This window comes from Pseudomonas sp. NFACC13-1 (genome assembly GCF_900104425.1).
Lineage (GTDB): Bacteria > Pseudomonadota > Gammaproteobacteria > Pseudomonadales > Pseudomonadaceae > Aquipseudomonas > Aquipseudomonas fluorescens_AA.
In genome coordinates this window covers 224,175-280,557 of record NZ_FMXV01000006.1, presented here as the reverse complement: position 1 = coordinate 280,557, position 56,383 = coordinate 224,175, and the positions used below count along the sequence as shown (strand labels likewise).

The 56,383-nt window shown below is 62.9% G+C and carries 51 protein-coding genes (2 of these 51 only partly in view); 29 read left to right on the top strand and 22 right to left on the bottom strand.

Annotated elements, in window-relative coordinates:
- From BLQ55_RS11140 to BLQ55_RS11125, 4 genes are all read right to left on the bottom strand, one after another.
- On the bottom strand, positions 1-996 hold the 5' portion of the coding sequence (locus tag BLQ55_RS11140; RefSeq protein ID WP_092202285.1) for an ABC transporter ATP-binding protein. It extends 42 nt beyond the left edge of the window; 996 of the gene's 1,038 nt are visible here — the first part of the coding sequence; it begins with the start codon at positions 994-996; its stop codon lies off the left edge, out of view.
- Between the two features lie 225 nt (positions 997-1,221).
- Positions 1,222-2,373 (bottom strand): putative ABC transporter substrate-binding protein YdcS, encoded by a 1,152-nt coding sequence (gene ydcS, locus BLQ55_RS11135; protein WP_092253836.1) that lies wholly within the window; start codon positions 2,371-2,373, stop codon positions 1,222-1,224.
- 90 nt (positions 2,374-2,463) lie between these two features.
- The gene (locus BLQ55_RS11130) at positions 2,464-3,921 is read right to left on the bottom strand and encodes a gamma-aminobutyraldehyde dehydrogenase (RefSeq protein ID WP_092253834.1); all 1,458 of its coding nucleotides are present in this window, start codon (positions 3,919-3,921) and stop codon (positions 2,464-2,466) included.
- A gap of 203 nt (positions 3,922-4,124) precedes the next feature.
- Positions 4,125-5,039 (bottom strand): LysR family transcriptional regulator, encoded by a 915-nt coding sequence (locus tag BLQ55_RS11125; RefSeq protein WP_092253832.1) that lies wholly within the window; start codon positions 5,037-5,039, stop codon positions 4,125-4,127.
- A 182-nt stretch (positions 5,040-5,221) separates the two neighbouring features.
- Between BLQ55_RS11125 and BLQ55_RS11120 the strand changes: the two genes are divergently transcribed.
- The 15 genes from BLQ55_RS11120 (at position 5,222) to BLQ55_RS11050 (ending at position 21,938) form a co-directional block, all read left to right on the top strand.
- Positions 5,222-5,932, top strand: a complete 711-nt coding sequence (locus BLQ55_RS11120; RefSeq protein WP_060739037.1) for a tellurite resistance TerB family protein — start codon at positions 5,222-5,224, stop codon at positions 5,930-5,932.
- Positions 5,933-6,424: 492 nt separating this feature from the next.
- Positions 6,425-8,047 (top strand): methyl-accepting chemotaxis protein, encoded by a 1,623-nt coding sequence (locus BLQ55_RS11115; RefSeq protein ID WP_092253830.1) that lies wholly within the window; start codon positions 6,425-6,427, stop codon positions 8,045-8,047.
- Positions 8,047-8,583 (top strand): chemotaxis protein CheW, encoded by a 537-nt coding sequence (locus tag BLQ55_RS11110; RefSeq protein WP_092253828.1) that lies wholly within the window; start codon positions 8,047-8,049, stop codon positions 8,581-8,583. Before BLQ55_RS11115 ends, BLQ55_RS11110 begins: the two co-directional genes overlap by 1 nt.
- The gene (locus BLQ55_RS11105; protein ID WP_092253826.1) at positions 8,580-9,845 is read left to right on the top strand and encodes a CheR family methyltransferase; all 1,266 of its coding nucleotides are present in this window, start codon (positions 8,580-8,582) and stop codon (positions 9,843-9,845) included. The genes BLQ55_RS11110 and BLQ55_RS11105 overlap by 4 nt, the downstream gene beginning before the upstream one ends.
- The gene (locus BLQ55_RS11100; RefSeq protein WP_092253825.1) at positions 9,842-10,510 is read left to right on the top strand and encodes a chemotaxis protein CheW; all 669 of its coding nucleotides are present in this window, start codon (positions 9,842-9,844) and stop codon (positions 10,508-10,510) included. The genes BLQ55_RS11105 and BLQ55_RS11100 overlap by 4 nt, the downstream gene beginning before the upstream one ends.
- Positions 10,507-12,777: a hybrid sensor histidine kinase/response regulator gene (locus BLQ55_RS11095; RefSeq protein ID WP_092253823.1), complete on the top strand. Its 2,271-nt coding sequence runs from the start codon at positions 10,507-10,509 to the stop codon at positions 12,775-12,777. Before BLQ55_RS11100 ends, BLQ55_RS11095 begins: the two co-directional genes overlap by 4 nt.
- Positions 12,774-13,796, top strand: coding sequence for a chemotaxis response regulator protein-glutamate methylesterase (locus tag BLQ55_RS11090; RefSeq protein WP_092253821.1), 1,023 nt, complete (start codon positions 12,774-12,776; stop codon positions 13,794-13,796). The genes BLQ55_RS11095 and BLQ55_RS11090 overlap by 4 nt, the downstream gene beginning before the upstream one ends.
- Positions 13,797-13,841: 45 nt before the next feature.
- Positions 13,842-14,843, top strand: a complete 1,002-nt coding sequence (locus BLQ55_RS11085; protein ID WP_092253820.1) for a diguanylate cyclase domain-containing protein — start codon at positions 13,842-13,844, stop codon at positions 14,841-14,843.
- Between the two features lie 280 nt (positions 14,844-15,123).
- Positions 15,124-16,219 (top strand): peptide chain release factor 2 gene (gene prfB, locus BLQ55_RS11080; RefSeq protein ID WP_139207972.1). Its coding sequence is split into 2 segments (ribosomal slippage): positions 15,124-15,195 and positions 15,197-16,219, totalling 1,095 coding nucleotides; the frame shifts between segments, so codons are not numbered across the junction.
- 108 nt (positions 16,220-16,327) lie between these two features.
- Positions 16,328-17,830: a lysine--tRNA ligase gene (gene lysS / locus BLQ55_RS11075; RefSeq protein ID WP_092202263.1), complete on the top strand. Its 1,503-nt coding sequence runs from the start codon at positions 16,328-16,330 to the stop codon at positions 17,828-17,830.
- 101 nt (positions 17,831-17,931) lie between these two features.
- On the top strand, positions 17,932-18,648 hold the full coding sequence (locus BLQ55_RS11070; protein WP_092202261.1) for a TetR/AcrR family transcriptional regulator: 717 nt from the start codon (positions 17,932-17,934) through the stop codon (positions 18,646-18,648).
- A gap of 43 nt (positions 18,649-18,691) precedes the next feature.
- Positions 18,692-19,246, top strand: a complete 555-nt coding sequence (locus tag BLQ55_RS11065; protein WP_092202259.1) for a hypothetical protein — start codon at positions 18,692-18,694, stop codon at positions 19,244-19,246.
- Positions 19,247-19,282: 36 nt separating this feature from the next.
- Positions 19,283-20,560: a flavohemoglobin expression-modulating QEGLA motif protein gene (locus tag BLQ55_RS11060; protein WP_092202257.1), complete on the top strand. Its 1,278-nt coding sequence runs from the start codon at positions 19,283-19,285 to the stop codon at positions 20,558-20,560.
- 146 nt (positions 20,561-20,706) lie between these two features.
- Positions 20,707-21,612 carry an alpha/beta hydrolase gene (locus BLQ55_RS11055; protein WP_092253818.1) on the top strand — a complete coding sequence of 302 codons (906 nt, stop codon included), beginning with the start codon at positions 20,707-20,709 and terminating at the stop codon, positions 21,610-21,612.
- Entirely contained in the window at positions 21,609-21,938 is a 330-nt protein-coding gene (locus tag BLQ55_RS11050; RefSeq protein WP_092253816.1) for a PA3694 family proteiin, read from the top strand. The genes BLQ55_RS11055 and BLQ55_RS11050 overlap by 4 nt, the downstream gene beginning before the upstream one ends.
- A gap of 168 nt (positions 21,939-22,106) precedes the next feature.
- Here the strand turns inward: BLQ55_RS11050 and BLQ55_RS11045 are convergent, their stop codons facing one another.
- The 3 genes from BLQ55_RS11045 to BLQ55_RS11035 all read right to left on the bottom strand — a co-directional run bounded on the left by BLQ55_RS11045 (position 22,107) and on the right by BLQ55_RS11035 (position 24,093).
- Complete coding sequence (locus BLQ55_RS11045; protein WP_092202370.1) at positions 22,107-22,895, bottom strand: lipotoxin F family OmpA-related lipoprotein LptF; 789 nt, start codon at positions 22,893-22,895, stop codon at positions 22,107-22,109.
- Positions 22,896-22,946: 51 nt separating this feature from the next.
- Positions 22,947-23,360 (bottom strand): DUF4398 domain-containing protein, encoded by a 414-nt coding sequence (locus BLQ55_RS11040; RefSeq protein WP_092202253.1) that lies wholly within the window; start codon positions 23,358-23,360, stop codon positions 22,947-22,949.
- Between the two features lie 388 nt (positions 23,361-23,748).
- Positions 23,749-24,093 (bottom strand): hypothetical protein, encoded by a 345-nt coding sequence (locus tag BLQ55_RS11035; protein WP_003198166.1) that lies wholly within the window; start codon positions 24,091-24,093, stop codon positions 23,749-23,751.
- A 179-nt stretch (positions 24,094-24,272) separates the two neighbouring features.
- Here BLQ55_RS11035 and ppc point away from each other — a divergent pair, with 179 nt between their 5' ends.
- From ppc to BLQ55_RS11000, 7 genes are all read left to right on the top strand, one after another.
- Complete coding sequence (ppc, locus tag BLQ55_RS11030; RefSeq protein ID WP_092253876.1) at positions 24,273-26,903, top strand: phosphoenolpyruvate carboxylase; 2,631 nt, start codon at positions 24,273-24,275, stop codon at positions 26,901-26,903.
- Positions 26,904-27,194: 291 nt separating this feature from the next.
- Entirely contained in the window at positions 27,195-27,842 is a 648-nt protein-coding gene (adk, locus tag BLQ55_RS11025; protein ID WP_092165800.1) for an adenylate kinase, read from the top strand.
- A 94-nt stretch (positions 27,843-27,936) separates the two neighbouring features.
- Positions 27,937-28,614 carry a tRNA (adenosine(37)-N6)-threonylcarbamoyltransferase complex dimerization subunit type 1 TsaB gene (gene tsaB, locus BLQ55_RS11020; protein ID WP_092202249.1) on the top strand — a complete coding sequence of 226 codons (678 nt, stop codon included), beginning with the start codon at positions 27,937-27,939 and terminating at the stop codon, positions 28,612-28,614.
- Positions 28,615-28,980: 366 nt separating this feature from the next.
- Positions 28,981-29,289: a hypothetical protein gene (locus BLQ55_RS11015; protein WP_072343505.1), complete on the top strand. Its 309-nt coding sequence runs from the start codon at positions 28,981-28,983 to the stop codon at positions 29,287-29,289.
- Complete coding sequence (locus BLQ55_RS11010; protein WP_092202247.1) at positions 29,289-30,149, top strand: DUF72 domain-containing protein; 861 nt, start codon at positions 29,289-29,291, stop codon at positions 30,147-30,149. Before BLQ55_RS11015 ends, BLQ55_RS11010 begins: the two co-directional genes overlap by 1 nt.
- A 33-nt stretch (positions 30,150-30,182) precedes the next feature.
- Positions 30,183-31,004 carry an isocitrate lyase/PEP mutase family protein gene (locus BLQ55_RS11005; protein WP_092202245.1) on the top strand — a complete coding sequence of 274 codons (822 nt, stop codon included), beginning with the start codon at positions 30,183-30,185 and terminating at the stop codon, positions 31,002-31,004.
- Positions 31,005-31,038: 34 nt separating this feature from the next.
- A complete protein-coding gene (locus BLQ55_RS11000; protein ID WP_371128528.1) occupies positions 31,039-31,719 on the top strand; it encodes an extensin-like domain-containing protein in 681 nt (226 codons plus the stop codon).
- 1 nt (position 31,720) lies between these two features.
- On the opposite strand, the gene BLQ55_RS10995 is transcribed toward BLQ55_RS11000, so the two are convergent.
- Complete coding sequence (locus tag BLQ55_RS10995; protein WP_092202241.1) at positions 31,721-32,341, bottom strand: energy transducer TonB; 621 nt, start codon at positions 32,339-32,341, stop codon at positions 31,721-31,723.
- A gap of 91 nt (positions 32,342-32,432) precedes the next feature.
- Here BLQ55_RS10995 and BLQ55_RS10990 point away from each other — a divergent pair, with 91 nt between their 5' ends.
- Positions 32,433-33,215: a class I SAM-dependent methyltransferase gene (locus tag BLQ55_RS10990; RefSeq protein ID WP_092253813.1), complete on the top strand. Its 783-nt coding sequence runs from the start codon at positions 32,433-32,435 to the stop codon at positions 33,213-33,215.
- Between the two features lie 125 nt (positions 33,216-33,340).
- On the opposite strand, the gene BLQ55_RS10985 is transcribed toward BLQ55_RS10990, so the two are convergent.
- Positions 33,341-33,976 carry a TetR/AcrR family transcriptional regulator gene (locus tag BLQ55_RS10985; RefSeq protein WP_092202237.1) on the bottom strand — a complete coding sequence of 212 codons (636 nt, stop codon included), beginning with the start codon at positions 33,974-33,976 and terminating at the stop codon, positions 33,341-33,343.
- Positions 33,977-34,070: 94 nt separating this feature from the next.
- Between BLQ55_RS10985 and BLQ55_RS10980 the strand changes: the two genes are divergently transcribed.
- Both BLQ55_RS10980 and BLQ55_RS10975 read left to right on the top strand, forming a co-directional pair.
- Positions 34,071-35,171 carry an efflux RND transporter periplasmic adaptor subunit gene (locus BLQ55_RS10980; protein WP_092202235.1) on the top strand — a complete coding sequence of 367 codons (1,101 nt, stop codon included), beginning with the start codon at positions 34,071-34,073 and terminating at the stop codon, positions 35,169-35,171.
- Between the two features lie 6 nt (positions 35,172-35,177).
- Positions 35,178-38,243: an efflux RND transporter permease subunit gene (locus tag BLQ55_RS10975; RefSeq protein ID WP_092202233.1), complete on the top strand. Its 3,066-nt coding sequence runs from the start codon at positions 35,178-35,180 to the stop codon at positions 38,241-38,243.
- Positions 38,244-38,379: 136 nt separating this feature from the next.
- Here the strand turns inward: BLQ55_RS10975 and BLQ55_RS10970 are convergent, their stop codons facing one another.
- From BLQ55_RS10970 to plsB, 4 genes are all read right to left on the bottom strand, one after another.
- Positions 38,380-39,069 carry a DUF4197 domain-containing protein gene (locus BLQ55_RS10970; protein WP_092165820.1) on the bottom strand — a complete coding sequence of 230 codons (690 nt, stop codon included), beginning with the start codon at positions 39,067-39,069 and terminating at the stop codon, positions 38,380-38,382.
- Between the two features lie 33 nt (positions 39,070-39,102).
- Positions 39,103-39,498: a YbaY family lipoprotein gene (locus BLQ55_RS10965; RefSeq protein ID WP_092202229.1), complete on the bottom strand. Its 396-nt coding sequence runs from the start codon at positions 39,496-39,498 to the stop codon at positions 39,103-39,105.
- A 95-nt stretch (positions 39,499-39,593) separates the two neighbouring features.
- Positions 39,594-39,965: a hypothetical protein gene (locus tag BLQ55_RS10960; RefSeq protein WP_092253810.1), complete on the bottom strand. Its 372-nt coding sequence runs from the start codon at positions 39,963-39,965 to the stop codon at positions 39,594-39,596.
- Positions 39,966-40,152: 187 nt separating this feature from the next.
- On the bottom strand, positions 40,153-42,651 hold the full coding sequence (gene plsB, locus BLQ55_RS10955) for a glycerol-3-phosphate 1-O-acyltransferase PlsB (protein ID WP_092253807.1): 2,499 nt from the start codon (positions 42,649-42,651) through the stop codon (positions 40,153-40,155).
- A 233-nt stretch (positions 42,652-42,884) separates the two neighbouring features.
- Here plsB and BLQ55_RS10950 point away from each other — a divergent pair, with 233 nt between their 5' ends.
- Positions 42,885-43,094 (top strand): cold shock domain-containing protein, encoded by a 210-nt coding sequence (locus BLQ55_RS10950; RefSeq protein WP_003198198.1) that lies wholly within the window; start codon positions 42,885-42,887, stop codon positions 43,092-43,094.
- Between the two features lie 256 nt (positions 43,095-43,350).
- On the opposite strand, the gene BLQ55_RS10945 is transcribed toward BLQ55_RS10950, so the two are convergent.
- The 3 genes from BLQ55_RS10945 to dapE all read right to left on the bottom strand — a co-directional run bounded on the left by BLQ55_RS10945 (position 43,351) and on the right by dapE (position 45,771).
- Positions 43,351-43,728: a hypothetical protein gene (locus tag BLQ55_RS10945; protein ID WP_053182357.1), complete on the bottom strand. Its 378-nt coding sequence runs from the start codon at positions 43,726-43,728 to the stop codon at positions 43,351-43,353.
- 82 nt (positions 43,729-43,810) lie between these two features.
- The gene (locus BLQ55_RS10940; protein WP_092202225.1) at positions 43,811-44,620 is read right to left on the bottom strand and encodes a putative RNA methyltransferase; all 810 of its coding nucleotides are present in this window, start codon (positions 44,618-44,620) and stop codon (positions 43,811-43,813) included.
- Positions 44,620-45,771, bottom strand: coding sequence for a succinyl-diaminopimelate desuccinylase (gene dapE, locus BLQ55_RS10935; protein WP_092253805.1), 1,152 nt, complete (start codon positions 45,769-45,771; stop codon positions 44,620-44,622). The genes BLQ55_RS10940 and dapE overlap by 1 nt, the downstream gene beginning before the upstream one ends.
- Before the next feature lie 300 nt (positions 45,772-46,071).
- On the opposite strand from dapE, the gene tcdA reads away from it, so the two are divergent.
- Entirely contained in the window at positions 46,072-46,890 is an 819-nt protein-coding gene (tcdA, locus tag BLQ55_RS10930; RefSeq protein ID WP_092253802.1) for a tRNA cyclic N6-threonylcarbamoyladenosine(37) synthase TcdA, read from the top strand.
- A gap of 113 nt (positions 46,891-47,003) precedes the next feature.
- Here the strand turns inward: tcdA and BLQ55_RS10925 are convergent, their stop codons facing one another.
- The 4 genes from BLQ55_RS10925 to BLQ55_RS10910 all read right to left on the bottom strand — a co-directional run bounded on the left by BLQ55_RS10925 (position 47,004) and on the right by BLQ55_RS10910 (position 50,214).
- Complete coding sequence (locus BLQ55_RS10925; RefSeq protein WP_092202218.1) at positions 47,004-47,408, bottom strand: SufE family protein; 405 nt, start codon at positions 47,406-47,408, stop codon at positions 47,004-47,006.
- A complete protein-coding gene (locus BLQ55_RS10920) occupies positions 47,405-48,610 on the bottom strand; it encodes an aminotransferase class V-fold PLP-dependent enzyme (protein ID WP_092253799.1) in 1,206 nt (401 codons plus the stop codon). Before BLQ55_RS10920 ends, BLQ55_RS10925 begins: the two co-directional genes overlap by 4 nt.
- Before the next feature lie 174 nt (positions 48,611-48,784).
- The gene (gene dapD / locus BLQ55_RS10915) at positions 48,785-49,819 is read right to left on the bottom strand and encodes a 2,3,4,5-tetrahydropyridine-2,6-dicarboxylate N-succinyltransferase (protein WP_092253796.1); all 1,035 of its coding nucleotides are present in this window, start codon (positions 49,817-49,819) and stop codon (positions 48,785-48,787) included.
- A 32-nt stretch (positions 49,820-49,851) separates the two neighbouring features.
- Positions 49,852-50,214 carry an ArsC family reductase gene (locus tag BLQ55_RS10910; RefSeq protein ID WP_123342552.1) on the bottom strand — a complete coding sequence of 121 codons (363 nt, stop codon included), beginning with the start codon at positions 50,212-50,214 and terminating at the stop codon, positions 49,852-49,854.
- Between the two features lie 300 nt (positions 50,215-50,514).
- Here BLQ55_RS10910 and BLQ55_RS10905 point away from each other — a divergent pair, with 300 nt between their 5' ends.
- On the top strand, positions 50,515-52,161 hold the full coding sequence (locus tag BLQ55_RS10905; RefSeq protein WP_092253794.1) for a Na+/H+ antiporter: 1,647 nt from the start codon (positions 50,515-50,517) through the stop codon (positions 52,159-52,161).
- 312 nt (positions 52,162-52,473) lie between these two features.
- The gene (locus BLQ55_RS10900) at positions 52,474-52,761 is read left to right on the top strand and encodes a DUF6124 family protein (protein WP_092202210.1); all 288 of its coding nucleotides are present in this window, start codon (positions 52,474-52,476) and stop codon (positions 52,759-52,761) included.
- Between the two features lie 328 nt (positions 52,762-53,089).
- Here BLQ55_RS10900 and dapC read toward each other — a convergent pair whose 3' ends face one another.
- Together dapC and BLQ55_RS10890 are read right to left on the bottom strand one after the other, a co-directional pair.
- Positions 53,090-54,289 carry a succinyldiaminopimelate transaminase gene (gene dapC / locus BLQ55_RS10895; RefSeq protein ID WP_018603735.1) on the bottom strand — a complete coding sequence of 400 codons (1,200 nt, stop codon included), beginning with the start codon at positions 54,287-54,289 and terminating at the stop codon, positions 53,090-53,092.
- Positions 54,290-54,423: 134 nt separating this feature from the next.
- Positions 54,424-56,383, bottom strand: the 3' portion of a protein-coding gene (locus tag BLQ55_RS10890) for a [protein-PII] uridylyltransferase (RefSeq protein ID WP_092253792.1). It continues 743 nt past the right edge of the window; only the last 1,960 of its 2,703 coding nucleotides appear in the window; its start codon lies off the right edge, out of view — the gene reads right to left on this strand; its stop codon occupies positions 54,424-54,426.

The window sequence follows — 56,383 nt, the reverse complement described above, 5'->3', positions numbered from 1 at the left end:
CTCACGGGCCCAGCGAACGCTGAGGTGCTGGCCGGTCTGGTGTTGAGCCGCGTTGTCGAGCCACTGGGTGTTGGCCTGGCTGAGGTTCAGGGTCTGGCCGTTGGCAAGTTTCAATTCGTAGCGTGTGGCGCTGCCCTGGTACTGGATGTCGTGCAGCAGGCCGTGGACCTCGATTTCATCGCTGGCCAACGGGCCCTCGGCGAAACGCACGTGTTCCGGGCGGATCGAGAACGGCTGTGGATAACCGCTCAGTTCCCGGGCCAGCTCGCCACGAATCACGTTGGAGGTGCCGACGAATTCGGCGACGAAGGTGGTCGCCGGTTTCATGTACAGGTTGCGTGGGGTGTCAACCTGTTCGATGCGCCCCTTGTTGAACACCGCCACGCGGTCGGACATCGACAGCGCTTCGGTCTGGTCGTGGGTGACGAAAATGAAGGTGATGCCCAGCTGGCGTTGCAGCTTCTTCAATTCGCCCTGCATCTGCTCGCGCAGCTTCAGGTCCAGGGCGCCCAAGGGTTCATCGAGCAACAACACCCGCGGACGGTTGACCAGCGCCCGGGCCAGGGCCACGCGTTGGCGCTGGCCGCCGGAGAGCTGCACCGGCTTGCGTTCGCCGTAGCCACCCAAGGCGACCATTTCCAACGCTTCGTTGGCGCGCTGGATGCGCTCGGCCTTGGCGACGCCTTTGACTTTCAAGCCGTAGGCCACGTTGTCGCGCACGTTCATGTGGGGGAAGAGGGCGTAATCCTGGAAAACGGTGTTGACGTCCCGCTGGTACGGCGCGAGCCCGGTGGCTTCTTCGCCGTGGATACGAATCGAACCGGCACTGGGTTGCTCGAACCCGGCGATCAGCCGCAGGCAGGTGGTCTTGCCCGAGCCGGACGGGCCCAGCATGGAAAAGAACTCGCCGTCCTGGATATCAATGGAGACCCGGTCAACGGCTTTCACATCGCCGAACTGACGGGATACCTGGGTGAACTGGACTGCAAGCGTCATGGCTCGGGGCTCCAAAAGCGGGGCTTATGTTCTGAGTTATCGGGCATGGACCTGTGGCGAGGGGATTTATCCCCGCTGGGCTGCGAAGCAGCCCCAAAGCAGTCGACTCAGTCTGCCCGATAGTCAGAGGCGTCAGTTTTGGGGGCGCTTCGCGCCCCAACGGGGATAATTCCCCTCGCCACAAGAGCAGATGTTCATCTGCTATTTTCATGCGACTGAAGGGACTTAGCGCCCACCCATTATCGCAATGTAGTCCTGGGTCCAGCGGCTGTACGGCACGAACTTGCCGCCCTCGGCCTGTGGGGTTTTCCAGAAGGCGATCTTGTCGAACTGATCGAAGCCGTTGGTCTTGCAGCCTTCGGCGCCCAGCAGTTCGCTGCCCTTGCACGCTGCCGGCACCGCAGGCAAGGAGCCGAACCACGCGGCCACGTCACCCTGGACTTTCGGTTGCAGCGACCAGTCCATCCACTTGTACGCGCAGTTGGGATGCTTGGCCTCGGCGTGGAGCATCGTCGTATCGGCCCAGCCGGTGGCGCCTTCTTTCGGAATGGTCGAGGCGATCGGTTGCTTCTCGTTCATCAGGCCGTTGACCTGATACGGCCAGGCACCGGACGCCACCACGCCTTCGTTCTTGAAGTCGCTCATCTGCACAGTGGTGTCGTGCCAGTAGCGGTGGATCAACGGCTGCTGAGCCCTCAGCAATTCCAGCACGGCCTTGTATTGCGCTTCGTCGAGTTGGTACGGGTCCTTGATGCCCAGTTCAGGCTTGGCGGTCTTGAGGTACAGCGCCGCGTCGGCGATGTAGATCGGGCCATCGTAGGCTTGCACGCGCCCCTTGTTCGGCTTGCCGTCGGGCAGGTTCTGGGCATTGAACAGCACGCTCCAACTGGTGGGCGCCTGCTTGAACACGTCGGTGTTGTACATCAGCACGTTCGGCCCCCATTGATACGGGGTGCCGTAGGTCTGCTGGTTGACCACGTACCACGGCGCATCCTTCAGGCGCGGGTCGAGATTCTTCCAGTTGGCGATCAGCGCGGTGTTGATCGGCTGCACGCGCTTGCCGACAATCAGCCGCAACGAGGCGTCGCCGGAAGCGGTGACCAGGTCATAGCCGCCCTTGGTCATCAGGCTGACCATTTCGTCGGACGTGGCGGCGGTTTTCACATTGACCTTGCAGCCGGTTTCCTTCTCGAAACCGCTGACCCAGTCGTAGGCCTTGTCGCTTTCGCCGCGTTCGATGTAACCCGGCCAGGCAACGATATCCAGCTGGCCTTCGCCGGCACCGATGGCCTTGAGCGGTTCGGCGGCCTGGAGGCTGACGCTGGTCAGCAGCGCCGTAGTGAATGCACTGAGCAATACGGTCTTGTGCGCGTACATGGAAATCCCTCTTGCTTTAATTATGGTCGGGGCAGTTTTCGAACCGGGTGAAACGCCATGGCTGGCCTGTTATTAGAGTAGTGCTATTGGCTACAGATGCTGGCCGTGGCGGGCCATGATGTGGCGCACCACGCTGTAGTCCTGGAGCGAATCGCTGGACAGGTCTTTCCCATACCCCGAACGTTTCAGGCCGCCGTGGGGCATTTCGCTGACCAGCATGAAATGGCTGTTGATCCAGGTGCAGCCGTATTGAAGCCGCGCCGCCACCTGCATGGCCTTGTCCAGGTTCTGCGTCCACACCGAGGAGGCCAGGCCGTATTCGGAGTCGTTGGCCCAGTCCACCGCCTGGCTGAGTTCGTCGAAACGGGTCACGGTGACGACCGGGCCGAACACCTCACGCTGGACGATTTCATCGCTTTGCCTGCAGCCGGCCAGCAGCGTGGGTTGGTAATAGAAACCGGCGCCGGAATGCACCGCCGCGCCAGTGATGCGCTCGATGTGCGGCTGGCCGAGGGCGCGCTCGACAAAACTGGCCACGCGGTCGCGCTGACGGGTACTGATCAGCGGGCCGATCTCATTGTCGGCGTCGCGCTTGCCGGCAAAGCGCAGGCTGCTGACCGCCGCGCCGAGCTCGGCCACCAGGCGGTCGTGAATCCCGTCCTGGGCGTAGATCCGGCAGGCTGCGGTGCAATCCTGCCCGGCGTTGTAATAGCCGTAGGTGCGCACGCCTTCGACCACGGCCTGGATATCGGCGTCGTCGCACACGATCACCGGCGCCTTGCCGCCCAGTTCCAGGTGCGTGCGCTTGAGGGTTTTCGCCGCTGCCTGGAGGATCTTCTGCCCGGTGACGATGTCGCCGGTCAGCGAGACCATGCGCACTTTCGGGTGGCTGACCAGATGGCTGCCCACACCTTCGCCGCCCCCGCAAATGATATTGATGACGCCTGGCGGCAGGATCCTGGTCAGTGCCGGCGCCAGGGCCAGGATCGACAGCGGCGTGTGTTCCGAGGGCTTGAACACCAGCGTATTGCCGGCGGCCAGGGCCGGGGCGATTTTCCAGGCGGCCATCATGATCGGGTAATTCCACGGCGCAATGGACGCCACCACGCCGATCGGATCGCGGCGCACCATGCTGGTGTAGCCGGGCAGGTATTCGCCACTGAGCTGGCCGGTCTGGCAGCGCACGGCGCCGGCGAAGAAACGGAACACGTCCACCGTGGCGCTCAGGTCGTCCTGGCGCGCCAGGTGCAGCGGCTTGCCGCAGTTCAGGGATTCGAGGCGGGCCAGCTCATCGGCGTTCTTTTCGATGGCGCTGGCGATGTCCAGCAACAGGTTCGAGCGTTGTTGCGGCGTGGTGCGCGACCAGCCGTCGAAGGCGCGATGGGCGGCGAGGATCGCGGCTTCCACCTGTTCGGTGCTGGCCTCGGCGATGTGAGCCATCACCTCACCGGTGGCCGGGTTGAGGATCGGCTCGACAAGGCCTTCACCGGCAACGAGCTCTCCGTCGATCAGCAACGCGGTGCACAACGGGGTTTGTGTGCCAGCCATGTCCGATTTCTCTTTTTATCGGTTGAAACACAGAACCTGTGGGAGCGAGCTTGCTCGCGATGGCGGTCTATCCGTCGACAATTGTTTTGCTGACACTCCGCCATCGCGAGCAAGCTCGCTCCCACAAGGGATCGTGGTAATGCAGCAAGACTAGTGCCCAGCCTCTAGGCCGACAAATTCGAAATACTCAAGGCTGCATTCGATTAAATAGATGGCTTGCGCCCGCCATGAGGTTGTTCCCGGGCGACGGCCAGGAACGGGTCGACCGACGCCGGTCGCGCCGTGCCCCGGCGCCAGGCCAGGCCTACGTCGAGGGTCTGGTTGAGGTCGGCGATCGGTCGGGCTTCGATGATGTCGCCTTCCAGCGACCAAGGGCGGTAGGTCATGTCCGGCTGGATCGACACGCCCAATCCCGCCGCCACCAGGCTGCGCACCGCTTCGGTCGAGGCGGTGCGCAGGGTGACCCTCGGTTGCAGGCCGGCGCCGTGCCACAGGCGCTGAGCGTTGCGGTCCATTTCATCGACATTCAGCTGGATCAGCGGTTCGCGGGCCACGTCGGCCAGGTTGATGCTGTCGTGTTCCAGCAGTGGGTGCTGTGCAGGCAACCACAAGCGGTGTGGCGAATGGGTCAGGACTTCGGTCTGCAAGGCATGACGGTCTTCCAGGTTGGACAGGATCAGCACCCCGACATCGATTTCGCCGCTGACCAGCAAATGCTCGATGTACGGCCGTTCGTCCTCCATCACGCGGATCTCCACGTTGGGGTAGGCACGCTGGAAACGGGTGAGCAGGTCCGCCAGGTAATAGCCGGCGACTAGGCTGGTGACGCCAATGGTGACTTGGCCGGCCACCTGATCGGTGCTTTGTTGCAGGCTGCGCTTGGCGTTGTCGACAGTGGCCAGGATCAAATGGGCCTGGCGCAGGAATTGATGGCCCTGGTGGGTCAGGGTCATGCCCTTGGCGTGGCGGCTGAACAGGCTGACGCCGATGTCCTGCTCCAGTTGCTGGATCGCCAGGGTCAGGGTGGACTGGGAAATGAACGCCGTCTGCGCAGCCGCGGAGATGGAGCCGGTTTCGGCCACGGCGATGAAATGGCGGATCTGACGCAGGGTCATCATGGGCATATACCCGGTGGGCGATTTTATCGATGTGCTGGAGTGTATATCGTTTTTTCAGAAGGGTAGGTGAGTGCGTCTTCAATGAGCCAGGCAACATCTGGAAGCAATCTCGCCTGCGGCGCCAGGGCACTTTCGATCTAGGCTGGGGGCCTTACGTTGACCCGACAATGTGGAGGCAACACATGAACACCCGTGGATTGCTCGATCAGCTTCTCAAGTCCGGCCAGGAAATGTTGCAGAACAAGGCTGGTGGCTCACAGGGCAAGTCGTCCGGCGGCCTGGGCGGCTTGCTCGGCGGCTCCGGCAACCTGGGCGGGATGCTTTCCGGCGCGGGCGGCGGGGCCCTGGCCGCCGGGGCCATGGGCCTGTTGCTGGGCAACAAGAAAGCCCGCAGCTTCGGTGGCAAGGCCCTGGCCTACGGTGGCCTGGCTGCCTTGGGCGTGATCGCCTACAAAGCCTATGGCAACTGGCAGGCCCAACAGGGCACCGCGCCGAAAACCGAACCGCAGACCCTCGACCGCGTGCCTCCGGCGCAGGTTGAACAGCATAGCCAGGCGATCCTCAAGGCCCTGGTGGCGGCGGCCAAGGCCGACGGTCATGTGGACGAGCGGGAGCGGCAGTTGATCGAAGGTGAATTCACCAAGCTCGACAACGACCAGGAGCTGCAACACTGGCTGCACGCCGAGCTCAACAAGCCCCTGGACCCCACCGACGTCGCCCGCGCCGCCAGCACCCCGGAAATAGCCGCGGAAATGTACATCGCCAGTGTGATGCTGGTGGACGAGGAAAACTTCATGGAGAAGTCCTACCTCGACGAACTGGCGCGTCAACTCAAGCTGGAGCCGGGGTTGAAGGTGGAACTGGAAAAACAGGTGCGCCAGGCGACCGCCTAGAACAACCCCAACGCGATTCCCTGTGGGAGCGAGCCTGCTCGCGATGGCGCCCGGTCAGTCACAGCGTTTTTGACTGGTACACCGCTATCGCGAGCAAGCTCGCTCCCACAGTGGTTCTGGGGTATTTGGCAGCCCTGTGTCCCAACGCTATTCCCTGTGGGAGCGAGCCTGCTCGCGATGGCGCCCGGTCAGTCACAGCGTTTTTGACTGGTACACCGCTATCGCGAGCAAGCTCGCTCCCACAGTGGTTTTGGGGTGTTTGGCAGCCCTGTGTCCCAACGCTATTCCCTGTGGGAGCGAGCTTGCTCGCGATGGCGCCCGGTCAGTCACAGCGTTTTTGACTGATGCGCCGCTATCGCGAGCAAGCTCGCTCCCACAGGGATGCACTCCATCGCGAACCTCGGCCTGGTCAAAATCCTCCCTCGTGGCCATACAGACGCCACGCCGCCCTCGGCTATACTCCCCAGCATTTCAAAGGCCCGAGGTTTTACTGTGAAGAATTGGACATTGCGCCAACGCATCCTGGCGAGTTTTGCGGTGATCATCGCCATTATGCTGCTGATGGTGGTTGTCTCTTATTCACGGTTGTTGAAGATCCAGGACAGTGAAGAAAGGGTCCGGGCCGATGCGGTGCCGGGGGTGTATTACAGCTCCATGATCCGGGGTGGCTGGGTCGACAGCTATGTCCTGACCCAACAGATCGTCGGCCTTTCGGGCAACCGGGAAATCACCGCCGAGGACAAGGCCCGCTACCAGGGTTTCGAGCAGCACCTGCGCGAAGAGATACAGAACTACCAGAAGTTGATCCAGAACCCGGCCGACCAAGCCTCGTTCGACGAGTTCGAGGCCTTCCACCTGGCGTTCAATCAGGCGGTGGCAAAGGTCCTGGACTTGTACCAGCGCAAGGATTACGAGGGGGCGCGGCTGGCGCTGGAGAAAGACCTGACGCCCGCATGGATCGGTGGCCGCGGGCATTTGAATCAGATCATCGAGCGTAATCGCGAGCTGGCGCAAAGCGCCACCCAGACCATTGACGATGCGGTGACGGCGGCCAAGGTCGCCATGGGCCTGTCGTTCCTGGTCGCACTGATCATCGCCTTGCTCTGCGGCCTATTGCTGATGCGGGCGATCATGGCGCCGATGAACCGTATCGTCGAGATCCTCGCGATCATGCGCAGCGGCGACCTGAGCGGGCGCCTGAACCTGGCGCGCAAAGACGAATTCGGCGCCGTGGAAACGGGCTTCAACGACATGATGGCTGAACTGACCTCGCTGGTGTCCCAGGCCCAGCGCTCTTCCGTGCAGGTCACCACCTCGGTCACCGAAATCGCCGCCACCTCCCGCCAGCAACAGGCCACCGCCACCGAAACCGCCGCCACCACCACCGAGATCGGCGCGACGTCCCGGGAAATCGCCGCCACCTCCCGGGACCTGGTGCGCACCATGACCGAAGTCTCCACCGCCGCCGACCAGGCCTCGGTGGCCGCCGGCTCCGGCCAGCAAGGCCTGGCGCGCATGGAGGAAACCATGCATTCGGTGATGGGCGCCGCCGACCTGGTGAACGCCAAGCTGGCGATCCTCAACGAGAAAGCCGGCAACATCAACCAGGTGGTGGTGACCATCGTCAAAGTGGCCGACCAGACCAACCTGCTATCCCTCAACGCGGCCATCGAGGCCGAGAAGGCCGGTGAGTACGGACGCGGTTTCGCCGTGGTGGCCACGGAGGTGCGGCGCCTGGCCGACCAGACCGCCGTGGCGACCTATGACATCGAACAGATGGTGCGCGAGATCCAGTCCGCGGTGTCGGCCGGTGTGATGGGCATGGACAAGTTCTCCGAAGAAGTGCGCCGGGGCATGGCCGAAGTGCAGCAGATCGGCGAGCAACTGTCGCAGATCATCCATCAGGTCCAGGCCCTGGCCCCGCGGGTGTTGATGGTCAACGAAGGCATGCAGGCCCAGGCCACCGGCGCGGAGCAGATCAATCACGCCTTGGTGCAACTGGGCGATGCCAGCAGCCAGACCGTTGAGTCCCTGCGCCAGGCCAGTTCCGCCATCGACGAGCTGAGCCAGGTCGCCGTGGGGCTGCGCAGCGGCGTCTCGCGTTTCAAAGTCTGATGGGCGAAATCGATACCCGGCGTGGCGCCGCACCGACGGCCCACCAGTCGTTGTTCTTGGTGTTCAGCATCGGCAACGAACGGTACGCCCTGCAGGCCATCGATGTGGTGGAGGTGCTGCCGCGCTTGCCCCTCAAGCCGATTGCCCGGGCGCCGTCCTGGGTGGCGGGGGTGTTTGCCTGGCGCGGCACGATGGTGCCGGTGATCGACCTGTGCGCCCTGACGTTCGGCCAGAATGCCGAGGCCCGGACCAGTACGCGGCTGGTGCTGGTGCGTTATCGAAGCGATGGGCAACAAGCCGGGCAAGTGCTTGGGTTGATCCTGGAACAGGCGACCGACACCGTGCGTTGTGATCCGGCCGATTTCAAACCCTATGGCCTGGACAATCGGCAGGCGCCGTATCTCGGCCCCGTACGCGAGGATGTTCACGGATTGCTGCAATGGGTGCGGGTCAACGACCTGCTCGACGAATCCGTTCGGGCGCTGCTGTTTCCTGCGCCGCCGCTGGACCTCGACGACCTCGGGGCAACGCCATGAACGACGATCAGCGTTTTTTCGATTTTCTCAAGGAACGCATCGGCCTCGATGTGACCTCCGTCGGCACCGCGATCATCGAGCGGGCCGTGCGCCAACGGATCAGTGCCGTGCCCGGGCGAACCGCCGATGAGTACTGGCAGACCTTGCAGCATTCGGCCCCGGAGCAGCAGGCGCTGATCGAAGCGGTGATCGTCCCGGAGACCTGGTTTTTCCGCTATCCCGAATCCTTTGCGACCCTCGCCAGGCTGGCCGTCAAGCGCCTGGCCGAGATCAAGCACCTGCGTGCGCTGCGCATCCTAAGCTTGCCATGTTCCACGGGCGAAGAGCCTTATTCCATCGCCATGGCCCTATTCGACGCGGGCCTGGGGCCACATCAGTTCAAGGTCGACGGCCTGGACGTCAGCCCGCTGTCGGTGGCGCGGGCCAAGGACGCGCGCTACGGCAAAAACTCCTTCCGCGGCGCCGACCTGGGTTTTCGCGAACGGCATTTCGACGTCGCAGACGAGGGTTATTGCCTCAGCGAACGGGTGCGTGAACAGGTGCGCTTGCAGGTGGGCAACCTGCTGGATCCGGCTTTGCTGGTGAACGAGGCGCCTTACGATTTTGTGTTCTGTCGCAACTTGCTGATCTATTTCGACCAGCCGACCCAGCAGCAGGTGTTCGAGGTGCTCAAGCGCCTGACCCATCAGGACGGCGTGCTGTTTATCGGCCCCGCCGAGGGCAGCTTGCTGGGACGCCTGGGCATGCGCTCGATCGGGATAGCCCAATCGTTCGCCTTCAGTCGCCACGGGGCTGCGGAGCCTCAACCGTTGCCAGCGTTGATGCCGCCGCCGTTACCGGTTCGTCAGCCGCCACCCCGGGTCGTTGCGCCGGCGATTCGGCCGCGGCCGTTTGCCGCGAACGTCACGCCGATTGCCCCACCCAAGAGCAGCGACGCCGCGACCTTGCTGGCCAGTATCGCCGCCCTGGCCAACGGTGGCAAAAGCGCCGAGGCCCGTGGGGCGTGCGAAGAGTATTTGCGCAGCCATGCGCCGAACGCCCAGGTGTTCTATTGGCTGGGCCTGCTCAGCGACATGGCCGGCAGCGCGCTTGAAGCCCAGGGTTTTTATCGCAAGGCGCTTTATCTTGAACCGCAACACGCCGAGGCCCTGGTGCATCTGGCGGCGCTGCTGGCTTCCCAGGGAGACGCGGCCGGAGCCCGTCGATTGCAGGAACGCGCCGCCCGTAGCGGGCGCACGGTAGACAGTGAGCACAAACGATGAGCGGTTCGGCTTCTTACAACGTCACCCATGACGATGCCCAGGCAATCGATGATTGCTGGAACCGCATCGGGGTGCATGGCGATAAATCCTGTCCACTGTTGGTCGAGCATATCCACTGCCGCAATTGCTCGGTGTACTCGGCGGCCGCCACCCGGCTGCTCGACCGTTACACCTTGCCGCAGGATCAGCGGGACTTGTCCCTGGCCCCGGTGGACAACGAGGTGGTCACACGCTCGCTGCTGATGTTCCGCCTTGGCGAGGAATGGCTGGGCCTGACGACGCGCAGCCTGGTGGAAGTGGCACCGTTGCAGCCGATCCACTCGTTGCCCCACCAACGCTCACGGGCCTTGCTGGGCGTGGTGAATGTACGCGGGGCACTGGTGGCCTGCCTGTCGCTGGTGGAGCTGCTGGACCTGGAGCCCGGCGCGGCGGTGGCCGGTACACGGGTCATGCCGCGCATGTTGATTGTCGCGGCCAAGGGCGGGCCGGTGGTGGTGCCGGTGGATGAGGTGGACGGCATCCACGCCATCGATGAGCGCATCCTGGCGAGCGCTTCGCCATCGGCGGGCAAGTACACCCGTGGCGTGTTGCCCTACAAAGGCCGCAGCCTGCGCTGGCTGGATGAAGAACAGCTGCTGTCCGCCGTGGCCCGGAGCCTGTCATGACCCCTGACCAGATGCGCGACGCTTCGTTGTTGGAACTGTTCAGCCTGGAGGCCGAAGCCCAGGTCCAGGTGCTGAGCACCGGCTTGCTGGCCCTTGAGCGCGATCCGACCCAGGCCGATTACCTCGAGTCGTGCATGCGCGCGGCGCACTCCCTCAAGGGCGCGGCACGTATCGTCGGGGTGGACGCCGGCGTCAGCGTGGCCCACGTCATGGAAGATTGCCTGGTCGGTGCCCAGGAACGGCGCCTGATGCTGGGGGCCGAGCACATCGATGCCTTGCTGCAAGGCACTGACCTGCTGACGCGCATCGCCACGCCGGGCAACAACGTCGGCGCCCCGGACATCGACGCCTATGTGGCGTTGATGGGGCGTTTGCTCGATCCCAATGCCGCACCAATGCCGGCGCCGGTACCGGTACCGACAAGCATCGAGGTGCCCGTCGACCCCGTCAGTGCCGAGCCGCTCGTTCCGGAACCGTTCGTGGCACCGGAGCCGGCGCCGAAGAATAAACGGGTCACCGAAGGCGGCGAGCGGGTCTTGCGGGTCACGGCCGAACGCCTCAACAGCTTGCTCGACCTGTCGAGCAAGTCCTTGGTCGAGACCCAGCGCCTCAAGCCCTGGCTGGCGACGATGCAACGGCTCAAGCGCCAGCAAGGCACTGGCTTGCGCGCCCTTGAAGAGCTGAACATGCACCTCAAGGACCATGCCCTGAGCCTGCAGGCCCAGGAAGCCCTTGGCGATGCCCGCCGCTTGCTCGCCGAGACCCAGCAGTTGCTGGCGCAGAAAACCGCCGAGCTGGATGAGTTCGCCTGGCAGGCCAGCCAACGGGCGCAGGTACTGTACGACACGGCGCTGGCCTGTCGCATGCGGCCGTTCGCCGACGTGCTTACGGGCCAGGTGCGTATGGTCCGTGACCTGGGCCGCAGCCTGGGCAAACAAGTGCGCCTGGAGATCGAAGGCGAGAAAACCCAGGTCGACCGCGATGTCCTGGAAAAGCTCGAAGCGCCACTGACCCACTTGCTGCGCAACGCCGTGGACCATGGCATCGAAGCCCCGGAGCAACGAATACTGGCCGGCAAGCCCGCCGAAGGCCTGATCCGCCTGCGCGCCTCTCATCAGGCTGGCCTGCTGGTCTTGGAGTTGGTGGACGACGGCGCCGGGGTGGACCTGGAGCGGGTGCGCCGCAGTATCGTCGAGCGCGGTCTTTCCCCTGAGCAAACCGCCGCCAGCCTGAGCGAAGAGGAGCTGCTGACCTTCCTGTTCCTGCCCGGTTTCAGCCTGCGCGACAAAGTCACCGAAGTGTCCGGGCGCGGCGTCGGCCTGGACGCCGTCCAGCACATGGTCCGGCAGTTGCGCGGGGCGGTGGTGCTGGAGCAGACGGCGGGCGAGGGCAGTCGTTTCCATCTGGAGGTGCCACTGACGCTGTCGGTGGTGCGTAGCCTGGTGGTGGAAGTCGGCAATGAGGCGTACGCCTTCCCCCTGGCCCACATCGAACGCATGTGCGACCTGGCGCCGGAAGACATCGTCCAGGTCGAAGGGCGTCAGCATTTCTGGCACGAAGGCCGGCATATCGGCTTGGTCGCCGCCAGCCAGTTGCTCGATCGCCCGTCGACGCAGAACGGCGGCCAGACCCTCAAGGTCGTGGTGATCCGCGAGCGCGAGACGATCTACGGGGTGGCGGTGGAGCGGTTCATCGGCGAGCGAACCCTGGTCGTCCTGCCCCTGGACGAACGCCTGGGCAAGGTCCAGGACATTTCCGCCGGGGCCCTGCTCGATGACGGCTCGGTGGTGTTGATTATCGATGTCGAAGACCTGTTGCGCTCGGTGGAAAAATTGCTCGATACCGGGCGCCTGGAGCGCATCGCCCGGCAGAACCAGGCCCAGGCCCCGCGCAAGCGCATCCTGGTGGTAGACGATTCCCTGACCGTGCGCGAGTTGCAACGCAAGTTGCTGCTCAATCGCGGCTATGACGTGGCGGTGGCGGTGGATGGCATGGATGGCTGGAATGCATTGCGCTCAGAGGATTTCGACTTGCTGATCACCGATATCGACATGCCGCGCATGGACGGTATCGAGCTGGTGTCGCTGTTGCGGCGCGACAACCGCTTGCAGTCGCTGCCGGTGATGGTGGTGTCCTACAAGGATCGCGAAGAAGATCGTCGCCGTGGCCTCGACGCCGGCGCCGACTATTATTTGGCCAAGGCGAGTTTCCACGACGACGCCTTGCTCGACGCCGTGGTTGAACTGATCGGAGGAGCGCGCGCTTGAAGATCGCCATCGTCAATGACATGCCCCTGGCGGTCGAGGCCCTGCGCCGGGCCCTGGCGTTCGAGCCGGCGCATCAACTGGTCTGGGTGGCCGCCAACGGGGCCGAGGCGGTGCAGCGTTGCGCCGAGTTCACCCCGGACCTGATCCTGATGGATTTGCTCATGCCGATCATGGATGGGGTGGAGGCCACTCGGCGGATCATGGCCGACAGCCCCTGCGCGATCGTGATTGTCACCGGGGACAGCCAGCAGAACGTCCACCGGGTGTTCGAGGCCATGGGCCATGGCGCGCTGGATGTGGTCGATACCCCGGCCCTGGGGGTCGGTAATCCGGCGGACGCGGCTGCACCGCTGCTGCGCAAGATCGCCAACATCGGCTGGCTGATCGGTGAGCGCAACAAGCATGAGCGCCCCGCGCCAGCGGCGCAGCGAACGGCGGTGTCGCGCAAGAGCCTGGTGGCCATCGGGTCGTCGGCGGGCGGGCCGGCGGGCGGGCCGGCGGCGCTGGAAGTGCTGCTCAAGGCCTTGCCGCGGGACTTTGCCCCAGCGATCGTACTGGTCCAGCATGTGGACGAGGTGTTCGCCGCGGGCATGGCCGAGTGGCTGGGCAGTGTGTCGGGCCACACGGTGCGCCTGGCCCGGCACGGTGAGACGCCGCAAAGTGGCACGGTGCTGCTGGCCGGGACCAACCATCATCTGCGTTTGTTGAAGAACGGCACCCTGGCCTATACCGCCGAGCCGGTGAACGAAATCTACCGGCCCTCCATCGACGTGTTTTTTGAAAGTGTCGCCCAGTACTGGAGCGGTGACGCGGTGGGCGTATTGCTCACCGGCATGGGCCGCGATGGTGCGCAAGGGCTTAAACTCATGCGCCAGCAGGGCTATGTGACCATCGCTCAGGACCAGCGCAGCAGCGCGGTGTATGGCATGCCCAAAGCAGCGGCCGCTATCGATGCCGCCGTCCATATTCTTGCCCTGGACGCCATCGCGCCACGGCTGTTGGAGATTGTGACCCCATGAAGAACCCCGCGAGCCTTGCCCCGGGCCGTACCCAGGTAAGCCATCATGAATGATCTGCAGCTCGACGATTTCAAGCGCGATGAGAACGCCGCCATGGTCTTGCTCGTCGACGATCAGGCGATGATCGGCGAAGCGGTGCGGCGTGGGTTGTCGAATGAAGAAAACATCGACTTCCATTTCTGCTCCGACCCCCATCAGGCCATCGCCCACGCGATTCGCATCAAGCCGACGGTGATTCTCCAGGACCTGGTGATGCCCGGCCTGGATGGCCTGAGCCTGGTGCGCGAGTACCGTAACCATCCCTCCACCCGCGATATCCCGATCATTGTCCTGTCCACCAAGGAGGACCCGCTGGTCAAGAGCGCGGCGTTCGCCGCCGGGGCCAACGACTATCTGGTCAAGTTGCCGGACAACATCGAATTGGTGGCGCGCATCCGCTATCACTCGCGGTCCTACATGATGCTGTTGCAGCGTGACGCGGCCTATCGCGCGCTGCGGGTCAGCCAGCAGCAACTGCTCGACACCAACCTGGTGCTGCAACGGTTGATGAACTCCGACGGCCTGACCGGGTTGTCCAATCGCCGGCATTTCGATGAGTACCTGGAGCTGGAATGGCGCCGGGCGATGCGCGACCAGAGCCAACTGTCGCTGCTGATGATCGACGTGGACTACTTCAAGGCCTACAACGACAATTTCGGTCATCTGGAGGGCGACGAAGCCCTGCGCAAGGTCGCCACGGCGATCCGCGAGGCGTGCAGCCGTCCGTCCGACTTGCCGGCCCGCTACGGCGGCGAGGAGTTCGCCCTGGTGCTGCCGGGCACCTCGCCGGGCGGCGCCCGGTTGATGGCCGAAAAACTGCGCCAGAGCGTCGTCGCCCTGAAAATCCCCCACACCACGCCCGATGGCGGCGAGAACCTGACCGTCAGCATCGGTGTCTCGACGGTCACGCCGCAGCAAGGTGGCGATTGCCGGCAACTGATTTCGGCGGCGGACAAGGGGCTGTACCTGGCCAAGCACAATGGGCGCAATCGGGTGGGCTTCGAATAACCTTCGGTCGATGATGGACGCTTTTGTGGCGAGGGGATTTATCCCCGTTGGGCTGCGAAGCAGCCCCAAATTCAGCTGACACGATTTGCCTGAAGCACCGCAGGGTCCGATTCTGGGGCTGCTTCGCAGCCCAACGGGGATAAATCCCCTCGCCACAGGGGTGTGTACCAGGCTCGGTCTTGATTTCATTGCCCCTAAAGCCGCCAGGCGGGCTGCCGCTGGCGCTTGATTACGTTATACTCGCCGGCTTTCAAAAGTTCGCCTACGAGTGCTGCCCGCCATGGAAATCAACCCGATCCTTAACACCATCAAGGACCTGTCCGAGCGCTCCGAAACTATTCGGGGGTATCTTTGACTACGATCAAAAGCATGAGCGCCTGACCGAAGTCAATCGCGAGCTTGAAGATCCGAGTGTCTGGAACAACCCTTCGTACGCCCAGGAACTGGGCCGCGAGCGTTCTGCGCTGGCGCAGATCGTCGAGACCCTGGACGAGTTGTCCAGCGGCCTGGCCGATTGCCGCGACCTGCTGGACATGGCTGTCGAAGAGAACGATGAAGGCGCGGTCGGCGATGTCGTCGCCGAGCTGACACGCCTCGACGAGAACCTCGCCAAGCTGGAATTCCGTCGCATGTTCAGCGGCGAGATGGACATGAACAACGCCTACCTGGACATCCAGGCCGGTTCCGGCGGCACCGAGGCCCAGGACTGGGCCAACATCCTGTTGCGCATGTACCTGCGCTGGGCTGACAAGCGCGGTTTCGACGCCACCATCATGGAACTGTCGGCCGGCGAAGTCGCCGGGATCAAGGGCGCCACCGTGCACATCAAGGGCGAATACGCCTTTGGCTGGCTGCGGACCGAGATCGGCGTGCACCGCCTGGTGCGCAAGAGCCCGTTCGACTCCGGCAACCGTCGCCACACCTCGTTCTCGGCCGTGTTCGTTTCGCCGGAAATCGACGACAACATCGAGATCGAGATCAACCCGGCGGACCTGCGCATCGACACCTACCGTTCCTCCGGGGCCGGTGGCCAGCACGTCAACACCACCGACTCGGCGGTACGGATTACCCACGTACCGACCAACACCGTGGTCAGTTGCCAGAACGAGCGCTCCCAGCACGCCAACAAAGACACCGCGATGAAGATGCTGCGGGCCCGCTTGTACGAGCAGGAAGTGCAGAAACGCAACGCGGCGTCCCAGGCGCTGGAAGACACCAAGTCGGACATCGGCTGGGGTCACCAGATCCGTTCGTACGTGCTCGACGCCTCGCGGATCAAGGACCTGCGTACCGGCATCGAACGCAGCGATTGCGACAAGGTGCTCGACGGCGATATCGATGAATACCTGATCGCCAGCCTCAAGCAAGGGCTGTAACGCGACACCCATGCGGCGGTCGGGCACGCTTCCCTCAGGAAGCGCGGCTCGCCCGCGAACTCCGGCCCGGGCCGGGGGCAACGAACCTGTGATGGAATCCTTAAAGACATGAGCGACCTAGAACTCGACCCGCAAGCCCTGCAACAGGAAGAAAACTCCCTGATCGCCCTGCGCAAGGAAAAGCTTGCTGCCGAGCGCGCCAAGGGCCAGGCCTTCCCCAACGACTTCCGCCGCGACGCCTACTGCGACGTCTTGCAGAAGCAGTATGCGGACAAGACCAAGGAGGAGCTGGCCGAGGCGGCGATTCCAGTCAAGGTGGCCGGTCGTATCATGCTCAATCGTGGTTCGTTCATGGTGATCCAGGACATGACCGGGCGCATCCAGGTCTACGTCAACCGCAAGACCCTGCCGGAAGAAACCCTGGCGGCCGTCAAGACCTGGGACCTGGGCGACATCATTGCCGCCGAAGGCACCCTGGCCCGTTCCGGCAAGGGTGACCTGTACGTCGAGATGACCAGCGTGCGCCTGCTGACCAAGTCCCTGCGCCCGCTTCCGGACAAGCACCATGGCCTGACCGACACCGAGCAGCGCTATCGCCAGCGCTACGTCGACCTGATCGTCAACGAAGAAGTGCGCCAGACGTTCCGCGTGCGTTCGCAAGTCATCGCCCACATCCGCAGCTTCCTGATGAAGCGTGACTTCCTGGAAGTCGAGACGCCGATGCTGCAGACCATCCCTGGCGGTGCGGCGGCCAAGCCGTTCGAAACCCACCACAATGCCCTGGACATGGAAATGTTCCTGCGCATCGCGCCGGAGCTGTACCTCAAGCGGCTGGTGGTCGGTGGCTTCGAGAAAGTCTTCGAGATCAACCGCAACTTCCGTAACGAAGGCGTTTCGACCCGGCACAACCCCGAGTTCACCATGCTCGAGTTCTACCAGGCCTACGCCGACTACGAAGACAACATGGACCTGACCGAGGAACTGTTCCGCGAGCTGGCGCAGCTGGTCCTGGGCAGCACCGACGTGCCGTACGGCGACAAGGTGTTCCACTTCGGCGAGCCGTTCGTGCGGCTGTCGGTGTTCGACTCGATCCTCAAGTACAACCCTGAGATCACCGCCGCCGACCTGCAGGACATCGACAAGGCCCGCGCCATCGCCAAGAAGGCCGGCGCCAAGGTGCTCGGCTTCGAAGGCCTGGGCAAGCTGCAAGTGATGATTTTCGAAGAGCTGGTCGAGCACAAGCTGGAACAGCCGCACTTCATCACCCAGTACCCGTTCGAAGTGTCGCCGCTGGCCCGTCGCAACGACGAGAACCCAAGCGTGACCGACCGTTTCGAGCTGTTCATCGGTGGTCGTGAAATCGCCAACGCCTATTCCGAGCTCAACGATGCCGAAGACCAGGCCGAGCGTTTCATGGCCCAGGTGGCCGACAAGGACGCCGGCGACGACGAAGCCATGCACTACGATGCCGACTTCGTACGCGCCCTGGAGTACGGCATGCCGCCGACCGCCGGCGAAGGCGTCGGCATCGATCGCCTGGTGATGTTGTTGACCAACTCACCGTCGATCCGGGATGTGATTCTCTTCCCGCACATGCGGCCTCAAGCGTAAGTGCTTCAACTAAAAAGCCGCCTCGATGGGCGGCTTTTTATTGCCTGTCTGGTACAAACGTATCAATTGGTTAGTTTTTCAAAGAGCGAGGAAGACCTGTCGTGAATCGTGCAATGGCTTCAGAAGGTGCAGCGGGCGTCGCCACGGCTGTCGCTGAAAGTGTTCAGTACCAGGGCCGCAAGGCCAGCCGACAGGGCAGTGAGCAGCGTCGCCAGGAGATTCTCGATGCGGCCATGCGCATTGTCGTGCGCGATGGCGTGCGTGCGGTGCGTCACCGCGCGGTGGCCGCTGAAGCGGGCGTGCCGCTGTCGGCCACCACCTATTATTTCAAGGACATCGATGACCTGCTCACCGATACCTTCGCCCAGTATGTGGAGCGCAGTGCCGCGTTCATGGCCAAGCTGTGGACCAACAAGGAAGGTCTGCTACGGGAAATGGTCGCCTACGGGGACGGCAGCGCCGGATCCCGCTCGCAACTGGCGGACGATATGGCACGCCTGGCCGCCGACTACGTGCAGCACCAGTTGCACACCCGCCGCGAATACCTGATGGCCGAACAGGCCTTTCGCCAGGAAGCGCTGCTCAACCCGCGACTGGCTGAACTGGTGCGTTCCCATCAGCAGATCCTGCTGCAAGGTACCTGTCATATTTTCCAGGTATTGGGCTCGCGTGATCCGCAACAGGATGCCAAAGTGTTGACGGCGATTATCGGACGGATGGAATATCAGGGCTTGCTCAATGGTGCCGAGCCAGTCGCCGATGAAGATATGCTCGGCATCCTGACCCGCTACATGCACCTGGTACTGGCGTCGGTGTGACCCATTTGTGGGCCACCACAGCCTTTGTGGCGAGGGAGTTCAAATGAAAGCCTGGCGTGCCGTTGTACTGGCCGTGTCGTTGCTGCTGCTCAGTGGCTGCCTGGTGTCGTTCAAGGCACCGTTGCCTGACAGCGAAGCCGCGCCCGCGGGCCTGCTCGGCCACTGGACCAGCACCAATGCCTGGGGAGAACCGTTGAACCTGGAGTTGACGCAGGTCGGCAAGCACCGCTACCAGGCCATCAGCTACTTCAGGGCCAGGCCCCATGAGCGCGAAGCCATTCCCCTGACCGTCTCCCGGCACGGCAGCCGCTGGTACCTGTCGGCCAAGGTGCCGGCCCGCTATGGGGGACATTTCCTGATCGCCGGTTTCGAATTGACCGATAAACAGGAACTGGTGGTCTACAACCTGGATCTGGAACAGATCAACCAGGCTATCGACCAGAAGCTCCTCAGCGGCCAGCCGAACCAGAGCGAGGAGGGCGAAGGCGTGTTGGTGGACAGCGACATGAACAAGGTTTTCAGCTACCTCGACGACCCGGCCAATTCCGATGTGTTCTCGGAAGCCGTGCGTTACCAAAGACCGGCCAAATCCCAATAATTGCTACAAGCGGACGTTTTTTCACAGGAGTTCCGGGTGGACGATTACCAGCAGACGATACGCAACTTGTCCGATCGCATTGTGCTGGCGCAAACGCCGATTCGCATCCTCGATGCGGTGAAGTGGGACGAGAACATCCGCAAGGGGTTTCTCAAGGCCAAGGGCAAGGAAATGCCTGCGGTGGATCGCGACTATTACCTCAACCGGCCACTGTCCTTCGACTCCAGCAAAGTGAAGCTGGAGTTCCAGAACATCGAGCGTGACATCACCCGTCAACTGGGGCAGTTCAACCCGGTTGGCCAGATCATGCGCCGCATGTGCAAGGAATACCGCATGGTGGTGCGCATGCTCGAAGCGCGTGGCACCGAGGATTTCGGGCTGATCTCCCAGGAACTCTATGGCGCCGCCTCCGATGCCTTCCACGCCGGCGACCCGACCCTGGCCGACCTGGGCCTGATGCTTTCCGATTACCTGAATAACATCGATGGCCGTGGCGACCTCAAGGACGAGCCGAAAGTCCTCAGCGCCAAGGAAGCCGTCAACCTGTTGCAACACCGTCTCAACCGGGTGTTCGGCGAAGCGGAGGAAACCATCCGGGTGTTCGAGTCCGACGGCATCGTGGCCGACGCGGCGGCGGGCGCGGACTACATCAAGATCCGCACCGATGCGATGTTCAACGAACGCGATGTGCGGGCGCTGGAGGTCCATGAAGGGCTGGTGCATGTCGGCACCACCCTCAACGGCCTGAACCAGCCGATCTGCACCTTCCTGTCCAAGGGCCCGCCCTCGTCCACGGTGACCCAGGAAGGCCTGGCGATCCTGATGGAAATCATCACCTTCGCCTCCTACCCCAGTCGCCTGCGCAAGCTGACCAACCGCACCCGGGCCATTCACATGGTGGAGGAGGGCGCCGATTTCCTGCAGGTCTTCGAATTCTTCCGCGAGCAGGGTTTTGAAATGGCCGAAAGCTACGGCAACGCCAGCCGGGTGTTCCGTGGCTCGGTGCCGACCGGGCTGCCATTCACCAAGGACTTGTCCTACCTCAAGGGCTTCATCATGGTTTACAACTACATTCAGCTGGCCGTGCGCAAAGGCAAGCTGGAGCAGGTGCCGCTGCTGTTCTGCGGCAAGACTACCCTGGAGGACATGCGCACCTTGCGCCAGTTGGTGGACGAAGGCCTGGTGGTGCCGCCCAAATACCTGCCCGAGCAGTTCCGCGACATGAACGCCCTGTCGGCCTGGATGTGTTTCTCCAACTTCCTGAACCACCTGAGCCTGGACCGGATCGAGGCGGATTATTCCAATATCCTTTGAATACAACACTCACCCCCTGTGGGAGCGAGCTTGCTCGCGATAGCAGCAGGACAGTCAACACAGCCGTGACTGAACCGCCGCTATCGCGAGCAAGCTCGCTCCCACAAGGGGGGATGTTTCAACCTGATCTTGCGAGGTTTCACCGGATGCGAACCCTCGGCATCTTTTGCCTGTTGCTGGCCCTGACCGGTTGCAGCTCACTGCTGTTCTACCCCGAGCGCGGCCTGCCGTTTACCCCCGAGCGGGCCAAGCTCGAGTACCGCGACGTCACCCTGACCACCGCTGACGGCCTCAAGCTCCGAGGCTGGTGGCTGCCCGTCAAACCAGGCGTGGAGGTCAAGGGCACGGTACTGCATTTGCACGGCAACGGCGGCAACCTGGCCTGGCACCTGGGCGGGAGCTGGTGGTTGCCGGAGCAGGGGTACCAGGTGTTGATGGTCGATTACCGGGGTTACGGCGTGTCCGAAGGCGAGCCGAGCCTGCCGGCGATTTACCAGGACATCGACGCCGCGTTCCAATGGCTCGACCAGTCGCCCGAGGTCCAGGGCAAGCCGCTGGTGCTGCTCGGCCAGAGCCTGGGCGGCGCGCTGGCGGTGCATTACCTGGTGGAACATCCCCTGCGGCAACGGCAGCTCAAGGCCTTGGTGCTCGATGGCGTGCCCGCCAGTTACCGCGACGTCGGGCAGTTTGCCCTGAGCACATCGTGGCTGACCTGGCCGTTTCAGGTGCCGTTGTCCTGGCTGGTGCCGGACGGTGACAGCGCGATCAGTTCCGTGGCGCAGTTGAATGGCGTACCGAAATTGATCTACCACAGCCTGGATGACCCTATCGTGCCTCTTTCCAACGGCATCCGCCTGTATCAAGCTGCGCCGCCACCGCGGGTCCTGCAACTGACCCGCGGCGGCCATGTGCAGACATTCGCCGACCCGACCTGGCGCACCGTGATGCTGCGCTACCTCGACGACCCCCAGCACTTTGACGGCCTGCGCCGCCTGGGCGAAGTCCCGAACTACCCGAAATCATCCGTTGAATCACCAGAGAAGCCGCAATGAGCGAAGAACGTAACGCCATCCCCCTGATCATCACCGGTATCTGCAGCATCCTCGGCACCGTTGCGGTGCTGTGGTACTACGGCTACCTGCACTTCGCCAAGCCCGAGGATGCGTTGCTGCTCAACCAATTCACGATGCTCAAGACCGTGCCGGGGGAGGACTACAAAGTGTCCCTGGAGCCGGCCCCCGAGGTCGCCCAATGCATCGACGGTGTACTGGTGTTGTTCGACACCGAGCAGAAAGGCCTGACCGGTGTGCTGATCAACGAGAAGAAACGCGCGGTGCGCTGCATGGGCCAGGAGACGCCGCAGAAGCTTCAGCCGTAACAATTCCCTGTGGGAGCGAGCTTGCTCGCGATAGCGGTGGATCAGTCAACACCTATGTCGACTGACCTGCCGCCATCGCGAGCAAGCTCGCTCCCACAGGGGGAGTACGCCAACAAAAAGCCCCGCCTGATTGAAGTCAGGCGGGGCTTTTTTGTTGCACTCAGCCGATCAGTTGGCGCTCATGGTCGAGCGCGGGGCCACTGGCTGGTTGTCGTTGGAGATGGTCACTTCCACGCGACGGTTCATGGCGCGGCCCGAGACGCTGGTGTTGTCAGCGACCGGGAATTCCTTGCCGTAGCCCTGGGTCACGATACGGGCTGGGTCGACGCCCATCTTCACCAGCTCGGTGCGCACGGAGCTCGCGCGGCGTTCCGACAGCGACTGGTTGTAGGAATCCGAACCGGTGCTGTCGGTGTAGCCTTCGATGATCACCTTGCGGTCCGGGTTTTCCTGGAGGAACTGCGCCAGTTTGTTCACGTTCGTTATACCGCTGGCACGCAGGTCGGACTTGTTGGTGGCGAACAGCACGTCGCCGAAGGTCACCAGGGTGCCGCGTTCGGTCTGCTTGGCGTTCAGGCTGTCCTGCAGTTGCTTGATCTGCGCGTTGCGAGCGTCGAGCAGCGCACGGGCGCGTTCGTCGCCGGCGTTTTTCAGCTCGGCTTCGGCGTTGCGCAGGGCGATGGTCTGCTTGGCCACTTCGACGCGCTGATTGGTCAGGTAGGCCAACTGGTCGACCTTGGCTTCGTCTTCCTTGTCCAGGTAAGCCTTGTCGGCCTTGGCCAGGAAGTCCGCCGCGTCTTTGGTTTCCAGGGCCGCCACTTTGGTCGCCGCCGGGTCGGCCTGCAGGCCGTTGAAGTTGGTCCGCGCCTGTTCCAGGTTCGCGTTCGGGTCATGGGAGCAAGCGGCCAGGGCTACGCAGGCTGCGAGCAGGGCGGGCATCATCAAGTGTTTGTGCATCATAGTCTGTCGTCCTTTTATCAATGAGAAGTACGTCGTGGCGTGAACGGATTACTGAAGCTTGTTCATGCCTTCCTGACGCAGTTCCTGAACCCCTTTCTGAGAATCCTTGAGTGCTTGTTCGGCCTTGGCGGCCTGGGCCTTGCGCTCGGCGACGCGGGCATCCCATTCGGCCTGTTCGGCCAGTCGCTTGGCTTCGTCGTACTTCTTGTCATGCATGGCGATTTCGGCTTGCTTCAGTTTGTCCTGGGCCGATTTCATTTCCACGGCGGCGAATTCGGTGCCGCCGGCGCTGACCGCGCTGTTGACCGCCGATTGGGTCACCGCGTACTGCTCAGACGGTGGATTACCGGCGCAACCGGCGAGAATGAAGCTGCTACCGATCGCCAGGGCAGCCAGCTTCAAGCCGCGCAGGCCAGTGGATGAGGGTTTGGCAGTGCAGGTATTCATAGGCTTCAACTCCATTGGAAAACTCCTGAAAAAACGACAAATCCATGCTGGGACCGAAACCGTGACGTCTGGTTTGGCGTTGGCGCCAAGGCGCGTTTATTTAAACAACCGTTCCAGTATGGTTACTCGGTGTGACCCGAGGCGTTTTTCAAAAGTTCAGCGGGGATGGCCATTCGCCAAAAGGAATTACTGACTGATCGGTCAGTGGCAAAAAAGCTGAACTTTCAGGCCGCGCAGCGGTATTCCCGGCGTAGGGAGGCGTGCGTTTTTTGGGAGGGGGCGCGTGTAGGAGCTGCCGAGCGAAGCGAGGCTGCGATCTTTCCCCTGCCGCCTGAGTCTCAAGCGAAAGATCAAAAGATCGCAGCCTTCGGCAACGCCTACAACGCTTTGCGCCGTAGAGAAATCAGTGCTTGGACTTGTCGTTCTGCGAGGAAAGTTCATGCAGATGCCGACGGGACAAGGCGAGGAATCGCGGGGTCGGGCCCACATCTTCGTACAGCGGGTCACCTTCTTCATCGGTGGCCACGACTTGCGAACCCTTGATATAGGGGAAGCTCGCTTCCAGCTCTTCCAGCGCCGCCCCGATCAGTTCGCCCAGCAGTTCCTCGGGCTGGCGTTTGGGGTACATGTCGCAGATCGCCGCCAGGCGCGCGGCGGCTTCCACGTCCAGATGGATCGTGTAGCCGGTCTGGGTCAGGCGGCCCTTGGCGTTCTCTTCCCAATGCTGGGCAAGCTCACGAATTTTCATGATGACCTCAATCAGCCTGCTTGTGGCAGGCGCGGTGAGTGACAAGCCGTTGTGTGGCTTACTCATGAGACTAGCTGTGTTGGACAAGGTTTAAAGTCCCTTCGTCGCTTGTCATAAGTGGCGGGCATCGGCACTCTCTAGCCAAGAGCTGTCCGGACTTTTTTGCTGGAGAAATGCTGATGACCGATATCGATGCCCGCTTGCGCGAGGATGTCCACCTGCTCGGCGAACTGCTGGGCAATACCATCCGCGAACAGTACGGGGACACGTTTCTCGACAAGATCGAGCAGATCCGCAAGGGGGCCAAGGCTGACCGACGCGGCTCCGTGGACGCCGAACTCAGCGCCAGCCTCAACCAACTGAGCGAGGATGAATTGCTGCCGGTGGCGCGCGCGTTCAACCAGTTTCTCAACCTCGCCAACATTGCCGAACAGTACCAACTGATCCACCGTCGCGACGAGTCGCAACCGGCGCCCTTCGAGGCACGGGTCCTGCCCGAGCTGCTCGCCCGGTTGCGGGCCGAGGGCCATGGCGCCGAGGCGCTGGCCCGGCAGTTGGGGCGCCTGGAGATCGAACTGGTCCTCACGGCCCACCCCACGGAAGTGGCTCGCCGTACGCTGATCCAGAAATACGACGCCATCGCCGCGCAACTGGCCGCCCAGGATCACCGCGACCTGACCAGCGCCGAGCGCGCGCAGATTCACGAACGGTTGCAACGCTTGATCGCCGAAGCCTGGCACACCGAAGAGATCCGCCGCACCCGGCCGACCCCGGTGGATGAAGCCAAGTGGGGGTTCGCGGTGATCGAGCATTCGCTGTGGCACGCCATCCCCAATTACCTGCGCAAGGCCGATCAGGCCCTGCATGCCGCCACCGGCTTGCGTCTGCCGCTGGAGGCCGCACCCATCCGCTTTGCCTCGTGGATGGGCGGCGACCGTGACGGCAACCCGAATGTCACTGCTACCGTGACCCGCGAGGTGCTGTTGCTGGCGCGGTGGATGGCGGCGGACCTGTACCTGCGTGATGTCGACCAACTGGCGGCCGAGCTGTCCATGCAAAACGCCAGTGAGGCCTTGCGTGCCCAGGCCGGCGACAGCGCCGAACCTTATCGCGCCGTGCTCAAGCAACTGCGCGAACGCCTGCGCGCCACCCGCAACTGGGCCCACGCCTCGTTGAGTGCCGCCACGCCACCCGGCGCCGAGGTGTTGCAGCACAACCGCGAACTGTTGGACCCCCTGGAGCTGTGCTACCACTCCCTGCACGAGTGCGGCATGGGCGTGATTGCCGACGGGCCGTTGCTCGATTGCCTGCGTCGGGCGGTGACCTTCGGCTTGTTCCTGGTGCGCCTCGATGTGCGCCAGGACTCGACGCGCCATAGCGCCGCCATGACGGAAATAACCGACTACCTGGGCCTGGGCCGCTATGAGGATTGGAACGAGGAGCAGCGCATCGGCTTCCTGCTCGAGGAACTGAACAACCGGCGCCCGCTGTTGCCGGCCCATTTCAAGCCCTCGGCCGACACTGCGGAAGTGTTGGCGACGTGCCGGGAAGTGGCGGCGGCGCCAGCGGCGTCCCTGGGTTCTTACGTGATCTCCATGGCCGGCGCGGCTTCCGATGTCCTCGCCGTGCAGCTGTTGTTGAAGGACGCTGGCGTGTTGCGGCCGATGCGGGTGGTGCCGCTGTTCGAAACCCTGGCCGACCTGGACAACGCCGGGCCGGTGATCGAGCGGCTGTTGTTGCTGCCCGGCTATCGCTCACGGCTGCAAGGCCCCCAGGAAGTGATGATCGGCTATTCCGACTCGGCCAAGGATGCCGGGACCACGGCGGCGGCCTGGGCACAGTATCGGGCCCAGGAGCGGCTGGTGGACATCTGCCGCGAGCAGCAAGTCGAACTGCTGTTGTTCCACGGGCGTGGCGGCACCGTGGGCCGTGGTGGCGGTCCGGCGCACGCGGCGATCCTGTCCCAGCCACCCGGTTCGGTGGCCGGGCGTTTCCGCACCACCGAGCAAGGCGAAATGATTCGTTTCAAATTCGGCCTGCCGGACATCGCCGAGCAGAACCTCAATCTTTACCTCGCCGCGGTGCTTGAAGCGACGTTGCTGCCACCGCCGCCGCCCACGCCGCAGTGGCGGGACCTGATGGATGAACTGGCGGCCGACGGCGTCAGTGCCTACCGCGCCGTGGTGCGGGAGAACCCGCAATTCGTCGAGTACTTCCGCCAGTCCACCCCCGAGCAGGAACTCGGGCGCCTGCCCCTGGGCAGCCGTCCGGCCAAGCGTCGGGCCGGCGGTATCGAAAGCCTGCGGGCGATCCCGTGGATCTTCGGCTGGACCCAGACCCGCCTGATGCTGCCGGCCTGGCTCGGCTGGGAAACCGCGCTGAGCAAGGCCCTGGAGCGCGGCGAAGGTGAGTTGCTGGGGCAGATGCGCGAGCAATGGCCGTTCTTCCGGACCCGCATCGATATGCTGGAGATGGTGCTGGCCAAGGCCGACGCCGATATCGCACGCTCTTACGACGAGCGTTTGGTGGAACCTCGGCTGCTGCCTTTGGGGGCGCATTTACGCGACCTATTGTCGCAGGCCTGCTCGGTGGTCCTTGGCTTGACCGGTCAGTCGCAGCTACTGGCACATAGCCCAGCCACGCTGGAATTCATTCGCCTGCGCAACACCTACCTCGACCCGTTGCACCTGTTGCAGGCCGAGCTGTTGGCGCGCTCGCGGCAGCAGGATGTGGCCCAGGGCAGCCCCGTGGAACAGGCGTTGCTGGTGTCTGTGGCGGGGATCGCCGCCGGTTTGCGCAATACCGGCTAACATCAGGCAACGCACCGAAACGGCTCGTCCGGCGTTGCCGGGCGTTGTCTGCAGGGGGAGGGAGCAGGTCGGGCAGGCGACAGTTTGTTGTTCGGTTGCGACGCTCGCCACCCCCTCCGAAGGTCGTATCGGGCGCGGGTTACTCCGACTTTCGGCGGCTTGTGTGGGTCGGGCCTGCTGTGTATCTTGATCAGCCTTTGGCCGTTTGGGCGGTCACGATCCTGTTTTTCGAAGATTGGCCCCACGAGGCGAATCCGAGCGTTTTACATAAAAAAATTGAGGAGCACATCGATGCGCGTCATTCTGCTGGGAGCTCCCGGGGCCGGTAAAGGTACTCAGGCAAAGTTCATCACCGAAAAATTCGGTATCCCGCAAATCTCCACTGGCGACATGCTGCGTGCCGCGGTCAAGGCGGGCACTCCACTGGGCGTTCAAGCCAAGAGCATCATGGATGCCGGCGGCCTGGTGTCGGATGACCTGATCATCGCCTTGGTCAAGGATCGCATCGCTCAACCCGACTGCGCCAATGGCTTCCTGTTCGATGGCTTCCCGCGCACCATTCCCCAGGCTGAAGCCCTGGTGACGGCTGGTGTCGAGCTGGATGCGGTGGTTGAAATTGCCGTCGAAGACGAGGAAATCGTCCAGCGCATTGCCGGTCGACGCGTTCATGAGCCTTCCGGTCGCGTTTACCACACCGTCTACAATCCGCCGAAAACCGAAGGCAAGGACGACGTGACGGGTGAAGACCTGGTGCAACGCAAGGACGACACCGAAGAAACCGTGCGTCATCGCCTGTCGGTCTACCATTCCCAGACCAAGCCGCTGGTGAATTTCTACCAGAAACTGTCGGCTGCCAATGGCAAGCCGAAATACAGCCACATCGAAGGTGTCGGTTCGGTTGAAGCGATCACGGCCAAGGTGCTTGCAGCCTTGAGCTGAAAAGTCTGATCCGTTGCATCAACTACGGCCCGCTTGCGGGCCGTAGTTGTTTATACTGGCGCACTTTTTTTCCACCTGATTTACGGACACATCGATGAGCACCTTGCTGGCCCTGGACACCGCGACTGAAGCTTGCTCCGTTGCCCTGCTGCACAACGGCAAGGTCACTAGCCATTACGAGGTGATCCCGCGCCTGCATGCGCAGAAACTGTTGCCGATGATCCAGCGACTGTTGAGCGATGCCGGGACGACCTTGCAGGCGGTGGACGCGATTGCCTTCGGTCGCGGGCCAGGGGCTTTTACTGGCGTGCGCATCGCCATCGGCGTGGTGCAGGGACTGGCCTTTGCCCTGGAGCGGCCAGTGTTGCCGGTCTCGAACCTGGCGGTACTGGCCCAGCGGGCGATGCGTGAGCACGGCGCCCGCCAGGTGGCGGCGGCTATCGATGCGCGTATGGACGAGGTGTACTGGGGTTGCTACCGCGAAACCGCCGGTGAGATGCGCCTGGTCGGTTCCGAGGCGGTATTGCCACCCGAGGCCGCGGCGTTACCAAGCGGGGCCGACGGTGACTGGTTTGGCGCCGGCACAGGTTGGGGTTACGGCGAGCGCATCGCGGTCAGCCTGACCGGCCAGGACGCCACCCTGCTGCCTCACGCCGAAGACCTGCTGGCCCTGGCCCGTTTTGCCTGGGAACGCGGCGAAGCCATTCCGGCCGATGATGCGCAGCCGGTGTACCTGCGGGACAAGGTGGCAACGCCCAAGTCCGAGCGGTAACTCGACAGCGACGGGTATTCAAGCGAGCACCGTTGTGGCGAGGGGATTTATCCCCGCCGGGGCGCGAAGCGCGCCCCGACGGTGTTGGTCCATGCACTTGTTTAGCGAGTGTTGCGCACTCGAACGGGGATAAATCCCCTGGCCACAAAAGCATTCCCTGACACTGTGGAGTGCTTCATGCACACCCGGCACCCTCCCACCCAAAGTCATTTGCTCCTCCAAAAGTCACACCCAATATTGCCAGTCGTCACTTTTTCGGCCTGTTTTTAAACCTTTTTGACTTTATGTGTTCTAGTTATCACTTGCGCATTTGCGCGGCTGCGAAAGTGCCGCTAAATTGCCATCATTGATACCGAGCATTCTGTTATGCGTATAGACGGCTTTTCATCCCAGTCCTATCCCATCAAGCGTCGGCCTCGTGCGGGTAAAGCCACTGAGCCGGAAAACTTCGATGACATCGACGGTGACCTGGAATTTCCGTCCGAGGAACAATTGGCCGCCCGTGCCGCCAAAGCTTCCGCGCAACGCCTGAGCAATCTTCCCGCCCGTCAGCAAGACATGATTTATCACCGTGCGATGAGCCGCAGTGTCGCCACGGCCCTGGCGAGCTACCTGAGTACCGCCGGTTTCGTCGATTGGGATATGGAAGTGCTGGGACTCGATCTCTACATCTGATGGTCTTGCCTTACTACCTGGGCTGCCCGTCCTGGAGCGAAAACGCCTGGCGCGATTACCTTTATCCCCAGGACGCCAAAAGCACCGACTTCCTCGATCTCTATTCCCAAGTGTTCAATGCCGTGGAAGGCAATACGACCTTCTATGCCAGCCCGTCTGCGGCGACGGTCCAGCGCTGGGCCGACATCATGCCCGAGCACTTTCGTTTCACCGCCAAGTTTCCCGGTGACATCAGCCACAATGGCGACTTGCGCGAGCGCCTGACGGCCACCGAAACCTTCCTGCAACTGCTCAGCCCCCTGGGCGAGCGCGTCGCGCCGTACTGGCTGCAACTGTCCAAGGCCTTCACCCCGAATCGGTTAGCGGAACTGGCGGGGTTCATCGACGCCTTGCAGCGCCCCCTGGCCGTGGAAGTCCGTCACGATGAGTTCTTTGCCAAGGGCGACGCCGAGCGACGCCTCAATCGTCTGTTGCTCGATCGCGGCGTCGAACGCATCTGCCTCGATCCCCGGGCCTTGTTCAGCTGCACCTCCCTTGATCCCGCCGTGCTTCACGCGCAATCGAAAAAGCCCCGCGTGCCGCCCCGGCCCGCGGCGTTCACGCAATGTCCGCAAGTGCGCTTCATTGGCCATCCGGTGCTGGAAGCCAACGAGTCGTTCCTGACGCCCTGGGTGGAGAAAATCGCCGGTTGGATCGAAGAGGGGCGCACGCCCTATATCTTCCTGCACACTGCCGACAACCGGCTGGCGGCCCGGCTCGCGCAACGCTTTCACGAGCGTTTGATGAGTCGATTGCCTGGCTTGCCGGCCCTGCCTGCGCTATATAGAGAGCCCGCCGCCGAGCAACTGGGTTTGCTCTGAGGCCCACTCCTTCTCTGCTCAGGAGCGAACTACATGGATGCGCAAACTCGTCGAGCCCAGGCGTTCAAGGCCTTGCACGAACGCGAAGGGGCCTTTGTCATTCCCAACCCGTGGGATGCCGGTTCGGCCAAGATGCTGGCCAGCCTCGGCTTTGAAGCCTTGGCCACTACCAGTGCCGGTCATGCCTTTTCCTTGGGCCGACCCGATGGCGCGTTGGGCCTGGAGGACACGTTGGCTAACGTACGGGCGATTGTGGCGGCCACTGACCTGCCGGTGGCCGTCGACCTGGAGAACGGTTTTGCCGATGCCCCCGAGGACTGCGCCCGTAACCTGCTCCGTGCGGCGCAGGCCGGTGCGGTGGGTGGTTCGATCGAGGATGCCACGGGGCGCGAAGACAGCCCGATCTATTGCTTTGACCACGCCGTGGCGCGGGTCAAGGCCGCCGCCGAGGCCGTGCGCAGCTTACCGTATCCCTTCCTGCTGACGGCCCGGGCGGAAAACTTCCTGCACGGTAATCTGGATCTGGACGACACCCTTCGCCGCCTGACAGCTTTCGCGGACGCGGGGGCCGACGTGCTGTACGCCCCGGGGCTGAGCAGCGCCGGGCAAGTGCTCGCGGTGGTGCAGGCCGTGGCGCCGAAACCGGTGAATGTACTGATGTCCGGGGCACTGGACCTGACCGTCGCGCAGTTGAGCGAGTTGGGCGTCAAGCGCATCAGCGTCGGGTCGGCGCTGGCCCTGGCCGCGTATGGCGAGTTCTTCCGCGCCGCCGAGGAAATCCAGGAGCAGGGCTCGTTCACTTTCACGCGCCGCTCGATGCCGTTCAAGCAGGCCAACCAGTTGTTCAAGGGTTGATGCCGGAGGCCCCGCCGTGCGGTTCCTGAAAGGTATGGCGGTACTGACCCTGATCGTTGGTCTGGCCGTTTTCGGCGTATGGCGCGGCTGGCTGTCGCTGCCGCCACAGTGGAATCCGTGGGCGCCCCTGGACGTCAACCTGGCGCCCAACCTGCTGACCCGCTACAAGCTCATGGCCCTGCGCAACGACCCGCAGTTGTGTGACCAGGCCCTCGCCACCTCGGGGCTGCGTACCGCGCGCCAGGCCGACAGCGGTGCCAATACGACGTGCCCGTTGACCAACGTGTTGCGGGTGCAGGGCGGTGAGGTGGCGCTGAGCAGCAGTTTCCTCGCCAGTTGCCCGCTGGCGGTGGCGTTCGCGCTGTTCGAGCGCCATGGGTTGCAGCCGGCGGCAGTGGCGGCCTACGGGCAGAGAGTGACGCGGGTCGATCATCTCGGCAGTTTCGCCTGCCGCAACATGTACGGTCGCGAGAGCGGTGCGCGTAGCCAGCACGCTACCGCCAGTGCGTTGGATATCGCCGGGTTTCGCCTGGCCGATGGGCGCACGATCAGCGTGCTCAGGGACTGGCCCAAGGATAATGCCGATGCGCGTTTTCTGCGTCAGGCACGGGACGGCGCCTGCGATATGTTCAGTGTGGTCTTGAGCCCGGATTACAACGCGGCGCACCGCAACCATTTTCATCTGGACGTGGGGCCCTGGTGGATCTGTCGCTGATTCAGGCGGCGATGCGCAGGTTCTGCAGCACGATCGGACGTGCCCAGCGGGTGTCGAAGTCCAGTTGTTTCTGCTGTGCCACGAGCTCTTCTTCCGGGAAGGGCGGGAACGGTTTGTCCAGCAGGTCCAGTTCGAACTCGGCGATCGGCAGGTGCAAGGGGCGCGGTTGTGGCGCCGGGCCTGGCTCTGGCAGCGGTTGGCCGGCGGCGAGGACGAGTGGGCGAACCCAGTTGCTTTCAAAGGTCTGCTGTTTTTGCTGGGCGGCGATTTCTTCCGGCGGGAAGGGTGGGAAGGGCTTGTCCAGCAGGTCGAGTTCGAATTCGGCGATGGGCAGGAACAGTGGTTCAGGCGGCTTGACCGGCGTGTCGGTCACTTCACAGGTGCGCTGGCTGACGATGTGCGCCAGCAGCTCGGCGCCGAGGGTCGGTTCAACGGCCTCATCGAGGGGCTCTGGCTGGTAGCTGCCAGGCACCGGTGCGTTATCACCCAGTTGATCGGCCAGGGCCCGGGCAAAAAAATCCTGCCACAGGTGACTGACGCCGCTCAGCGCTTGGGTGTTACGCAGGCTGTAATCGCCGTAAGGGGAGATAACGCCTATCGATGTGGATTGAATGTCTGACATTTTTCTCGGTCGACGCTCAGCTCTGGCAAAATGCCGTTCACCGTTGTTATCGGCCGTTTTTGCCGATCCTTAATTTTTTGAGCATGTTTCCATGAGTGAGCAACCCGCGGCCTGCCGCATCCATGTCGAGGCCCTGGCCCCGGCCTTCCAACCGCAGGCCGAACACTGGGCCGAGCGCCTTGGCCTGCCTTTGCAAGTGGACGATGGCGAGTTTGCCTTGCAGGTCGGTGAGCAGGGTTTGCAATTGCAGCAGTTGGGTCCGGATGCACCAGGGCCGGTGCGCGTGGACTTCGTCGAAGGCGGTGCGGCCCACCGGCGCTTGTACGGCGGCGGCAGCGGCCAGATGATCGCCAAGGCGGTCGGCATCGCCCAGGGTGTGCGTCCGCGGGTGCTGGATGCCACGGCGGGGTTGGGCAAGGATGCGTTTGTGCTGGCCAGCCTGGGCTGCGACATGAGCCTGATCGAGCGCCAGCCGTTGATTGGCGCCTTGCTGGAGGATGGCCTGGCCCGTGGGGCCGAGGACTTCGAGGTGGCGCCGATCGTGGCGCGCATGCGTCTGCTCAAGGGCAATTCCATCGAGGTGATGCGCAACTGGGAAGGCGAACCGCCCCAGGTGATCTACCTCGACCCGATGTTCCCTCATCGTGAGAAAACCGCCCTGGTGAAGAAGGAAATGCGCCTGTTCCGCCCCCTGGTGGGCGATGACCCGGACGCTCCGGCACTGCTCGCCGCGGCCCTGGCCCTGGCGACGCACCGGGTGGTGGTCAAGCGCCCGCGCAAAGCCCCGTGCATCGAAGGGCCGAAGCCGAGCCATGGGCTCGATGGCAAGTCCAGTCGCTACGACATCTACCCGAAGAAAGCGCTCAAGCCCTGAGACCGGGTCGCCTGCATCGCGAGCAAGCTCGCTCCCACAGGGTTTGATGTGCACCACAGATCCAATGTGGGAGCGAGCTTGCTCGCGATGAGGCCCTTCCAGCCTGCGAAAGGCTACCGGTCGAGCTAAGGCCGATAAGCCCGCATGAACAACCCCACCACTTCCTGCACATGAGCCTCGGCCGCTTCCGGCTCCTGGGGTTCGCCGCAGCCAGACAATAACCGGAAATTCGCCGCGCCCTTGATCAGGCAGAAGAAATGCTCGGCGGCATTGCGCGGTTTATCGATGCTCAAGGCACCGCTCTGGTTGACCTTGGTCAGCAGCCGCTCCATGCCTGAGAGCATCCGCTGTGGGCCTGCTTCGTAGAAAATCGTCGACAGCTTCGGGTCCTGGCTGCCCAGGGCCATGATCAGCCGATGCAGGTTCAGGGATTCGGCGCTGTTGATCAGTTGGTTGAACCCGCGGGCGATGTTCAACAACACCTGTTCGATCGGAACGCCGTCGGGCCATTCATAAAACAGCGGCGGCACCTGCTCTTCGCACTTGGCTATCACGGCAGCGGAAAACAGCGTCTCCTTGTCGTTGAAATGGCTGTAGACCGTCAGTTTAGAAACCCCGGCCTCGGTGGCGACGGCGTCCATGCTGGTATTGGCATAACCCAGGCTCAGGAACAGGCGTTTCGCCGCGTCGAGAATGGCCTGGCGCTTGGCCAGGTCCTTGGGGCGACCAGGGCCGCTGGAGGGTGAAGGATTGTTCGACATTTCTTCGCTTTAATACTGGACTGGTGAGTTTGCTATTAATAACATACTCGCCAGTATAATTATTCCAAGCACCATTAGCGAAAGGTCACTCGTCATGTTCCGCTATGCCCTGCCCCTCGCCGTGCCAGTCACCCTGGTTTTTTTATTGTCTGCGTGTGGTCATGACGAGCCGGTGCCCGTCGCCGTGCGCCCGGCCATGGTGGTCAAGCCCGAGCCGTCGGCCCAGGCGATGGACAGTTACCCTGGCGAAGTGCGGGCGCGTTTCGAGCCCGACCTGGCCTTTCGCATTGGCGGCAAGGTGAGCCGACGTCTGGTGGAAGAGGGGCAGCGGGTCAAGGCCAATCAACCGTTGGCCGAGCTCGATCCCGAAGACGTGCGCCTGCAACTGGAAGCGACCCGTGCCCAGGTCGCCGCCGCCGAGGCCAACCTGAACCTGGTCCGCGCCGAGCGTGACCGCTACAAAACCTTGATGGAGCGGCAGATGGTCAGCCGCTCCCAGTACGACAACGCCGAAAACCTTTATCGCTCCGGCACCGCGCGGCTCAAGCAGATCAAGGCCGAGTTCGATGTCGCCAACAACCAGGCCAGCTATTCGGTGCTGCGTGCGCCCCAGGATGGCGTGGTGGCCAGGCGTTCGGTGGAAGTCGGGCAGGTGGTCTCGGCCGGGCAAACCGTCTTCACCCTGGCCACCGACGGTGAACGTGAGGTGCTGATCAGTCTGCCGGAACAGGGGTTTGGCCGGTTCAAGATCGGCCAGCCGGTCTCGGTCGAACTGTGGAGCCAGCCCGACCAGCGTTTCAGCGGGCATATTCGCGAACTGTCACCCGCTGCCGACCCCAGGTCCCGTACCTTCGCCGCCCGCGTGGCCTTCACCTCCGGCAGCGTTCCGGCCGAGCTTGGCCAAAGCGCGCGGGTGTTTATCCAGACCGCCGACAAGGTGCCGCTGTCGGTGCCCTTGTCGGCCCTGACGGCTGAGAACGGCGCGACGTATGTCTGGGTGGTCAACGCCAACAACACCTTGAAAAAAGTCCCGGTGCGGGTTGGCGCCTTCGGCGAAAAGACGGTGCCGGTGCTGGAAGGCCTCAGCCCCGATGACTGGGTGGTGGCTGCCGGCGTGCATGTGCTCCTCGACGGCCAGCAGGTGCGACCGGTGGATCGCTCCAACCGCGTGGTCAACCTGACGGCCAAGGAGTAATCCGCGATGGGTTTCAATCTTTCCGAATGGGCACTGCGTAACCGCCAGATCGTACTGTTCCTGATGTTGTTGCTGGCCATCGTCGGCGCGCTTTCCTACACCAAGCTTGGACAGAGCGAAGACCCGCCGTTCACCTTCAAGGCCATGGTGATTCGCACCAACTGGCCAGGCGCCACGGCCGAGGAAGTTTCGCGACAAGTCACCGAGCGCATCGAAAAGAAACTGATGGAAACCGGTGACTACGAAAGGATCGTCTCGTTCTCCCGGCCGGGGGAATCCCAAGTGACCTTCATGGCCCGCGACTCCCTGCATTCGGCGCAGATCCCCGAGCTGTGGTACCAGTTGCGCAAGAAGGTCGGCGATATCCGCCACACCTTGCCGCCGGGTATCCAGGGGCCGTTCTTCAACGATGAGTTCGGGACCACCTTCGGCAATATCTACGCACTGACGGGCGACGGCTTCGACTATGCCGTGCTCAAGGATTACGCCGATCGCATCCAGCTCCAGCTACAGCGGGTCAAGGACGTGGGCAAGGTCGAGCTGATCGGCTTGCAGGACGAAAAGATCTGGATCGAATTGTCGAACGTGAAGCTGGCGACCCTCGGCCTGCCCTTGGCTGCGGTCCAGCAGGCGCTTGAGGCGCAGAATACGGTTTCCACTGCGGGCTTCTTCGAAACTGACAGCGAGCGCTTGCAGCTACGGGTTTCGGGGAATTTCCAGACGGTGGAAGAGATCCGCAACTTCCCGATCCGGGTCGGCGATCGTACGTTCCGCATCAGCGACCTGGCGGACGTGCGCCGTGGTTTCAACGACCCGCCAGCGCCACGCATGCGCTTCATGGGCGAGGACGCCATCGGCCTGGCCGTGGCGATGAAGGAAGGCGGGGATATCCTGATTCTGGGCAAGGCCCTTGAAGCCGACTTTGCCCGTATCCAGAACACCCTGCCGGCGGGCATGCAGTTACGCAAGGTTTCGGACCAGCCGGCGGCGGTGAAGACCGGCGTCGGAGAGTTCGTCCAAGTGCTGGTGGAAGCGCTGACGATTGTATTGTTGGTGAGCTTCTTCTCCTTGGGGTTGCGCACCGGGATGGTGGTGGCACTGGCGATCCCGCTGGTGCTGGCGATGACGTTCGCCGCCATGTACTACCTGGGGATCGGCCTGCACAAGATTTCCCTCGGCGCGCTGGTATTGGCCCTGGGGCTGCTGGTGGACGACGCGATCATTGCGGTGGAGATGATGGCGATCAAGATGGAGCAGGGCTTCGACCGGATCAAGGCCGCCAGCTTCGCCTGGACCAGCACCGCATTCCCGATGCTCACCGGTACGTTGATCACGGCGGCGGGCTTCCTGCCGATCGCCACCGCGCAATCGGGCACTGGCGAATACACCCGTTCGATTTTCCAGGTGGTAACCCTGGCGTTGCTGGCGTCCTGGGTGGCCGCCGTGGTGTTTGTGCCGTACCTGGGGGAAAGGCTCCTGCCAGACCTGGCGAAAATTCATGCGGCCAAACATGGCACGACTGACGGCCAGACCGACCCTTATGGCACGCCGTTCTATCAGCGTGTCCGGCGGATGGTGGAATGGTGCGTGCGTCGGCGCAAAACCGTCATCCTGCTGACCGTGCTGTTGTTCGTCGGCTCGGTGGTGTTGTTCCGGTTCGTGCCGCAGCAGTTTTTCCCGGCATCGGGGCGGCTGGAGCTGATGGTCGACTTGAAGCTGCAGGAAGGCGCCTCCCTGAGCAATACCGCCGAACAGGTCAAGCGCCTGGAAGCGCTGCTCAAGGACCATGCCGGCATCGACAACTACGTGGCCTACGTCGGCACCGGTTCACCGCGTTTCTATCTACCGCTGGATCAACAACTGCCGGCTTCCAGCTTTGCCCAGTTCGTGGTGCTGGCCAAGACTATCGAAGACCGCGAGCCTTTGCGCAGTTGGTTGATCGCGACCCTGAACGAGCAATTCCCGACCCTGCGCTCGCGGGTCACGCGCCTGGAAAACGGCCCGCCGGTCGGCTATCCGGTGCAGTTCCGCGTCACGGGCGAGCACATCGAAGAAGTCCGGGCCCTGGCGCGGAAAGTGGCGACGAAAGTTCGCGAAAACCCCTACGTGGTCAATGTGCACCTGGATTGGGAAGAGCCGAGCAAGGTGGTTTACCTGAACGTCGACCAGGACCGCGCCCGGGCCCTGGGCGTCAGCACCACCGATCTGGCGAGTTTCCTGCGCAGCTCCCTTACCGGCTCCAGCGTCAGCCAGTATCGGGAAGACAACGAACTGATCGAAATCCTGCTGCGCGGTACGGTGCATGAACGCACCGAGCTGTCGTTGCTGTCGAGCCTGGCGGTGCCAACCGACAACGGCAAGAGCGTGGCCCTGTCGCAGATCGCGACCCTGGAATACGGCTTCGAAGAGGGTGTGATCTGGCACCGCAATCGCTTGCCGAGCGTGACCGTGCGGGCCGATATCTATGGCAAGGAGCAACCGGCGACCCTGGTCCAGCAGATCTTCCCGACCCTGGAGCCGATTCGTGCCGAACTGCCGGATGGTTACCTGTTGGAGGTGGGCGGTACGGTGGAGGATTCGGCCCGTGGCCAGAAATCGGTGAATGCCGGTGTACCGTTGTTCATCGTGGTGGTGCTGACGTTGCTGATGCTGCAACTGCGCAGTTTTTCCCGCACGGCCATGGTGTTTCTCACCGCTCCCCTGGGGTTGATCGGCGTCACGCTGTTCCTGTTGGTGTTCCGCCAGCCGTTCGGCTTCGTCGCCATGCTCGGCACTATCGCGCTGTCGGGGATGATCATGCGCAACTCGGTGATCCTGGTGGACCAGATCGAACAGGACATCAAGGCTGGCCTGACGCCCTGGCAGGCGATCATCGAAGCCACGGTGCGCCGCTTCCGCCCGATTGTGCTCACCGCACTGGCTGCGGTGCTGGCGATGATCCCACTGTCACGCAGCCTGTTCTTCGGGCCCATGGCGGTGGCGATCATGGGCGGCTTGATCGTGGCCACGGCGTTGACGCTGTTGTTCCTGCCGGCGTTGTATGCGGCGTGGTTCAGGGTCAAGAAAACCTGAACCGATCCAGCGACCAGCGCAGATCCAATGTGGGAGCGAGCTTGCTCGCGATAGCGGTGCAACAGCCAACAAAGATGTTGAAGCTGATACCGTCATCGCGAGCAAGCTCGCTCCCACAGTTGGTTCGGGTTGGGGCTCAGAGGGTGCCGAAGACTTTCTTCGCCAAACTGGTCGCCGCAGCCGCCGGGTTCTGGCGAATGGTGGCTTCCTGCTTGCCGATCATCTCGAACAACCCATCCAGCGCCTGTTCGGTCACGTAGTTCTCGATGTTGGCGCTCTTGGCATCCAGCACGCCGAGCGTCGCGGCCTGGCCGGCGAAGGCATTGTATTTCTGGGCCAGGCCGACCTTGTCGGTGGCTTGCTTGACGATGGGCAGGAACTTGGCGCGGATCTGCTCGCGGCTGCTCTTGTTCAGGTATTGCGTGGCCGAGTCGTTGCCGCCGCTCAAGATGCCCTTGGCATCACTCACGCTCATGTTCTTCACGGCATTGACCAGGATCGGCTGGGCCTGGACCACGGCGGCCTCGGCAGCCTGGTTCATGCTGGTTTCCAATTGATCGACCTGTTCACCCATGCCGAAGGCCTTCATCTTGCTGGCGACTTTGCCCAGCTTGCCTGGCAGTTCGATTTTCACATCCGGGTTGTTGCTGAAGCCGCCGGGTGTACCCAGCTGCTTGACCGCCACCTGTGCACCTTGGGTCAAGGCGTCCTTGAGGCCGCCCGTGGCATCTTGTTGCGACAGGTCGCCCAGAGACAGGGCCATGGCATTGGCGCAGATCAACAGGCCCGCGCACAGGCCGGTGAAACGGAGGGTAGAGCGGAGCATGATGGCGTCCTTGAAAAAAGTTGGAAAAAGCAATCAGCGTGCGGCGTTGACGCGGATCTTCAACGGCTGCGGATCCTTGCCATCGAGTTGTACGGCGTGTTGTTCGGTGGTGATGAACATCAACTGGCCGTCCACTTCGATGCGGGCGCTCACGGCATAACGATGGCCGGGCTTGACCTGGGCGGGATCATAACTGAGGTGGAACGGCAGCGGGACCTGGCCTTTGATCGGGCCGCTCTGTTCATCGAGCACCACCGCAGGAGCGTCGGCCAGGGAAACGTCCTGCAGGCTCACGCTCAAGGTGGCGTTGGGCGGCAGGGCGATGCGTTGCAGATAGAAGACTTCGCCGTCGAGGGACGCAGGGGGTGGCGTTGTCGATTGGCAAGCGGCCAGCAAGGCCATGGAGGCAAGCAGAGCGAGTTTTTTCATGGGGCAAGCACCTGGCTCGTTGACGCCGGCCACACATGGGCGTCAACGAGCATTTAACGGATTTGCGTCCAAGCATCCCTGCGTAATGTCGCGGCTCAGGAACCGACCGCAGGCGCTTGAACAGTTTCAGCCAGCGATGCTGGCGCCAGGCTCAGGGGGATGTCAACGTGTTGATCGCCGCCATCCCAGGTGAAGGCCTGTTCGGTATCAAGGAGAAGAGCGGTACCACCTTGGTACATCTGCACCTTTACCGAGAGCTTCTCGCCGACGGACGCCCTCTCGGAATTGATCTGGAAGCGATATTGCCAAGGCTGCTGGAGCGGCTCCCTTGGCGCCATGTTGGAGCCCTGGCCGCCGCTGGTGCTGATCTGCACACCGGCGGCATTTCGAACGCTGATTTCGGCACGGCCGGCTTCCGGGAGTTGATAGCCTTCGGGCAAACGCAGGGTGAGGGTGATGATGTTCATGTTGAATTCCTTTTCAATACGTCGACATTGACGTGGGCTCATCCTAGAGGCCTGCTCCAAAGTTCTCTGTAGGTCTTTTCTTCGTTTGACGTCGCCTTGGCCGCTGCGCAGCGTCGGAGTACGCCTGTCGACTGACCGATCCACTCACCAGAACCGTTCCATGTCCGGGGTGAGTGATCGGTCAATGTCAAAGGTCTGGACTGACGGCGATCTCCGCCGCATCTTCACTGCGATGCAACGCCACCTGGCGAATCGACAGGCGAATCTCCGCCGGCAGCACCCGCTTGGCCGCGCCTTCGGCCAGTTCGCCCAGCAATTGGTGGTAGCTGAGCTTGCCGGCCTCGTCGCGGCGCAGTACATCCAGGTCCAGCATCGTCTGGATGAAGTGGCGGAACAGGCTCTTGTCGAAGAATTCCGGTGCGTTCAGGCCATGGAGGATCGACAGGCGCTGGGCCATGACGGTGCAGAGGTCTTCCAGTTCTTCGGCGCTGACGCTGTTCTGACCGCTGTTGAGCAGCAGCGAGACGGTCATGTAGAAGCGCTGCAAGGTCTGGGCAATGCTTTTGGACAGCAGGGTCAGCAGCACGAAGTGCCGTGAACTCGGCGCCGGACGCAGGTACAGGTCGTTTTCGAAACGCAGCAGGCCCTGTTCGACAAACGCGTCGAGCCATTGGTCGACCACACCGTCCAGCTCTTCCAGCGACCAGCGAATGAACAACTCCGATTGCAGGTACGGGTACAGCGCATGGGTGTAGCGCAGGATCTGTTCGCGGTTCATGCGCGAGCTGCTCTGGAAGAAGCTCGCCAGCAACGCCGGCAGGGCGAAGATGTGCAGTACGTTGTTGCGGTAGTAGGTCATCAGTACCGCGTTCTGCTCGTCCAGGTACAGAATCTTGCCCAGGGCGTCGCTCTGTTCCGACAGCAGGTCCATGCCCTTCACGTGTTCGATCAGCGCTTGGCCATCGCCTTCGGGCAGGGTGGTGTGGGGGGAGTACGGGACTTTGCGCAGCAACGCCAGGTACAGGTCGAGTACCCGCGCCATGGCGCGGTCGTCCAGGGCCAGGCGGCTGGTGGACAACAGTGCCAGGGCGACAAGGTTGACCGGGTTGATGGCCGCGGCCTCGTTCAGGTGCCGGGCCACGCGCTCGCCGAGGCGATGGGTGGTTGCATTGAGCCAGGCCGGTTTGAATTGCGGGCCCAGTTCCTGTTGGCGCCAACCGGGTTGTTCGCCGTCGAGGAATTCCGCCAGCTTGATCGGTTCGCCGAAGTTCACCGCCACCTGGCCGAAGCGCTGCTTGAGGGCGCCGATGACTTTGAAGATGTCGAAGATCGATTCTTTCTTCTTGCTGGCCCCGCGCAGTTCGCCCAGGTAGGTGCGGCCTTCCAACACCCGCTCATAACCGATGTAGACCGGCACGAACACGATGGGCATGCGCGAGGAGCGCAGGAAGCTGCGCAGGGTGATGGCGAGCATGCCGGTCTTGGGTTGCAGCATGCGCCCGGTGCGCGAGCGCCCGCCCTCGACGAAATACTCCACCGGAAAGCCTTTGGTGAACAGGGTGTGCAGGTATTCGTTGAACACCGCGGTGTAGAGCGGGTTGCCCTTGAACGTGCGGCGCATGAAGAACGCCCCGCCTCGGCGCAACAGGCCGCCGATCACCGGCATGTTGAGGTTGATGCCGGCGGCGATGTGCGGTGGCGTCAGGCCGTTGCGAAACAGCAGGTACGACAGCAGCAGGTAGTCGATGTGGCTGCGATGGCACGGTACATAGATGACTTCGTGGCCCTGGGCGACGTTCTGCACGCCTTCGATGTGGTTGACCTTGATGCCGTCGTAGATCTTGTTCCAGAACCAGCTCAGCACCACTTCCAGGAAGCGGATCGCGGTGTAGGTGTAGTCCGAAGCGATCTCGTTGCCGTAGCGCAGGGCCTGGGCCTTGGCTTTTTCCGGGGAGATCTTTTCCCGCTCGGCTTCCTCGGCGATCGCCTGCTTGACCAGCGGCTGGTTCAACAGACCCTTGACCAGGTTGCGGCGGTGGGAGATGTCGGGGCCGATGACCGCCGCTTTCAAGTTGCGGAAGTGCACCCGCAGGATCCGCTGGGCCATGCGCACGGTGCGCTCGTGGCCTTTGCCGTGTTCGATCAGTTCGCGCAGGTGGATCGGTGCGGAGAATTGCACGCGGGTCTTGCGCCCCAGGATCATGATGCTCAACAGGCGACGCAAGCGCCCGGTGACGGCCCAGCTGTCGGCGAACAACAGTTTCCAGGGGCTGGACTCGCTGTCGGGCGACTGGCCCCAGAACACGCTGACCGGGATGATCTGGGCGTCTTCGGCGGCATTGTGGGTCAGGGCGTCGACCAATCGGGTCAGGGTGGGGGGCGCGCCACGTTTGTCCTGGCGGCCGAGCCAGTCCGGCGCGGGGGTCAGGTAGAAAAACGCCGCCGGCTCCAGCAGGTTACCCACCGAGACCGGCAGCACCGGACGGGGCAGGCCGGCCTTGGTGCATTCGGTGTCGAGCACCGCCAGGTCGGTGAGCGAAGGGTCTTGCAGGACGTAGAACACCGGACGACTGCGGTCGAGGTTGAGGGTAAAGGACGACTGGTTGATGGTCTCGGAGCGAACCCAGAGGTACAACAGTCGGCGCAGGGTGCCAAACACAAGACGGCGGAACGGGGAGCGGGTCATACGGCTTCTGCATGAGTGGATAAAACCGAGCGGCTGCTCGGGCCCGCTAGTGTGCCGGATTCATCGAAAATCGGCAAAAAAGCGCCGAAGTAAAGTCAGTTGAGAGTTTTTTCGGGTGTCATATACTCGGCAGTTACCGCCCCGGCCTCCCATGGACGGCCAGACAGTGGTGAAAGTTCGTACGGCTTTCCATCGAAAAGTCGACTTATAAGATAAAAATGGGAGTGAGCATCATGGCAGCACGGGAAACCGGCAGTGTGAAGTGGTTCAACGACGCCAAGGGTTACGGCTTCATCCAACGTGAAGGCGGGGCGGATGTGTTCGTGCATTACCGCGCCATCCGCGGTGAAGGCCACCGTTCCCTGACCGAAGGCCAGCAGGTCGAGTACGCGGTCGTGGAGGGGCAGAAGGGCCTGCAGGCTGAGGATGTGGTGGGGTTGTAAGCTGGCTACACAAAACCCCTTGTGGAGCGAGCTTGCTCGCGATAGCGGTGTGTCAGTCACTTCTAATCTGGCTGATCTACCGCTATCGCGAGCAAGCTCGCTCCCACAGTTTTGAATGGGGTGTTCACATATTTCGTGCCCGCCATACATCCCCTGTGGGAGCGAGCTTGCTCGCGATGACGGCGGTACATTCTACATCATCGTTTCAGGCAGACCGTCATTGCGGGTTAGCTCGCTCCCACATTGGCTTTTCGCCTCAGGCCGTCTTCCAGGTAATCTCTTCTTCCCCGTCGGCGCTGATGCGAATCCAGCGGTCCGCCGATTCTTCCCCTTCTTCCTCCACCCATGACCCAGGCGCGCAACGCACTTCGACGTTCAGTGCGGCGAAGGCGGCGCGGGCGCAGGCGATGTCGTCTTCCCACGGGGTCTGGTCGCTTTCCAGGTACAGGCTGTTCCATTTGCCCACGGCCTTGGGCAGCCAGGTCACTGGAATGCTGCCGGCCTTGCACTTGTAGGTCTGGCCTTTCTGGACCCAGTCGCTGCACGGGCCCAGGGCCTGGCCGAGCCAGGCGGCGATGGCCTTGTGGTCGACGTCGGCGTCCTTGAGGTAAATCTCGATATCGGGTTGGCGCATGGATGTCCTCGCTGCGGTCTTGAAAAATCCATTCGCGGATTTAACGGGCCCCGGGCGGTTGCCCGGGACCGGAATCAAAAGGTTATTGAAGAACGAAATAATCGTAGCGCATCGACACCGTGACCTCGAATGGCTCGGCCTGCTCGATCACGCTGGCGCGGCGTTCGGCGCTGGCGCGCCAACCATGGGGCGTCATGGCCAGCAGGTTGGCGCGATCCTGGCCATTGTCGAGGGTCAGCTTGAATTCGAGGGTTTCGCTGTGATCCAGCGCCATGCCCGAGGGCACCAGGGCCAGGTGCTTGTCGTCGGTGTAGGCGCGCACTTCGTCGTACAGGCGCTCGCGCAACTCCATCAGGTGGCCGGCGGTAGGGCCGACCTTCATCAGGCCGCCGCCAGGACTGAGCAGGCGCTTGGCCTCTTGCCAGTCCAGCGGGCTGAACACGCTGGCCAGGAACTGGCAGCAACCGTCCGCCAACGGCACCCGGGCCATGCTGGCGATCAACCAGGTCAGTTGCGGGTTGCGTTTGCAGGCGCGCTTGACCGCCTCGCGGGAAATGTCCAGGGCATAGCCGTCGGCATGGGGCAACGCCTCGGCGATCTGCGCGGTGTAGTAACCCTCGCCGCAGCCGATGTCCAGCCAGCGCCCGGGCGCGCGCTCGGCGGCCAGTTCCGCCAGGCGCCGGGCGACCGGGGCGTAGTGCCCGGCGTTGAGAAAGTCGCGGCGGGCTTCGACCATCGCCTGGTTGTCACCGGGGTCGCGGCTGTTTTTGTGCTGCACCGGCAGCAGGTTCAGGTAACCCTGCCGCGCGCGGTCGAAGCGGTGGCCGGCCGGGCACGCCACGCCATTGTCCACCGCGTTCAGCGGTTCACTGCAGATCGGGCAGGCGAGCATCAGGCGAGCAACTTGATCAGCGTCTTGTAGTAGATCTCGGTCAGCACGTCGAGATCGGTAGCCAGCACGCGCTCGTTGACCTGGTGGATGGTCGCGTTGACCGGCCCGAGTTCCACCACTTGCGTGCCCATGGTGGCGATGAAGCGACCGTCGGACGTGCCGCCGCTGGTGGACGCCTGGGTCTCGCGCCCGGTGACATCCCGGATGCTCGACGACACCGCATCGAGCAGCGCGCCCGGTTCGGTGAGGAACGGCAGGCCGGACAAGGCCCAGTCGATGTGCCAGTCCAGTTGATGCTTGTCGAGGATGTCGGCGACGCGCTGTTGCAGGCCTTCGACGGTGGACTCGGTGGAAAAGCGGAAATTGAAGACCGCTTCCAGGTCTCCGGGGATCACGTTGGTCGCGCCGGTGCCGGAATTGAGGTTGGAGATCTGGAAACTGGTCGGCGGGAAGAAGTCGTTGCCGTGGTCCCAGTGCTCGGCGGCCAATTCGGCCAAGGCGGGCGCGGCCAGGTGGATCGGATTCTTCGCCAGGTGTGGATAAGCCACGTGGCCTTGCTTGCCGCGCACGGTCAGTTTTGCGCCGAGGGAGCCGCGGCGGCCGTTCTTGACCACATCGCCCACCAAGGTGGTGCTCGACGGCTCGCCGACGATGCACCAGTCCAGTCGTTCCTGGCGGGCCTTGAGCCGTTCGACCACAGCTTTGGTGCCGTGGTGGGCCGGGCCTTCTTCATCGCTGGTGATCAGGAAGGTCAGCGAACCCTTGTGGTCCGGGTAGTCGGCGACGAACCGTTCGGCCGCCACGACCATCGCCGCCAGGCTGCCTTTCATGTCCGCCGCGCCACGGCCGCAGAGCATGCCCTGTTCGTCGATGACCGCATCGAACGGGTCGAGCTGCCAGGCCTTTACCGGACCGGTCGGCACCACATCGGTGTGCCCGGCGAAACACAGCACCGGACCGTCATGCTTGCCATGGCTGGCCCAGAAGTTATCCACATCCTCGATGCGCATCGGCTCGAGCGTGAAGCCCGCGTTGCCCAGGCGCTGCATCATCAGTTTCTGGCAATCGGCATCCACCGGCGTCACGGACGGACGGCGGATCAGGTCGCAGGCGAGTTGCAGGGTCGGCGAGAGGTCGGCGTGGGCCGTCATGAAAACTCCGGGAATATAGTGTGAACACAAGGCTTGTGCAGGCGCGGGCTGGCTCGCGCAAAATGGCGGTTATCTTATAGCAAAACGACCACCATTGGCCCAAGTATGCCGACGGTGTGTGACACAGAACCTGTGGGAGCGAGCTTGCTCGCGATAGCGGTGGATCAGTCGATACTCTATTGACTGGACTGACGCCATCGCGAGCAAGCTCGCTCCCACAAGGGAAATGGTGAGATTCATTTTGCGACCCGCTCGAATTGCCACGGCAAAGCCCTATAATGCGCGCCGGTTTTTGGGGTAATGGTCATGAGTACAGAAGATCCACGGTTTGCCGGCATCGCCCGTTTGTATGGCATTGAGGGCCTGGAACACCTGCGGGCGGCCCATGTGGCGATCGTCGGCGTCGGTGGTGTCGGTTCCTGGGCGGCGGAAGCCATCGCCCGTTGCGGCGTGGGCGAGATTTCGCTGTTCGACCTGGACGATGTCTGTGTCAGCAACGCCAACCGCCAGTTGCACGCCCTGGACAGCACCGTCGGCAAGCCCAAGGTCGACGTGATGGCCGAGCGGCTGCGGGGGATCAACCCCGACTGCACGGTGCACGCGGTGGCGGACTTCGTCACCCGCGACACCATGGCCGAATACATCACGCCGTACATCGACTGCGTGATCGACTGCATCGACAGCGTCAACGCCAAGGCTGCGCTGATCGCCTGGTGCAAGCGCCGCAAGATCCAGATCATCACCACCGGCGGCGCGGGCGGGCAGATCGACCCGACGCTGATCCAGGTCTGCGACCTCAACCGTACGTTCAACGATCCCCTGGCCTCCAAGGTGCGCTCCACCTTGCGCCGCGACTACGGTTTTTCCCGCACCGTGACCCGCCACTACAGCGTGCCCTGCGTGTTCTCCACCGAACAACTGCGCTACCCGAAGCCGGACGGCAGCATTTGCCTGCAGAAGAGTTTTGTCGGCGACGGCGTCAAGCTCGACTGCGCCGGTGGGTTTGGTGCGGTGATGATGGTCACGGCGACGTTTGGCATGGTCGCGGCGACCAAGGCTGTGGATAAGATTGTGGCGGGTGTGCGGCGACCGGCGGACAGGGTCAAGCCTCAGGTTTGAGGGGGGGCTGATGGCCTCATCGCGAGCAAGCTCGCTCCCACATGGGGTCGGGCTGAATGCAGTATTTGCGTACACCAAATCCCCTGTGGGAGCGAGCTTGCTCGCGATGGCGGTTACTGAGTCAACTCAAACATCCGCTTCAACACCGCATTCAAGCCATTGCTGCGCGACGGCGACAGCTGCCGCGACAATCCCAGTTGGTTGAACCAATCCGGCAGATCCACCTGCTGCAACTCGTCAGCGGACAACCCGTTGACCCGCGCCAGCAGCAACGCCACCAACCCACGGATCAACCGCGCATCGCTGCTGGCACAAAACTGCCAGTGCCCGTCGTGCAAGCGACCCACCAGCCACACCTGGCTCTCACAGCCGTGGACAAGGTTGGCCTCGCATTTGTCCTCATCGCTCAGGGGCGGCAGACGTTCGCCCCATTGCATCAGCAATCGGGCCCGTTGCTCCCATCCTGACGCGTCCCGGAAGATCTGCAGCGCCGTGGCGGCATCGGCTGGCAGGTTCATCGCAACATCTCCAAGGCTTGGTCGAGGGCTTCGAAGAACCGTTCGATGTCGGCGGAATCGTTGTACAACGCCAACGACACGCGGATCGCCCCGGACAGCTTCAAATGCTTGAACAGCGGCATCGCGCAGTGATGCCCGGCGCGCACGGCAATGCCTTGCTCGGTCAGCAGGTGCGCCAGATCGGCGTTGTGGATGCCTTCGACCACGAAACTGACCAGGGCCAGGCGTGGGTTGCCCAGCAGGCGAATGCCGTTGCGGGCCTGCAGGCCATGGAGCAGGTAGTCATGCAGCGCCGTCTCATGGTCGATGAGCGCTTGCGGATCTAGGGCGGACAGGTAGTCCAGGGTCGCGCCCAAGCCGATCACGCTGGCAATCGGCGGCGTACCGGCTTCGAAGCCCAGCGGCGCCGGACGGAAGGTGGCGCTGTGGTAATCGGCCTGTTGCACCATTTCGCCGCCGAACTGCCAATGGCGCAGCTTGCCGAGGGCTTCGGTACGGCCGAACAGCACGCCCAGCCCGTCGGGGCCATAGAGTTTGTGGCTGGAAAACACGTAAAAGTCGCAGCCCAGCGCTTCCACGTCGTGGCGGCCATGGACCACGCCCTGGGCGCCGTCGATCACTGTCAGCGCGCCTTGGGCCTTGGCCAGTGCCAGCAGCGCCGGCACGGGCTGCCAGGCCCCCAGCACGTTGGATAACTGGCTCACCGCCAGCAAGCGCGTACGGGGGCCGATCAGTTCGGCGGCGGCGCCAGGATCGATCACGCCGTCGGCATCCAGTGGCAACACCACCAGGGTCAACGAACGGCGCTCGGCCAGTTGCTGCCACGGCAGCAGGTTGGCGTGATGTTCCAGAGCGCTGATGACGATCTCATCGCCCGGGTTGAATAGATGTTCCAGCCCGTAGGCCAGCAGATTCAGCGCCGAAGTGGCGCCGTGGGTGAAGACCACTTGCCCGCAGTTTCCGGCATTGAGCCATTGCGAAGCCTTGAGGCGGCTGTCCTCGAATGCCTGGGTGGCATGGGCGCCCGGCAAATGTTGCGCACGGTGCACGTTGGCCGCGCCATTGGCGTAGTAATGCGTCAGGGCGTCCAACAGGGCCTGGGGTTTTTGTGTGGTGGCGGCGCTGTCCAGGTAGGTCTGGCCTTGCCGTTGCAGGGCGGCGATGGCCGGGAAATCGGCACGCCAAGGGGATTGGATCAACATGCTTTCGGGCCCTGCTGGAGTTACGCCGGACCTTGGGGGAGCAGGCTTTTTTTGTGGGAGCCGAGCTTGCTCGCGATGAACGATGACACGGTCTTGCAGTTAAACCGTGTCGCTGCCATCGCGAGCAAGCTTGGCTCCCACAAAAGCTCGCCCCCACAGGTGCTGGTGTGAAGCTTAGTTGTGGGCGTGCAGTGCTTCGTTCAGCTCGATGGCCGACTTGTGCGTCTTGCATTCCACCGCGCCGGTCTCGGAATTGCGGCGGAACAACAGGTCGGGCTGGCCGGCCAGGTCGCGGGCCTTGACCACTTTCACCAGTTGGTTGTTTTCGTCCAGCAGGGCGACTTTGGTGCCGGCGGTCACGTACAGGCCCGACTCCACGGTGTTGCGGTCGCCCAACGGAATGCCGATGCCAGCGTTGGCGCCGATCAGGCAGCCTTCGCCGACCTTGATCACGATGTTGCCGCCGCCCGACAGGGTGCCCATGGTCGAGCAACCGCCGCCCAGGTCCGAACCCTTGCCGACGAACACGCCCGCCGAGACACGGCCTTCGATCATGCCCGGGCCTTCGGTGCCGGCGTTGAAGTTGACGAAACCTTCGTGCATGACCGTGGTGCCTTCGCCCACATAGGCACCCAGGCGGATGCGCGCGGCGTCGGCGATGCGCACGCCGGCCGGGACCACGTAGTCGGTCATTTTCGGGAACTTGTCCACAGAGAACACTTCCAGCAGTTCACCACGCAGGCGGGCTTCGAGCTGGTGCTCGGCCAGTTCGGCCAGGTCGATCGCGCCCTGGCTGGTCCAGGCCACGTTCGGCAGCAGAGGGAAAATGCCGGCCAGGTTCAGGCCGTGGGGCTTGACCAAACGATGGGACAGCAGATGCAGCTTGAGGTAGGCCTCAGGGGTGGAGCTCAGTTGGGCATCTTCGGCCAGCAAGGTGGCGACCAAGGGCTTGTGGCTTTCAGCCAGGCGGGTCAACAGGGCCGCTTGTGCGGCATCGACGCTCTTGAGGGCTTCAGCCAGTTGCGAGGCCTGGGCGGTGGTGAAGGTGATGGCCTGGTTGCCTTCGCTGTAGCCAAGGATCGGCGCGATGGCTTTGACGATGTCAGCCGACGGCTTGAGCAGCGGCTGCGCGTAGAACACTTCCAGCCAGGCGCCTTGACGGTTTTGGGTGCCGACACCGAAGGCCAGGCTGAACAGGGTAGTGGACATGAAATTACCTCTACAAAATGGACTGGGCAGGCTTACTTGATCTCTGCCGCATAAATATCTGGCTTGAAGCCAATCAGGGTTCGGTCACCGAGATCGAGCACCGGGCGCTTGATCATCGAGGGTTGGGCGAGCATCAGTTCGATGGCTTTCGTCTGGTCGAGATCGGCTTTGCGTTCGTCGTCGAGTTTGCGAAAGGTCGTACCGGCACGGTTCAACACCACCTGCCAGCCATGCTCGTTGCACCATTGGGTCAGGTGCTCACGGTCGATGCCGGCGGTCTTGTAGTCGTGAAAGTCGTAGCGTACAGCGTGTTCATCGAGCCAGGTGCGCGCCTTTTTCATCGTGTCACAGGCTTTGATGCCGAAAAGGTGCAACGTTTTGCTTGAATCGGTCAAGGAACTGCCCCCTTTGCAGGTGCTGGGAATAAAAGGTGAAGGATTATGCCATGACCTGACGGTTTCGCGACGGCCCAGGTTGTTGTACGCCAAAACCTGTGGGAGCGAGCTTGCTCGCGATGGCGGTCTTACATCCAACATTGATGTCGACTGGCTACACCGCTATCGCGAGCAAGCTCGCTCCCACAAGAGGTGGGGCTGCGACATAGGTGTAACGGCCAAGTTAATCCTAGGCGGTTAATATGGCACTTCAACGGCAAGCTGTTGCCGGATGTGTGTCGCTGCCAGTGGAAAACCGTTATGCAAAGCGCTTATACCGTCCTGATCCTGTTGATGCTGGTAGGCGTGTCGCGCCTGATCGGACGGTTGATCCCGCTGCCGTTGCCCCTGGTACAGATCGGCGCCGGTGCTGTGCTGGCCTGGCCGTCCCTGGGCCTGCACGTGGCCCTCGATCCTGAGTTGTTCCTGTTTCTCTTCCTGCCCCCGCTGCTGTTCTCCGACGGTTGGCGCATGCCCAAGCGCGAGTTGTGGCGCCTGCGCGGACCGATCCTGACGCTGGCGGTGGGGCTGGTGTTGTTCACGGTGGTGGGCGCCGGTTATTTCATTCAATGGCTGCTGCCAAGTATCCCGTTGCCGGTGGCCTTCGCCCTGGCCGCGGTGCTGTCGCCGACCGATGCGGTGGCAGTGTCGGCGATTGCCCGCGACCGTCTGCCCGCGCCGTTGATGCACATGCTTCAGGGCGAGGCGCTGATGAACGATGCATCGGGCCTGGTGACCTTCAAGTTCGCCCTGGCGGCGGCCATCACCGGGGTGTTTTCCCTGGCCAGTGCGAGCCTGACGTTCGTATTGGTGGCGGTGGGTGGCCTGCTGGTCGGCGTGGCCCTGAGTTGGCTGCTGGGCCGACTGCGGGCGTGGATGATTGCCCGGGGTTGGGACGACCCGGCCACCCATGTGGTGTTCATGTTGCTGCTGCCGTTTGCCGCCTATGTGCTGGCTGAGCGCTTGGGTGCCTCGGGCATTCTCTCGGCGGTGGCGGCGGGGATGATGCAGAGCTGGCTCGACCTGCTGCCGCGCCAGACCGGCACGCGGCTGCTCAATCGCAGTGTCTGGTCGCTGTTGGAGTTTGCCTTCAACGGGTTGATCTTCCTGCTGCTGGGCTTGCAACTGCCGGACATCATCAAGGCGGTGACCCGCCTCGAGCCCACGCTCTGGCCGACGCTGTTCTACCGTTGCCTGGATGTGCTGGCGATTTTCCTGGTGCTGCTGGTACTGCGGTTTGTCTGGGTGCAAAGCATCTGGCGCCTGTCCGGGCTGTTGCGACGCTGGCGTGGCCAGGGCGAACTGACGCCGGTGCCGACAGCACGTTCTTGCTGGTTGCTGACTTTCGGTGGCGTGCGCGGCGCGGTGACGCTGGCGGGCGTGCTGTCGGTGCCGATGCTGTTGGACGCGGGTGAGGCGTTTCCCGAGCGGGACCTGCTGATCTTCATTGCCGCCGGGGTGATTCTGTTGTCGCTGATCGCGGCGTGCATCGCCTTGCCGTTGTTGCTGCGGGGCATCGAAAAGAGCCCTGATGACAAACGGCGCAACGAAGTCCGCGAGGCCTGGCGCAAAACCGCTGAAGCGGCGATTCATGCGCTGGAAGTGGAAGAACCGACCGAGGCGGGCAGTACGCCGGATGCGGCCCAGGCGGCGCTGGCGACCGAGGTCAAGGCACGGCTGATGTCCGAGTATCGTCACCAGCTCGACGTGTTCAACGACTCCGCCGAAGCCCAGGCGCTGGCATTCGAGATGGACCTGCTGGAGCGCCGGTTGCGTTTGAAGGCTTTTCGGGCGCAGCGCTTGGAGTTGTATCGACTTAGTCGTCATCACCAGATTGGGGATGATGTGTTGCGTGAGGTGTTGGGGGAGTTGGATTTGGCTGAGGCGAATTTGGGGTTGGGTAAATAGAAGCCATTGCGCAAAGCTAATTGTGGCGAGGGAGCTTGCTCCCGCTGAGGCGCGAAGCGCACCCAAAACCTGACAACCCGGTATGCCAGGTAAATTGAGTTGACCGCTTGGGGCCGCTACGCAGCCCAGCGGGAGCAAGCTCCCTCGCCACAGAGATGGTGGTCTGTCAGACGCACCGAAGTTTCCGACAAGTTTTTAAGGTCGGAAACGAGGGCTCTAGCCTCTGGGTGTCGCTGCTAATTCAGCGACCGGACGTGAGAATCCGAACTTTCCCTAGGAGCACATACTTCTGCGCTATTTCGCCCCTGAAAGCTGCAAGAAGCCGCTGATCGTGCGCTGGATCATTACCTCAAGCCTGACGACAGCGAGTCAGACCCCAGGCCCTCGGTACAGTTGTTCACCGTGTCGGACAGCGTTGATACCGAAGCCTTGCTAGCCAACCTCAGCGAAACCCTGGCTTCGGCCAATGCGATGCTCAGCGACCTGGCGTTTGGCCTGGAAGGCTCACGGCGGCATGTGGCGTTGGGAGTGGCGCAGATGATTGAGTTGGGGGCGTTGTTGGCGAACAAGGCGTTGGATCGGGTAGAGCTTCGGACTTGATGCAATAAGTGCCGGCCCCATCGCGAGCAAGCTCGCTCCCACAGGAGGCAGGTGTCGATCACAAGTTTTGTGAACAACACCCGTCCACTGTGGGAGCGAGCTTGCTCGCGATAAATCGAAAGGCAAACACAAAAATCCCGAGCACTGGACCTGTGGCGAGGGAATTTAGCGAAACGTCGCACCGCCCCGTTGGGCTGCGCAGCAGCCCTAAAGCAGTGAACTCAATCTTTCTGGTACACCGAGTTGTCTGTTTTGGGGGCCGCTGCGCAGCCCAGCGGGAGCAAGCTCCCTCGCCACAGCAGCGGTCCACTTCAGCGCGATACAGCCATCAACCCCGACGCTGGATAAACGCGCGGATCCGCTCCGCCGCCTCCACGCATTCGGCCAATGGCGCAACCAGGGCCATGCGCACACGCCCGGCGCCCGGGTTGACGCCATCCACATCGCGGGACAGGTAGGAGCCCGGCACCACGGTCACGTGTTCCTGTTCGAACAGGTCGCGGCAGAACGCTGCATCATCGCCGGCCACGTTCGGCCACAGGTAGAAGCTGCCGTCGGGGCGTTGCACGTCCAGCACCGGGCTGAGGATTTCCAGTACGGCGTCGAACTTCTCCCGGTACAGCGCGCGGTTGGCCCGTACGTGCACTTCGTCGTTCCACGCCGCGATGCTCGCCAGTTGGGTCTGAACCGGCATCGCGCAGCCGTGATAGGTGCGGTACAGCAGGAAACCCTTGAGGATGTCCGCGTCGCCAGCGACGAAACCGGAGCGCAGGCCGGGCAGGTTGGAGCGTTTGGACAGGCTGTGGAACACCACGCAGCGCTTGAAATCCTTGCGACCCAGTTCGACGCAGGCGCTGAGCAGTCCTGGCGGCGGGGTCTGTTCGTCGAAGTACAGTTCGCTGTAGCACTCGTCCGCCGCGATGACGAAGTCATGCTCGTCGGCCAAGGCGATGAGTTTTTTCAGCACGTCCACCGGGATCAACGCGCCGGTCGGGTTGCCCGGGGAACACAGGAACAGGATCTGGCAGCGTTTCCAGATGTCCGGCGAAACCGCATCGAAATCCGGGTTGAAACCGTTCGCGTCCAGGCACGGCAGGTAGTGCGGCTTGGCCCCGGCCAGGAACGCCGCGCCTTCGTAGATCTGGTAGAACGGGTTCGGGCTGACCACCAGGGCGTCGTCGCCCCGGTTGACCACGGTCTGGGTGAAGGCGAACAAGGCTTCACGCGTGCCATTGACCGGCAGCACATGGCGCGCCGGGTCCAGCCAGCCGTTCGGCACGTTGAAGCGACGCTCGCACCAGCCGGTGATGGCTTCACGCAGTTCCGGGATGCCGAGGGTGGTCGGGTACACGGCCATTTTCTCCAGATTGCTGGCCAGGGCTTCAGCCACGAAGCTGGGCGAGCGATGCTTGGGTTCGCCGATGGACAACGCGATGGGGCGTTTGTCGGGGTTGGGCGTGACGCTGCCGAGCAGGGCGCGGAGCTTTTCGAACGGGTAGGGTTGCAACTGGTTCAAAGCGTTGTTCATCGGGGCCTCGTCAATGTGGGCACGGTCCTTGTGGGAGCGAGCTTGCTCGCGATGGCGGTGTGTCAGCAGCCTCAATGCTGGATGTTCCGCCGCTATCGCTAGCAAGCTCGCTCCCACAGAGGGGGATTGTTCGTTCAGATGCTGATGCGTGTCAGGTGAGCATCGGGTTCCTGGTTGACGCTCAGGTGCCGGACGATGGCCTCCTGCAGGCGGCTGCACAGTTGCGGATCGGACAGCGGCTGGTTGTGAGCGTCGGTGATGAAAAACACGTCTTCTACCCGTTCGCCGAGGGTGGCGATCTTGGCGTTTTGCAGCGACAGATCGAACTCCAGGAAAATATGGCCGACCCGCGCCAGCAGGCCCGGGCGGTCCGGGGCGCTGAGTTCCAGCACGGTGACCTGGCGCTGGGCGTCGTTGTGGATCGTCACCTGTGGCGCAAACGCAAAATGCTTGAGTTGGCGCGGTACCCGGCGCTGGATGATGGTCGGATAGTCCGCCGGGTTGCGCAGGGCTTCGGTGAGGCCGTCGCGAATCTGCTTGACCCGCGCGGGGTTGTCGCCAATCGAGTCGCCGTCGGTGTCGAGCACGATGTAGGTGTCGAGGGTGAACTGGCTGCTGGAGGTAATGACCCGGGCGTCATGGATGTTGAGGTTGAGCTGGTCCATCGCCGCCACGGTCACGGCGAAGAAGTCGTGCTGGTCCGGCGCATAGATGAAGATCTGCGTGCCGCCCTCGAACTCGCGCTGGGTGGTTTCCTTGATCAGCACCAGCGGCCCGCCATCGGCCGGTTGCTGCAGGATCGCGTCGCTGTGCCAGGCCACGTCGCCGGCGGTGTGGCGCAGGAAATAGTCATCGCCCAATTGCGACCAGAGCTGCTCGACATCGTCCGGATCGGTGCCGCCGCGTACCAGGATGTCCAGGGCCGCGCTTTGGGTGCGACGGATCTGTTCTTCGCGGTCCACCGGGTTTTCCAGGCCACGGCGCAAGGCCCGCTTGGTCTCGGTGTAGAGCTGGCGCAACAGGCTGGCGCGCCAGGAGTTCCACAGGCTCGGGTTGGTGGCGTTGATGTCGGCCACGGTCAGCACGTAGAGGTAATCCAGGCGCGTTTCATCACCGACGATCTGGGCGAAGTCGTGGATCACCTGCGGGTCGGACAAGTCCTTGCGCTGGGCGGTGGTGGACATCACCAGGTGGTTCTGCACCAGCCAGACGATCAGCCGGCTGTCCCACAGGGGCAGTTGATGGCGCTGGCAGAACGCTTCGGCATCCACCGCGCCGATTTCGGAGTGGTCACCGTGGCGGCCCTTGCCAATGTCGTGGTACAGCCCGGCCATGTAGATCAGCTCGGGCTTGGGCAGCTTGCCCATGAGCTTGCTGGCCAGCGGGAATTTCTCCGACACCTGGGTGTACTGCAGCTTACGCAGATGCTTGATCAGGTTCAGGGTGTGGGCATCGACCGTATAGATGTGGAACAGGTCGTGCTGCATCTGTCCGACGATGAAGCCGAACTCCGGCAAATAACGCCCGAGAATCCCGTAGCGGTTCATCCGGCGCAGGTTGCGGTGCACGCCGATCTTGCACTTGAACAACTCGATGAACAGGCTGGTGTTGCGGATATCGTGGCGGAAATCTTCATCGATCAGATGACGGTTTTCCCGCAGCAGGCGGATGGTGTCGGCGCGTACGCCCTTGATTTCCGGCTGCTGGGCCATGAGCACGAAGATCTCGAGCATGGCGAAGGGCGTGCGGCGGAACACGTTGGGGTTGCGCGCTTCGATGTAGCCGTCGTGCAATTGGAAGCGTGAGTTGATCGGCTGTGGCGGCTCTTCGTCCTCGGGGGCGAGGATGACTTCCTCGAAGTGCTGGATGATCAGTTCGCTGAGCTGGGCGATGCTCATTACCACACGGTAGTACTGCTGCATGAAGTTTTCGATGGACTGTTTGGCATCCTGCCCTTCGAAACCCAACAGGCCGGCGATGGAGCGTTGGTGATCGAACAGCAGGCGGTCCTCGGAGCGCCCGGCGAGCATGTGCAGGGCGTAGCGGACCTTCCACAGGAATTCCTGGGACGAGGCCAGCAAGGCGTTTTCGCTT

What these genes read in the sequence shown, in the direction of transcription:
- ydcS (WP_092253836.1), bottom strand. Translation starts at nt 2,373, where the DNA reads ATGTACGCGCACAAGACCGTATTGCTCAGTGCATTCACTACGGCGCTG.
- BLQ55_RS11130 (WP_092253834.1), bottom strand. Translation starts at nt 3,921, where the DNA reads ATGGCTGGCACACAAACCCCGTTGTGCACCGCGTTGCTGATCGACGGA.
- BLQ55_RS11125 (WP_092253832.1), bottom strand. Translation starts at nt 5,039, where the DNA reads ATGATGACCCTGCGTCAGATCCGCCATTTCATCGCCGTGGCCGAAACC.
- BLQ55_RS11120 (WP_060739037.1), top strand. Translation starts at nt 5,222, where the DNA reads ATGAACACCCGTGGATTGCTCGATCAGCTTCTCAAGTCCGGCCAGGAA.
- BLQ55_RS11110 (WP_092253828.1), top strand. Translation starts at nt 8,047, where the DNA reads ATGGGCGAAATCGATACCCGGCGTGGCGCCGCACCGACGGCCCACCAG.
- BLQ55_RS11105 (WP_092253826.1), top strand. Translation starts at nt 8,580, where the DNA reads ATGAACGACGATCAGCGTTTTTTCGATTTTCTCAAGGAACGCATCGGC.
- BLQ55_RS11100 (WP_092253825.1), top strand. Translation starts at nt 9,842, where the DNA reads ATGAGCGGTTCGGCTTCTTACAACGTCACCCATGACGATGCCCAGGCA.
- BLQ55_RS11095 (WP_092253823.1), top strand. Translation starts at nt 10,507, where the DNA reads ATGACCCCTGACCAGATGCGCGACGCTTCGTTGTTGGAACTGTTCAGC.
- BLQ55_RS11085 (WP_092253820.1), top strand. Translation starts at nt 13,842, where the DNA reads ATGAATGATCTGCAGCTCGACGATTTCAAGCGCGATGAGAACGCCGCC.
- lysS (WP_092202263.1), top strand. Translation starts at nt 16,328, where the DNA reads ATGAGCGACCTAGAACTCGACCCGCAAGCCCTGCAACAGGAAGAAAAC.
- BLQ55_RS11065 (WP_092202259.1), top strand. Translation starts at nt 18,692, where the DNA reads ATGAAAGCCTGGCGTGCCGTTGTACTGGCCGTGTCGTTGCTGCTGCTC.
- BLQ55_RS11055 (WP_092253818.1), top strand. Translation starts at nt 20,707, where the DNA reads ATGCGAACCCTCGGCATCTTTTGCCTGTTGCTGGCCCTGACCGGTTGC.
- BLQ55_RS11050 (WP_092253816.1), top strand. Translation starts at nt 21,609, where the DNA reads ATGAGCGAAGAACGTAACGCCATCCCCCTGATCATCACCGGTATCTGC.
- BLQ55_RS11045 (WP_092202370.1), bottom strand. Translation starts at nt 22,895, where the DNA reads ATGCACAAACACTTGATGATGCCCGCCCTGCTCGCAGCCTGCGTAGCC.
- BLQ55_RS11040 (WP_092202253.1), bottom strand. Translation starts at nt 23,360, where the DNA reads ATGGAGTTGAAGCCTATGAATACCTGCACTGCCAAACCCTCATCCACT.
- BLQ55_RS11035 (WP_003198166.1), bottom strand. Translation starts at nt 24,093, where the DNA reads ATGAAAATTCGTGAGCTTGCCCAGCATTGGGAAGAGAACGCCAAGGGC.
- ppc (WP_092253876.1), top strand. Translation starts at nt 24,273, where the DNA reads ATGACCGATATCGATGCCCGCTTGCGCGAGGATGTCCACCTGCTCGGC.
- adk (WP_092165800.1), top strand. Translation starts at nt 27,195, where the DNA reads ATGCGCGTCATTCTGCTGGGAGCTCCCGGGGCCGGTAAAGGTACTCAG.
- tsaB (WP_092202249.1), top strand. Translation starts at nt 27,937, where the DNA reads ATGAGCACCTTGCTGGCCCTGGACACCGCGACTGAAGCTTGCTCCGTT.
- BLQ55_RS11015 (WP_072343505.1), top strand. Translation starts at nt 28,981, where the DNA reads ATGCGTATAGACGGCTTTTCATCCCAGTCCTATCCCATCAAGCGTCGG.
- BLQ55_RS11010 (WP_092202247.1), top strand. Translation starts at nt 29,289, where the DNA reads ATGGTCTTGCCTTACTACCTGGGCTGCCCGTCCTGGAGCGAAAACGCC.
- BLQ55_RS11005 (WP_092202245.1), top strand. Translation starts at nt 30,183, where the DNA reads ATGGATGCGCAAACTCGTCGAGCCCAGGCGTTCAAGGCCTTGCACGAA.
- BLQ55_RS11000 (WP_371128528.1), top strand. Translation starts at nt 31,039, where the DNA reads ATGGCGGTACTGACCCTGATCGTTGGTCTGGCCGTTTTCGGCGTATGG.
- BLQ55_RS10995 (WP_092202241.1), bottom strand. Translation starts at nt 32,341, where the DNA reads ATGTCAGACATTCAATCCACATCGATAGGCGTTATCTCCCCTTACGGC.
- BLQ55_RS10990 (WP_092253813.1), top strand. Translation starts at nt 32,433, where the DNA reads ATGAGTGAGCAACCCGCGGCCTGCCGCATCCATGTCGAGGCCCTGGCC.
- BLQ55_RS10985 (WP_092202237.1), bottom strand. Translation starts at nt 33,976, where the DNA reads ATGTCGAACAATCCTTCACCCTCCAGCGGCCCTGGTCGCCCCAAGGAC.
- BLQ55_RS10980 (WP_092202235.1), top strand. Translation starts at nt 34,071, where the DNA reads ATGTTCCGCTATGCCCTGCCCCTCGCCGTGCCAGTCACCCTGGTTTTT.
- BLQ55_RS10975 (WP_092202233.1), top strand. Translation starts at nt 35,178, where the DNA reads ATGGGTTTCAATCTTTCCGAATGGGCACTGCGTAACCGCCAGATCGTA.
- BLQ55_RS10970 (WP_092165820.1), bottom strand. Translation starts at nt 39,069, where the DNA reads ATGCTCCGCTCTACCCTCCGTTTCACCGGCCTGTGCGCGGGCCTGTTG.
- BLQ55_RS10965 (WP_092202229.1), bottom strand. Translation starts at nt 39,498, where the DNA reads ATGAAAAAACTCGCTCTGCTTGCCTCCATGGCCTTGCTGGCCGCTTGC.
- BLQ55_RS10960 (WP_092253810.1), bottom strand. Translation starts at nt 39,965, where the DNA reads ATGAACATCATCACCCTCACCCTGCGTTTGCCCGAAGGCTATCAACTC.
- plsB (WP_092253807.1), bottom strand. Translation starts at nt 42,651, where the DNA reads ATGACCCGCTCCCCGTTCCGCCGTCTTGTGTTTGGCACCCTGCGCCGA.
- BLQ55_RS10950 (WP_003198198.1), top strand. Translation starts at nt 42,885, where the DNA reads ATGGCAGCACGGGAAACCGGCAGTGTGAAGTGGTTCAACGACGCCAAG.
- BLQ55_RS10945 (WP_053182357.1), bottom strand. Translation starts at nt 43,728, where the DNA reads ATGCGCCAACCCGATATCGAGATTTACCTCAAGGACGCCGACGTCGAC.
- BLQ55_RS10940 (WP_092202225.1), bottom strand. Translation starts at nt 44,620, where the DNA reads ATGCTCGCCTGCCCGATCTGCAGTGAACCGCTGAACGCGGTGGACAAT.
- dapE (WP_092253805.1), bottom strand. Translation starts at nt 45,771, where the DNA reads ATGACGGCCCACGCCGACCTCTCGCCGACCCTGCAACTCGCCTGCGAC.
- tcdA (WP_092253802.1), top strand. Translation starts at nt 46,072, where the DNA reads ATGGTCATGAGTACAGAAGATCCACGGTTTGCCGGCATCGCCCGTTTG.
- BLQ55_RS10925 (WP_092202218.1), bottom strand. Translation starts at nt 47,408, where the DNA reads ATGAACCTGCCAGCCGATGCCGCCACGGCGCTGCAGATCTTCCGGGAC.
- BLQ55_RS10920 (WP_092253799.1), bottom strand. Translation starts at nt 48,610, where the DNA reads ATGTTGATCCAATCCCCTTGGCGTGCCGATTTCCCGGCCATCGCCGCC.
- dapD (WP_092253796.1), bottom strand. Translation starts at nt 49,819, where the DNA reads ATGTCCACTACCCTGTTCAGCCTGGCCTTCGGTGTCGGCACCCAAAAC.
- BLQ55_RS10905 (WP_092253794.1), top strand. Translation starts at nt 50,515, where the DNA reads ATGCAAAGCGCTTATACCGTCCTGATCCTGTTGATGCTGGTAGGCGTG.
- dapC (WP_018603735.1), bottom strand. Translation starts at nt 54,289, where the DNA reads ATGAACAACGCTTTGAACCAGTTGCAACCCTACCCGTTCGAAAAGCTC.